Origin of the sequence: Exiguobacterium artemiae (assembly GCF_033342815.1) — a bacterium.
GTDB lineage: Bacteria > Bacillota > Bacilli > Exiguobacteriales > Exiguobacteriaceae > Exiguobacterium_A > Exiguobacterium_A artemiae_A.
Genome location: NZ_JAWPEN010000003.1, coordinates 1 through 57,671, shown reverse-complemented (window position 1 = coordinate 57,671; position 57,671 = coordinate 1). Strand labels below are relative to the sequence as shown.

The window sequence follows — 57,671 nt, the reverse complement described above, 5'->3', positions numbered from 1 at the left end:
CCGGGCGACACAAGCCGCTTACGATTTAGCAGAAACGAAACAATGTGAGTTACCGATCACGACAGCGCTCTATCATGTCTTATTCGACGGACATACTCCGGCAGAAGAAGTACAGAAATTGATGCGCCGTCCGCAGAAAAATGAGATTGAACATCTGTTTACGATGAAAGATTAACGGAGTGGGGTGGAAACCTTGAGTCCTGGATTACTAAAAATGTGGATTTCGTTCGCCGGGATTGGTCTGTTTGCGATCAGTGTCTTATTGGTCACAATCAGTCGGACGAAATTATCCGGTGCTTGGCAGTTCTTGATGTCGACCATTGCTTTTCTTTGTTTTATCGTGGCATCGATCATCATGGTCTTTATCGTCATGGCAGGTCCAAGTGCATGAAAAAACTTTTAATAGTCTTTATGTTGATTCCGGTCATGTTGTTATCCGGCTGTCTGTTTCCGGATAGTCAAAAACCGTCGAATCGGGTTCCGTATCCGGAACAAATTCGAACGGTTCAAAATGCAGTAGACGCGTATCAAAAAGATACTGGCGTTTTGCCGATCAAAACAAGAGAAGCGGATACACCATTAATGGAACGGTATCAAATCGAACTCGGACGTCTGATTCCACGCTATATGAGCGACCCTCCTCCGAACAGTTTTGAAGGGGGCGGGACCTTCATTTATTTACTCGTGGATGTCGAGAAAAAGCCGACGGTTAAATTGATGGACTTGCTTGTAGCAGAAGAACTTCAAAAGCTTCAAGTTCGCATTGATACGTACCGTAAGAAAAATGATAAGTATCCTTTTAAAGGTTCGATCGGGAAAAATCAGTTTACGCTTGATTATAAGAAGCTGTTTATCAAAGAGGAACCGAAAGTACCGAGTCCGTATTCGGATGAAAAACTGTCGATCTATGTAGACGGCCAGGGGCAGTTGTTTATCAACTATTTGCCTGAACTTAAAAAAGCGGTCGAAACAGCGAAGAAAAAGCCGAAAGTCGGCCAAGATATTCGGCATTTGCTCTACGATGAGCAACCATTTGTTCCTGCATACTCCCAAAGTTACACAATCAACAAAAAAGGCGAACCTGTGTTTTCTGAGAAATCGATCGAAGAATCAGAAAATTAATGGGGATTATGACGAAAATGTTGTAATATCAACGTTTATAAGGTATGATTAGCCTCGAAGAAGTGATTGGGAGGGGGTGAACGTAATGAACAAAACTGAACTCATTCAAGCAGTTGTCGAAAAATCAGGTCTGACTAAAAAAGACGTGACGAAAGTTGTCGAATCAACATTCGAATCGATCACTGAGACACTTCAGTCTGGAGAGAAAGTCCAATTGATTGGCTTTGGTAACTTCGAAGTCCGTGAACGCGCAGCTCGTAAAGGTCGCAACCCACGTACAAAAGAAGATATCGAAATCCCAGCAAGCAAAGTACCGGCTTTCAAACCAGGTAAAGCATTGAAAGATGCTGTTAAGTAATTCGGCTACATAGTCGTTCGAGGAATTCCTCGGACGGCTTTTTTTGTGGACATTGAGAGACGAGAAAACGAACTGATTATGGTATATTAAAAAAGAAGAAAATCCATCAACGAGATGGCACTGGAGATCGGGGGGTAAAAGCATGAATCATCAAGAGCTGCTCGTGGAAGAAATGATCACCGCACTCACTACAAAACAAACGACACAATTGGCTCGGCATGTGGATTTCCCTTCCATCAATCGTGAACAAATCAGTTGGTTGATCGATGTCGCCCAAAATGAAACGTTGGCTTGGCAATCACTTGTCAAAGGTGTGCATTATGCACAGGTGGCCTTACTGTTACATGAACGTGTCGGAGAAACCAAAAGAGGTTCAAAAGAACGACAACTGTTGGTTCTGGCGGGAGATTTATTTTCGAGCTACTTCTTTGAAGAATTGGCGTCGCTTCCCCAAACGGCACTCGTAACACTCGGGCGGACCGTTCAGCATGTGAACGAAGCGAAATGTGCCCTTCATGAGGAAAACTACGATTCAACCGAAGAGTATGTCTTATTATGGTTAAAGGCAGAATTCGGATTGGTTCAAGGACTAGCAGCGATTAGCGGAAGAGACTGGTTGACGGAGGACGGACAACGTTTGATTCGTCAACGGGCACAAAGCTTACAATCAAGTGCTCAACAACTGTTATTATCTCATCTGGAACAGATGGCAGTAGCGTAATATCTTCGAAAGGGTGAACTGCGTGCAGACACAAGAAAAAGAGAAAAAAGTATATGAAGTGTTTCAATCGATTTCAAGCAATTATGATCAAATGAACTCCATCATTAGCTTCCGCCTTCATAAATTGTGGAGAAAAGAAACGATGCGCCGGATGAACGTGTTTCCAGGTGCGAAGTGTCTCGACTTATGTTGCGGAACCGCTGATTGGACGATTCAGCTTGCGAAAGCAGCCGGTCCGACCGGTGTCATCAAAGGACTTGATTTTTCCGAGAACATGCTGAAAGTCGGTGTTGAAAAAGTTGAGGCGCTTGAGATGAAAAATGTCGAGTTGATTCACGGGAACGCGATGGAGCTTCCGTTTGGCGATCATTCGTTTGATTTCGTGACAATCGGATTTGGACTGCGGAATGTGCCGGATTATTTGCAGGTCATCAAAGAAATGCACCGGGTCCTAAAACCGGGCGGGACGGTCGTCTGCCTTGAGACAAGTCAACCGACGGCACCGCTGTTTAAGGAAGCCTACTCTCTGTATTTCGGAAAAATCATGCCGCAGGTCGGTCGTTTGTTTGCCAAATCCTACGATCAATACAACTGGTTGCAAGAGTCAACGGAAGTTTTCCTTGATCGTGTCGAACTGAAACAACTGTTTGAACAAGCCGGATTCATGCAAGTGGAAGTTAAAGCATTTGCAGGTGGGGCGGCTGCAATGCACCTCGGAAAGAAGTGGTGAGATGTCACTGCATTCTATTTATCGAGACGTAACCAAAGAAGTAAATTTAGTGGATCAATTTTTGATCCGTCATATCGCATCGAGCGATCCGACCATCGATGCTGCCGGACAACAATTGCTTCAAGCAGGCGGTAAACGCATTCGGCCGGCCTTTGTATTGCTCGCATCAAAGTTCGGTCAGGCCGACCGTGATGAGCTGGTCCGTGTTGCAGCCAGTCTTGAACTTGTCCATATGGCTTCACTTGTCCATGATGATGTGATCGATGACGCGGAACTGCGTCGCGGCAAACCAACCGTCATGCAACATTTTGATGAAGAAGTGGCTCTCTATTCCGGTAATTTTTTATTCGGTGAGGCGGTTAAGTTGATCGGAGAAGTCGGCAAGCCGGAACTGGTCCAGGTGATGGTCCATGCGATGCGTGAAATCTGTGAAGGTGAAATCGAGCAGATTTACGATCAGTACGACTGGGAACAGTCCATCAAACGCTATATTAAACGGATCGAACGGAAAACGGCTATCTTAATTGAAGCCAGTTGTCATCTCGGGGCGATCGTCTCGAACTGTTCACCGGAAGATACAAAGGCGTTACGACAATTTGGGCGTGACATTGGTCTAGCTTTCCAAATTGCAGATGATTTGCTTGATTTTACAGCGAAACGGACTGAACTTGGAAAACCTGTCGCAGAAGATTTACGCCATGGTCATAAAACATTGCCTGTATTTTATGCGTCAGAAGATCAAGACTTTTTCCGGGAGTTACAAAAGATCCGCTCAATGCCGAGTCATGAAGAGGTGGCTCCTTTACTGGACCGGTTGCAACGATCAGATGCTTTGGAACGAACGCAACAAACCGTCGATTTATACATTCGGCGGGCCATTCTTCGTTTGAGTCATCTTCCGAAATCATCAGCGAAACGGTCGCTGGAAGAAGTCGCCCGGTATGTCGGGAAACGTAAAGGTTGAAAAAATGTAAAAAATTTCTTGCCGCTTGTCCATTTACGCAGTAAACTTACTATGTAAGCGCTTTTTTATCTGTATTTCATAGGGGGAACTAGTAATGGAGCAAACGTTTTTAATGGTAAAACCGGATGGCGTTGAACGAGGTTTGATTGGGGAAATCATCGCTCGTATCGAACGTAAGGGATTCGTAATTCGTGAAATGAAAATGATGCAGGTGACTGAAGAATTAGCACAGGCTCATTACGCGGAACACGCAGAAAAACCATTTTTCGGAGAGTTGGTCACTTTCTTGACATCTGGTCCTGTCGTCGCACTTCGTGTTGAAGGCGAAGATGTAGTCACGGTCTCGCGGATGATGATTGGTAAAACGAAACCGACGGAAGCACTTCCGGGAACGATTCGGGGCGATTTTGCAAACACGATGAGCGAGAATGTCATTCACGGTTCAGACAGTGTTGAAAGTGCCGAGCGTGAACTCGGTCTTTGGTTTCAAGGACAACCGTTAAACGTTTGAGATCGGCAAGACGATTGAGCAACTGCTCAATCGTCTTTTTTTGTTTTTTGGAAAGGAAATGGCTTTATGCTAAGATAGAAAATAAGACAGGGAGTGCCTAAAAAGCAATCCCGCCAGAGAGAGGATTTGTGAGGTGGACTATGCAGGACTATGAGCTTTTCATCCAACGTTTCTTGAAAAAATCAGGAATTGATTTAGGACAATATAAAGAAGCCCAGATGAAGCGGCGATTAACAGCATTACGTGATAAAAAAGGATACAGTACATTTGCTTCTTATATGCAGGCGATGGAAAAAAGTTCGACTTTGTACGAAGAATTTTTGGATCGGATGACGATTAACGTCAGTGAGTTTTTCCGGAACCCGATTCGATGGCAACAACTGGAGCAAGATATCTTGCCGGTGTTGCAGGCCCGTGCCCACGGGCGGATCCGGACGTGGAGTGCCGCCTGTTCGACAGGTGAGGAGCCGTATTCGTTGGCGATGATCCTAAACGAAAAGCTCGATCCGGCACAATTTACGATTCAAGCAACGGATTTAGATGAGTTAGTCCTTGAGAAGGCGAAACAAGGCCGCTACGGGGTGTCCGCTTTAAATGAAGTGGAAGCAGGACGAAAAAAACGTTATTTCATCGAACAAGAACAACAGTTTGAAGTCGTTCCTGAAATCAGACGTCTCGTTCGGTTCAGTAAACATAATTTACTCGGTGACCGGTATGATACAGGATTTGATTTGATCATCTGTCGAAATGTCTTGATTTATTTTACAGAGGAAGCGAAGGCACATGTCTACCGGTCATTCGTCGAAGCTTTGAAACCGGGCGGCATTTTGTTTGTCGGCGGAACAGAACAGATTTTCCAACCGGAACGATTTGGCTTAAAGATGAAACAAAGCTTTTTTTATGAAAAAATTTAATGGATAAAAGGGGATGAGGCAACATGCGTTACATGACAGCAGGTGAATCACACGGTAAAGGATTATCGGTCATCATCGAAGGAATCCCTTCTGGTCTCATCATTGATTTTGATAAAGTGCAACATGAGATGACACGACGTCAAGGCGGTTACGGTCGTGGACGGAGAATGCAAATCGAACAGGATGCGGTAGATGTCCGCGGGGGGATCCGGCACGGCTATACGACGGGCGCACCGATCAGTCTGTTTATTGAGAATAAAGACCATACGCACTGGACGAAAGTCATGCAGGCCGAACCGTTGCAGGAGGAACTGGAACGTCCGCGGACGCTGACACGTCCACGCCCGGGTCATGCCGATCTGGTCGGCGGATTAAAATACGGACACCGGGATTTACGCGATGTCCTGGAACGTTCGTCCGCCCGGGAAACGGCAGCACGTGTCGCAGTCGGTGCCATTGCCAAACAACTGCTCGGTCAACTGGAAATCGATGTGTTTTCTCATGTCCGCTCCATCGGGGGCATCGATTCGGAGTTCGTCAACCCGATGGAGTACCGGGAAGTGATTGAGGCGTCACCTGTTCGCTGTGCCGACGAAGCGGCAGCAGAGCGGATGATGGCGGCGATTGACCAAGCTAAAAAAGACGGAGATACATTAGGCGGGGAAGTCGAAGTCGTCGTGACGGATATGATGCCGGGGATCGGCTCCTTTACACAAAATGAGACGAAACTCGACAGCCGGATCGCGCGGGCTGTGATCAGTGTCAATGCGATGAAAGCAGTCGGATTTGGCGACGGATTTGATTTGGCGCGCAGAAAAGGCAGCACCGTCCAGGATGAAATCCTGCACGACGAAACCGGATATTTCCGCAAAACGAATCATCTGGGCGGGATTGAAGGCGGAATGTCGACCGGAATGCCGATTCGGGTCCAAGTGGCGATGAAGCCGATTCCGACGTTATATCGTCCTCTCCAGTCCGTCGATATCGAAACAAAGGAGCCGTTTGTCGCTCAGGTCGAACGCAGTGATGCCTGTGCCGTTCCGGCGGCGGCAGTCGTACTGGAAGCCGTCGTAGCCGTCGAGATTGCGGCAGCTGTCCTTGAGATGTTCGGTACATCGACGCTTGACCGCCTGAAACAGGCTGTCACAGCTTACCGGGAGGAGGTGCGTCTCTTTTGACGCATCTGACCATCCGGGCGAGCCGTCCTTATTCCGTCTATGTCGAACCGGATGCCATCCGACAGATTCATGAAGTGAAACAAGCGCAGGAAGCGGATCGATTCTGGATCATTACGGATCAGACCGTGGCAGATCTGCATATGACATCAATCCGCCGTCAACTCGAGCACATTTTTCCGATGACGGCTCAGCATGTCAGTACCGTCGAGCCGGGGGAAGGCAGTAAATCCTTATCCGTCTATCAATGGTTGCTTGAAGAAGGAATTGAACAGGGCGCAACACGAAAGACGATGATTCTTGCTGTCGGGGGCGGTATGATTGGTGATTTAGCGGGATTCGTCGCTGCGACTTTTCTGCGTGGTATTCCCTTCATTCAAATCCCGACAACATTACTTGCACATGATTCGAGTGTCGGAGGAAAGGTTGGATTAAACTTACGTTTGGGTAAGAACTTAGTAGGTGCCTTTTATCAGCCGTCTGCCGTTTTATACGATCCGGCTTTTTTACAAACATTGTCCGACCGCGAATGGAGAAGCGGTTTTTTTGAATTACTGAAGCACGGATTATTGGCGCGTCCGCCGTTTGCGGAAGAGCTGTTCGGATTGGGGCTGGCAGACATCAAACAACTGCCGCTCGCCGACTGGATTTCAGCCGGCATTCAGGTGAAACAGCATATCGTAGAGCAGGATGAACGGGAAACCGGCATTCGTGCCTTTTTAAACTACGGGCATACCTTCGGCCATGCCGTCGAATATGCGAGTGAGGATCTGTCCCACGGAGAAGCGGTCGGGATCGGACTGGTTTTTGTATCGATCCTTGAAGGCAACGAACGTCAAGCCAAACAATTGGTCGAGCTGATTCACCGGCTCGGTGTCGTGTTACCGGAACGTCAACCGTTTGAAAGATACTTGGAATTGATGAAACGGGATAAAAAAAATGATGCATCGATTCGATTTGCAGTAAAAGGTCAAGATGGATTTGCCTTGGAAGCAATCGATCATGAACGTCTAAAGAACGCATATGATCAAACAGTGAGGTGTTTACAGTGGGCTTAAGAGGGACAGTACGCGTACCGGGCGATAAATCGATGACCCATCGCGCTTTTTTGATGGGTGGAATCGCAGAAGGGACGACAGTGATTTCAAATGCCTTGTTAGGGGCAGATTGTCTGGCATCACTTGCAGCAGTCGAGGCACTTGGGGCACAAATTCAGCAGACGGAACAAGACATCCGGATTACCGGTACGACTGCTCTAAAGGCAGCGACGATCGACTGCGGTAATTCAGGAACGACGATTCGTTTGCTGAGTGGTATTTTGGCGGGCGGTCAGGAAACGTACACCTTAACAGGAGACGCTTCATTACAACGACGGCCGATGGACCGGGTGACAGTGCCGCTTGCGACACTCGGAGCAGACATTGAGGGGACATACGCGCCGCTGACGATTCACGGTCAACCGCTTGTCGGGACGACCTACACGTTACCGGTTGCGAGCGCTCAAGTCAAAAGTGCGGTTTTACTAGCCGGATTGTTTGCGACCGGCGAGACGACGGTCGTCGAACCGATTCTGTCACGGGACCATACAGAACGGATGTTGCCGAAATTCGGAGCCGATCTTACCATTCAAGAACAGGAGCAGGGACGGCGAATTCGTCTACAAGGACCGGTCCGCCTGCAGGCCACGACGATCGATATTCCGGGTGATCCTTCTTCTGCCGCCTTTTGGTGGGCGGCGGCTGCCTTAGGAGCTGACAGTCGGATTACGACGGAACATGTCTTGATGAATCCAACCCGGACTGGATTTTTACAAGTGTTACGGCAGATGGGAGCCAGTGTCGAAATCACGAACCGCCGGGAGACGGCGGGAGAAGAAACGGCTGACGTGACGCTGATGACGACCTCTCTGCAGTCCGTGGCGATTGAAGGAGAACAAATTCCTTCGTTGATCGACGAAATTCCGTTGCTCGCCCTGCTTGCGACACAAGCCGAAGGACGGACCGTCATCCGGGATGCAGCGGAACTGCGTGTTAAGGAGACAGACCGGATCGAGACGGTCGTCTCGACGCTGCGAAAGATTGGTGCGCAGATTGAGGCGACGGAAGACGGCATGATTATTGACGGACCGACACCGCTTGTCGGAGCGACGGTCGACAGTGCTGGAGACCACCGTTTGGCGATGATGTTGACGATTGCTTCGACATTACAGCCGGAAATCGTGGTCCTCGGGAATGAAGTAGTTGAAGTCAGCTACCCGACGTTTTATGATGATTTAAAGACACTGCAACAAACGAATCGCTGAAAAGATCTCGAACAGTGAAATAGAGGAAAGTGAGGCGTTTGCCTTGAATGAACACGTATTAAAAGAAATAGTCGAGAGTCTCGAACACGGGCATACGTCTGAAGCGTTAGTCGCACTCGAACAACTCGAAAAAACAGGAACGGACGAAGATCGTCTGGCGGTGGCTGATTTGTACATCGAATTAGGATTATCCGACCGCGCCGTCGATCTGCTGGCTCCGTTGTACGTCGATTACTCAGGGAATGCCGGTGTGGCATTATTACTTGCCGAATGTTACATCGATCTCGACCGGGAAGAAGAGGCCATCACGGTCTTGGAACAGGTGGATGTGACGGATATCGAAAATGGTCCCCGGACGTTGGTGTTGCTCGCCGACTTGTATCAGTCTCAAGGGCTTGATGAAGTAGCATTGGCCAAGTTAAAAGAAGCCCGGGAATTAGCACCAAATGAACCGTTGCTTGCCTACGGACTGGCTGAACTGTATATGACACTCGGTGCATTTGATCAAGCAGTTCCTTTGTTTGCTGAAATTGCGGCTGATCCGGTTTTGCGGGAAGAATTGCCGCTTGATGCTCTCTATGCGGAAGCATTGGCCATGATCGGGGAGTTCGAAGAAGCGATTCCACTGTATGAACGTGCGGTAGCGGAACGGTCGGATCTGCATACATTGTTCGGACTCGCGATGACGGCGCACCGGGTCGGACAACACCAAAAAGCAGTCGAGACATTCCAACAACTGATTGCCCAGGATCCCGATTATACGTCGGCATATGTGCCGTACGCGGAAAGTCAGGCTGAACTCGGACTGACGAAAGAAGCGCTTAATGTCATCAAACAGGGGATCGAGCGCGACGATTACAATGATGAGTTGCGGACGATGGAAGCATTGTTCCTCTTGAAACTTGGAGACCGGGAAGGCAGTGTGAAAGCATTGCGTGAAGCTCTGGCCCTCAATCCGGAATCACTCGTCGCGGCCGAAAGACTGCTCGCACTGCTCGCGGAAGATGAAGATCACGATGCGACGCTTGAAACGATTTCCGCCATCGAAGAACATGTGACGGCACCGATTCTGACCTGGTACCGGGCACGCTCGTTATATGCATTAGAAGAGTATACGCAAGCGATGGAGAAATATGCGCAAGTAGAGGCTGCGTTTGCCGATGATGCGTTATTCTTAAAAGAGTATGGATATGCGCTTGTGGAAGAAGGACGCCGGGACGAAGGGTTGATCTTATTACGCCGGGCGGCTGCACTGACACCGGAAGATGCAGATTTAGTCGACTATGTCGAACGAATGGATGGATGACTTCACTGGAGAAGGGAGTAGGATTAAGATGACAGAGAGAAAGCAGCGTTTCTTGCGCCGCATCTTGACCTATTATACGTTGAAACGTCGGGAATCAAAGTGGATCATCGATTATTGGCTTCGAAACGATTCGAAGCTCGAACAGGTTCACTTTGTTCAAAATGCCATGTTTGCGCCAAAAGCAATGATCATTACGACATATGGATTTGATGCAGACCCGTTTCTCTTTAAAAAAGGAGAGGTCAAAACGACCGATCCGGAAAAAGCCTACCATGATATTCGATTGACGGATGAGCCGCTGTATATCGAGTTGAACTTTCAAGGGATGATGATGGATGACGAGTACCTCTCGCTGTTGGAGGAAAATCCGTTCCGACCGGAAGTAGCCGTTGAACCGAAACTGGCCGATGCTGCGATGAATTTCATTGCGGCGACGGTCAACCGTCAAGAAGAAGAACGTTTAGTCCGATTGATCGACGAGGCGCTTGACGCCCGGGATAAACATCGTTTCCAATCGCTTTCGGACGAATTGCGAATCATCCGCAGCCAACTCTGATTGAAAAATCGAGTCGTTTGCCTTCCTTCGACTGTACTGAAGGGAGGCTTTTTTTCGAAATCGAAACTAAGGGGAAAATATGAAGAAAAATTGTAGCTAATTTCATAAAACGTTCACATTAAAGAAGCAGTAACAAAAGCGGATATGATACATTAAATGTGACGAAATGTAAGTGAACAGGAAAGGGGGGAATGACTTGCGTTTCAAACCATCCGATGTTCAAAGGACGAGAAACGAACAAGCGTATATCGATACGTTGATTGTCCCATTGATTCCCGTCGGATTCGACGAAGCGATGCATGCTTTCTCGGAATGTGCAGATATGACGATGACCGTCGCGACGGAAGTCGAACGGCAATTGTCGGGACGGGCAATGCTTGTACCGCCGATGACGTATATCGGTGAACCGTCCATCGACCAGCTTACGAGTTGGGAACAGGCGGCATCTTCAGAACAGTTTCGATTTGTGACGTTCATTACTGCCGATTTACGGTGGAAAGAGACATCGGTCACGGACATTATTTATGTCCCACGTTTATCGCTTGAGACGATGAGCCGCGATCAACAAGGTCAGATGGTCGGGAATTTTGTCGGGCAAGTCTTAGAGCAGTTAGGAAACCGCTGGACCGCGCTATGAAGCGGTTGACGCAATGATTTTATTAAGATACTATTACCATGTGAGAAATTTGTGTGAAGTACCGTGGTCTTGGGGCACAGTGTACATCACGAGGGGGGATCGAGATGGCTCAAAACGGGTCTAACGTAACACGTCGTCAATTCTTGACGTATACATTGACTGGAGTCGGCGGCTTTATGGCGGCGACGATGGTCATGCCGATGGTCAACTTCGCAGTTGATCCAGTCCTGAAGAAATCAGGAGCAGGCGATAAAGTAAAAGTAATGAAGTTGTCGGACATCACGACAGAACCAAAACGGGTTGACTTCAAAAAACAAACACAGGATGCGTGGTATGAGTTTGAAGAAACGTTATCTGCGTGGGTGTTTAAAAATGATAAAGGCGAAGTGTTAGCTTTATCACCGATCTGTAAACACTTAGGATGCCAGGTCAGTTTTGGAGCGGATCCGACGCACCCAGAACAATTCTATTGCCCATGTCATTTCGGCCGGTATACGAAAGACGGCGTCAACGTACCAGGTACGCCTCCGACGAAACCGCTTGATGAATATGAAAAGCAAGAGAAAGATGGTTTCCTTTACCTAGGTAAACCAGTCGAAAGAGGTGCGTAAGCGATGATGCAAAAAATTTATGATTGGATTGATGAGCGCGTTGATATCACGCCGCTTTGGCGGGATATTGCCGATCATGAAGTTCCAGAACACGTTAACCCGGCCCATAACTTCTCAGCATTCGTTTATTGTTTTGGCGGGTTGACATTCTTTACGATTGTCATCCAGATTCTTTCAGGAATGTTCCTGACAATGTATTACGTACCAGACATCATCAATGCGCATGCGTCCGTGTACTATCTTCAAAATGAAGTAGCTCACGGTCAAATCGTCCGTGGTATGCACCACTGGGGCGCATCGGTCGTCATCGTAATGTTGTTCTTACATACATTACGTGTCTTCTTCACAGGTTCATACAAAAAACCACGTGAATTGAACTGGGTTGTCGGCGTACTGTTGTTCTTCGTTGTCTTAGCACTTGGTTTGACAGGATACCTGTTGCCATGGGATATGAAAGCATTGTTCGCGACAAAAGTTACGATTCAAATCGCGGAAAGTATTCCTGTCATCGGTGGTATTGCAAAAACACTCCTGGCGGGTGGAGAAATCGTCGGTGCAAGCACAATCGCTCGATTCTTTGCGATTCACGTCTTCTTCCTTCCTGCAGCATTGTTCGTCTTGCTCGGGGCCCACTTCATGATGATCCGGAAACAAGGGATCTCTGGACCACTTTAAACCGACACTTATTATTAGACAACTAAAAGGGGGAGAACACGATGCATCGTGGTAAAGGAATGAAATTCGTCACCGATTCACGGGTGTCGATCAACAACCGGATGCCGAACAAGTCAAAAGACTATTCGGAGTATCCAGGTCGGACGGAAGCGTTCTGGCCAAACTTCTTGCTTCGCGAATGGATGGTAGGAGCGGTCTTCTTGATCGGCTTCATGACCTTGACAATCGTTGAAGCAGCACCGCTTCAAAATATTGCTGACCCGACGAATACGTCGTACATTCCACTTCCGGACTGGTACTTCCTATTCCTCTATCAGCTCTTGAAATACCAATTCGCGGCTGGTCCGTACATTTTAATGGGAACGGTCATCCTGCCTGGTCTTGCGTTTACAGCATTGCTGGTAGCGCCATGGCTCGACCAAGGATTGGAACGCCGCCCGGCAAAACGTCCGATCGCCGTCAGCATGATGTTACTTGCAATCGTATCGATCGTCTTCTTGACATGGGAATCGGTTCAGACAACACACTGGGATACTATCCACAAACAAGGTGAGTTGACAATGAACGAAGGTCCAAAAATCGATACATCCGCAAAAGGATTCGAGATTTACTCGAACCAATCATGTGTCAACTGTCACGGTAAGAACCTCGAAGGCGGCGCAGCAGCTCCAGCCCTCGTTGGGACGAAAAAGACAGAAAAAGAAATTTATGATATCGCAGTCAAAGGTGTCGGTTCGATGCCTGCTGGACAGTTCAAAGGTTCAGATGCCGAACATAAAGAACTTGCTAAATTCATCGCTTCATACGGTGAAGGCGGAGAAAACAATAAATAAGACAACCGGCCGGGGGAATTTTCCTCCGGTTTTTGTCTATCATGAGGTGACAATACATGCCGTTCATTCATCTGTTAAAACATAAAGCTGTGCTTTGGCCACTCGCCTTGATTAATTTGGGTGGAACATTATACGGCTATTACTGGTATCAACCCCAACTGGCGCAGTCGAAGTGGTACTATTATCCGTTCATTCCGGACAGTCCGACGGCTTCGTTCTTTTTTACGATTATCGTCTTTTTATGGATTTTCAACCGCCGTTCCCGTTTATTTGAAGCCCTTGCCTTTGTGACGTTAATCAAATACGGGGTATGGGCGGTCGTCATGAATGCTTTGATGTTACGGGAACTCGGGACGGAGAATTCCTATTTGACAGCCATGGCGTTGATGCTGATGGTCTCGCATGGGGCGATGGCGTTTCAGGCATTGCTTTACGTGCCGGTCATGACGTTTCGGGTCAAAGAACTGGTCCTTGTCGCAATTTGGGTCGTCCATAACGATGTCGTCGATTATGTGCTCGGACAATGGCCCCGATATCCGGCACTCGCCGAACATATCCAGTGGATCGGGTACGGCTCGTTTTGGCTGACCGGATTATGTCTTTTGATGGGATATTGGTTTGTGGCACGCGATTCGATTGACAATAAGGTCGCTTGAACATAAAATAAGACTATAATCTTTTTTTATGAAAGGAAGCGACGACATGGCGAACTATTTGATTTATCTGGCCATCATCATCATCGTGCCGATTTGGGCGCAGATGCGTGTCAGAAAAACGTACAAGAAATATCAGGAAGTTCCGATTCACAGCGGCGTGACCGGAGCACAGGTCGCAGATTTCATCATGAAACAAAACGGAATCACGAATGTGCGTCTTGAACCAATCGGCGGAACGATGTCCGATCATTACGATCCAACGAATAAAGTCGTCCGTTTGTCGGAAGATGTTTACTACGGTTCGACTGTCTCAGCCGTCTCGATTGCTGCCCACGAAATCGGGCACGTCATTCAAGATGCAACCGACTACGGCATGATGCGGGTTCGTCACCGGATTGCGCCGGTGGCTTCGATCACATCCAACTTATCGTTCCCGTTGTTACTGATCGGTTTCCTCGCCGGAATGAGCGGACTTGCCATGCTTGGGGTCATTCTCATGCTCGGAGCCGTCATCTTCCAACTCGTCACGTTACCGGTCGAGTTTGATGCGTCGAACCGGGCGATGGCCCAGTTGACGGAACACGGGATCATCGATGCGGAAGAAGAGCGCGGCTCACGCCGTGTCTTGAATGCTGCAGCTTGGACATACGTTGCTGCGACACTCGTCGCGATTGCTGAATTCGTCCGTTTGGCTTTGATTGTCTTTGCACCGTCAAGTGATGACTAACTAATCGAATCGAAACAAAAAATGACGAGAAATCCGCAATGGATTTCTCGTCATTTTTATTGCCATTGATTACGTTTCTTTGATCGGAACCCGGTTTTCATCAAAGGTGAACCCTTCGCCCGTCACTTCATAGACATCGTGCAGGGTGATAAAAGCATGTTGATCGACTGATTTGACAAGTGTCTTCAATCGTGTGATTTCATTGCGGGCGACGACGACGTACAAGACTTCCAAGTCGCGTCCCGAGTAGCCGCCTTTGGCGATCAGACGGGTCGTCCCGCGGTTCATCGTCGCATGGATACCGTCTGCAATCTCCGTCCGTTGATCGCTGATGATCATCGCCGCTTTTCCGGCATAGGTGCCTTCCTGCATCCAGTCAATGACCCGTGCTCCGACGTAGACGGCAAGTAATGTATACATCGCCTGTTTATAGTCGAGATAGCTCAGTGAAGCGACGATGACAAAAAAGTCGAAGACCATAAACGTTCTGCCGATCGACCAGCCAAAATACCGTTTGGTCAAGCGGGCGATGATATCGACCCCGCCGGTCGTCCCGCCATTATTGAAAATGATACCGAGCCCGACACCGATGAAAACCCCGGCAAACAAGGCTGCGAGAACCATATCGTCTTTCAAGAAAATTTCAAGCGGAGAATATTTTGCAATCAATCCATACCAAATCGAGAAACTGAACGTTCCGATTAATGTATAGACGAACGTCGTCCGTCCGAGCAGTTTATAACTGACGAGAAATAACGGAATGTTGAGCAACAAGTTCGTAACGGACGGGGAAAAACCGAACAGTCCTTTCAAGATCAAAGTGATTCCGGTAAATCCTCCTTCTGCCAACTCGTTCTGCACGTTAAAATGATAAATACCAAAAGCGAAAATAAAGGATCCGATCAAAATCCAGATGATGTTTTGAATACGAATCGGAAACTGAAATGGGGGTGCCATCTGATTGCTCCTCTCTGACATGACTCTTTCTCTAGGGTAACGGCAGACGTCAAAAAAGACTAGCTTTTCTGACGAAAATCGTTCGAAAAGTGGCGGATGTAGTTTTTAGTCGGCAATTTGATTACAATGAGCAGGGACAAGACATTACTTACAGGACATTACTTAATGAGGAGAGAGTGACTAGATATGAAAAAAGCGATTGGGATTCTCTGTTATCCATCGGTCGGCGGCAGTGGTGTCGTGGCGACGGAACTCGGAATGAAGTTAGCGGACCGGGGGCATGATGTTCATTTCATCACCTCGAGCATTCCGTTCCGCTTGACGGAATATCGTCCGAACATTACCGTTCATTTGGTTGAGGTGAATCAATATTCGGTCTTTAAATATCCCCCGTATGACATTACCCTGGCGTCAAAAGTCGCGGAAGTGATCGATCTGTTTGATCTTGACATCATTCATGCGCATTACGCGGTCCCGCATGCGGTATGCGCGGAACTCGGGCGGAATATGGCGAAGAAAAAAGGGGTTGGTGTCGTGACGACCTTACACGGGACGGACATTACCGTCATCGGTCAGGACTTGGAGATGCAACCGGCCATCCGGTACGGAATCGAAAGTTCGGATGCCGTCACGGCGGTTTCGGAAAGCCTGGCCCTCGAAACGAACATAACATTAAATGGACAGTATGCGATTGAAGTCATCCCGAACTCGATTGACGAAAGTATGTATTATCCGATGCGGGATGAACGGTTGAAGCGGCATTACGGTATCGAGCCGGATGAGATTGTTGTCATTCATATTTCGAATTTCCGACCGGTTAAACGAATTGACGATACGATTGCCGCGTTTGCGATCGCTTCAAAAGACCGTGCGATGCGGTTATTGTTGGTCGGGGACGGTCCGGAAATGGGACAGACGAGACGCCGGGCGAAGGAACTGGGAATTTACGACAAAATCATTTTCGCCGGAAAACAGGAGCATGTCGCTCAGTTGCTGGCAATCAGCGATATTCATTTACTGTTGTCGGAAAAAGAAGCCTTCGGACTGGTTGTTCTTGAAGCGATGGCCGTCGGTGTCCCGAGCGTCGTCTCGAGTGCCGGAGGATTACCGGAAGTGATTCAAGACGGAAAAACAGGATTCATCGTTCCGACCTATGATGTCAAAACGGCAGCGGACCGGATCGGGAAGTTGGCGGATGACGCGGCTCTGCGGGAAGAATTGGCAGAGGAAGGAATCCGCGATACCCGGAGACGGTTTGATTCCAATCAGGTCGTCCGTGCTTATGAACTGTTATATGAACGGGTGTGTGCGCAATATGAAAACGCTTGAGTCTGCGAATCAGATCATCCAAACGATTGAAGCGGCAGGCGGCGAAGCCTATATCGTCGGGGGAGCGGTTCGGGATATGTTGCTTAAACGCGAACCCGGAGATTATGATCTGGCAACGTCGCTGCTTCCGGAAGCGGTCATGCACCTGTTTCCGGTCGTGATTCCGACCGGACTGGATCACGGAACCGTCACGGTTGTCCTTGATCATGTGCCGTTTGAAGTGACGACCTTTCGTTCGGAAAGTACGTACAGTGACCGGCGGCGTCCGGACGAAGTAACGCTTGGTGTCAGCCTGGAGGAAGATCTGACGCGCCGTGATTTCACCATCAATGCGATGGCGCTGAAGCCGAGCGGTCTCGTCGATCTGTTCGGCGGTCAAGCCGATCTGGCGACGAAAGTCGTCCGGACAGTCGGGCGGGCGGAAGACCGGTTTGATGAAGATGCCCTGCGGATGATCCGGGCGTTCCGTTTCATGAGTCAGTTGGAGTTTACACTCGATCCGGAGACAGAACGGGCCATCGAAAATAAAAAACAGCACCTTTCATCCGTTGCCGTTGAACGGATTGCCATTGAATTTGAAAAACTGCTGTTAGGTCCCGGACGCAAAGCTGCTTTAGCGGCGATGCGTCGGACGGGAATCGGACACTATATGCCGCATATGAACGATATGATACTGCATCAGTTAATGCTGTTACCGTTTAATGGGGTGTCGCCGGATGACGTATGGACGCTCGTTTTGGTGGCCGGACTCCGTCCCGAGTCTTTACGGGCATGGAAACGGTCTAAAAAACAAGAGGGACGGGCAAAGACGTTCGCTCCGCTCGTTTACGAACAGACGTTATCCGATTGGCAACGTTACCGGTTGTCGGATGAAGAATTGGACCATTTGAATCAGATGACGGGGTACCGTCACGAAGGCCGGGCGTCCTTGCCGATTCGGCGTTTGCAAGACTTGGCGGTCAACGGACGGGACATGATGGATCTTGGTTTACGAAAACATCAGATTAAAGAGGCACTCCATCATTTGGAGCAGCAAGTCGTGCATCGTCAGTTGGATAATGAACGCGAGATTCTGTTAAAGGAAGTGATGAATTGGAAAAATCAACACGGGACCGGATCCTCCACGCATTGATGCAGGCTGACTGGATATCCGGTCAAGAGTTGGCGGATCAATTGAATATTTCACGTACCGCCATTTGGAAACAAATCGCGGCTTTGAAAGAGGACGGCTATATCATCGAAGCCCATAAGAAAACCGGGTATCATTTGGCGGATCGGGGTGACCGGTTGACGCCGCTTGCGATTCAGCAGTATGTGCGAACGGACACTTTGGGACAACAGATCATTCATCTCGAACAGACGGAAACCACACAACGGATTGCGCATGAGCAGGCGCAACAAGCGGCAAGTGAAGGGACGTTAATTGTCTGTGACTTTCAAACCGACGGACGGGGACAACTTGGACGGACCTGGCACGAGACACGGAGTGCAGGTATTGCGATGAGTTTAATTTTGCGTCCCACAGCACCGCTTCACCAGGCCGGGCAATTGACCTTACTTGCCGGAATCGCTTTAGCCGAGACATTACGGACACTGGACGTCCCGGCGACGATTAAATGGCCAAACGATGTATTGATTGCCGGAAGAAAAGTGGCCGGAATCCTGACGGAAATGCAGACGGAAGCCGATCGCATCAATTCCGTCATCATCGGAATCGGTATCAATGTCCACCACACACAATTTCCGGAACTCTTATCGGACCGGGCGACCTCAATACATTTAGCAACAGGAAAGTCAATCGCCCGCGCTGAAATCGTCGGGTTGTTTTTAAACACGTTTGAACCGATGTACAAGAAATGGTTGACGGAAGGATTCGCATCGTTTGTCCCGGCATGGGAGAAATATGCCGATCGGTTAAACGATTTAGTGACATTGCGGACCCGGCAAGAGACCGTGACCGGAATCTTACGCGGAATTCAGGCGGACGGTACCTTACAAATTGAAACAGAGACGGGTCTGAAAGCATTTCATTCCGCCGAACTGGTTTACTGGACGGAGATATAAGCTCGGACGTTTGCAGTCTGCTTTTTGAATCATGTATAATAAGTGCGAGGATGATAGCCACTTGGAGTCATACCGGTTAGAGGCTTATATTCATATTGTTTATTTGACTGCCTTGATCCTACTCGGACAGGGACAGAAGGATGATTTTGCACTTATTCATGCCTTCTTTCCTATGCTATTTTTTAGGAAGGAAGGCATTTCCTTTTGTCCTCTCTAAACTACGAAGGAGAGAACACACATGCATACGATGACACCTTTACTAAAAAAACAACAGGCGGGCGAAAAACTCGTCATGCTGACAGCGTACGATTATCCGTCCGCAAAATTAGCGGAAGCCGGACACGTTGATTTGCTGCTGGTCGGGGATTCGCTCGGGAATGTCATTCTCGGATATGATTCGACGATTGCCGTGACAGTAGACGATATGGTCCATCACGCAAAAGCTGTCCGTCGCGGAGCACCGGCAACTTTTATGGTCGTTGACATGCCGTTTGCCAGCTATCACGGTTCGTTTGACCGGACGCTTGAGGCAGCAGCCCGTATCTTCCAGGAAAGCGGAGCAGACGCTTTAAAACTCGAAGGGGCCGGAGACATCCTGGCAACGATTCGTCGTCTGACGGAGGCCGGCATGCCTTGTGTTGCCCACTTGGGGCTGACACCACAATCTGTCGGAGTGCTCGAAGGCTTTAAAGTTCAAGGGAAATCGCTTGCAGCAGCGGAACAGTTGATTGCCGACAGTTTGGCCGCAGAACAAGCGGGAGCGAAGATGCTTGTCCTTGAATGTGTACCGCATCCGCTGGCGAAACGTGTTCAGGAACTCTTAACGATTCCGGTAATCGGAATTGGGGCAGGTGCCGACGTTGCCGGACAAGTACTGGTCTACCATGATATCTTGACGTACGGTGTCGGACGGTTACCAAAATTCGTCAAAGCATATGCCGACTGGAACACATCCGGTACGGAAGCGATTGCCCGTTACGTCGAAGACGTTAAAAACGGGACGTTTCCTGAACTCGCCCATTCGTTCATGATGGATGAAGAACTGATCGGCGCGTTATATGGAGGATCTAAAGAATGAAAATCATGCAGAGTGTGGCACAATTGCGGGAAGCATTGGCAGGACAGACATCGGTCGGATTCGTTCCGACGATGGGCTTCCTGCATGAAGGGCATGCTTCCTTACTTGAACAGGCACGGCAGGAGAATGACATTGTCGTATTAAGTATCTTTGTCAATCCGACACAATTTGGTCCAAACGAAGATTTAGACCGTTATCCGCGGGATGAACAGCGTGATCAGAAATTGGCCCAAGCGGCCGGCGTCGATTATCTCTTTTATCCGACGAACGACGTCATGTATCCGCTTGATATGGCGCGGGTGACGGTTCGTTCGGGTGATGACGTCTTGTGTGGCGCGTCGCGACCGGGACATTTTGACGGGGTCTTGACGGTCGTCAGTAAATTGTTTAATATTGTCCAACCGACGCGTGCCTATTTCGGATTAAAGGATGCACAACAACTGGCATTAATTGAAGGGTACGTCGCCGATTATTTCGTTCCGGTCGACATCAAACGATGTCCGATCATTCGTGAAGCGGATGGACTGGCGAAATCGTCGCGAAACGTCTATCTGTCGGAAACGGAACGGAAGCAGGCACCGGGTATCCAGCAGGCTCTCCAACAAGCCAAACAAGCGCTCGATGCCGGAACGCCGCTCGAAACGGTTCTGGAGCAAACACGGGCGTCGCTTCACTTTGAAGGTACGACGATCGATTATGTCGAAGCTGTCGCCTATCCGGCACTCGGTCCGGTCGATGCGACTACGGAAACGATTTTACTTGCGGTTGCCGTTCAATTTGAATCGGCCCGATTGATTGATAACTTACTATATACGAGAGGAGCATGATCATGTTACGTACATTCATGCATGCAAAATTACACAAAGCCCGTGTCACGGAAGCGAATCTGCATTACGTCGGTTCGATTACGATCGACGAAGATTTACTGGACGCTGTCGGGATTCTTGAAAACGAGAAGGTGCAAGTGACGAACAATCAAAACGGGGCTCGGATTGAGACATACGCCATTAAGGGAGCCCGTGGTTCTGGTGTCATTTGTCTGAACGGAGCAGCTGCCCGTCATTTCCAAATCGGGGATGAAGTCATCATCATGGCTTATGCGCAATTGACGAACGAAGAAATTGCGACACATGTTCCGAAAGTCGCAGTTCTTGATCAAGAGAATTCGATCAAGCAGATGTTATCACAGGAAATCGCACATACGATCTTATGATTTTGAGGGACCCGAGATACATTCGGGTCTCTTTTTTGTTAAGATGGAACTTGAGATGCCATATACTTAAGATATGGATGGTTAAAGGTGGAGATGAGTCGTGGAAAAGAAGTTTGTTGTAGTGGATTTAGAGACGACCGGACATTCGATTAAATCCGGCGATGAGATGATTGAAATCGGAGTGGCAGTAATTGAAGACGGTCAGATTACAGATCGTCTGTCGGCATTTGTCCGTCCACAAAAACCGATTCCGCCGTTTATTTCTCAATTGACCGGCATTACGGATGAGGATGTGGCAGAGGCGGAATCATTCGCGACCATTGCACCGCGCGTGCTTCAATTACTCGATGGTGGTGTGTTCGTCGCACATAATGTGCAGTTTGATCTGACCTTTTTGAACGAAGCCTTGGAAGAAGAAGGCTATTTGCCATACACCGGTCCTGTCATCGATACAGTCGAGTTAGCGAGAATCTTGCTGCCGACTGCTGAAAGTCATTCGTTGTCGCATTTGACGGAAGCGTTACAACTGACGCACCACGAAGCGCACCGTGCCGGGAGCGATGCAGAAGCGACGGCGGAACTGTTGCTTCATTTACTTACCCGTCTACAGGATTTACCGCTCGATACGTTACGCCACTTACGTCGTTTGGCCGGAAAGCTGTTTAGTGCGATTGAACAGGAGATTGATCAGGCGATTCAAACGGTTGGACTCGAGCCGGATGACCGGTTTGATTCTTTTCGTAAGCTGGCCTTAAAGAAGCGAACCGAACCGGAAGAATGGGACACACGGACTGAGTTGGAACCATTCAGTCCGTTCGTAGACCGATTGAACGAAACCGTGTTTCCGCAACTGTTCCCCGGGTACGAACCGCGTATGGGACAGCTGGAAATGATGCGTCATGTTTATCAGTCGCTTGACCAGGAAACACCGCTACTTGTCGAGGCGGGGACGGGAACCGGGAAATCCCTCGGCTATCTTGTACCGGCGGCGCATTATGCGATTGAACATGAGACCCCGATTATCGTCAGTACCCACACGATTCAATTACAGGAACAGTTATTTGCCCGGGATTTGCCGCTTTTACGCCAACTGTTTGAAGCACCGGTCGACATTACCTTATTAAAAGGGCGCAGTAATTACATGGACTTACGCAAGTTTGAGTTTTTCCTCAGCGAAACGGAAGAACCGTATAATTTTACGTTGGCGAAAGCCATCCTGTTAGTCTGGTTGACACAGACGGAAACAGGCGACCTGGAGGAAGTCAGTTTACCCGGAGGGGCAGCGCAAGGGAATATCGCCATTAAACAGCTGATCCAGTCGGACAGTCAGTCGCAGCTCGGACGATTTGATCCCTGGTACAGCCGGGACTTTTTCCATCATGCCGTCCGGCGGGCGAAACAGGCGACGATTATCGTCACGAATCATGCCTTGTTGTTCAGTGATATTCAATATGAAGCCGGTGTCCTACCAAAGGGATGTCCGTTGATTTTGGATGAGGCCCACCAAATCGAAGAAGTGGCCAGTCATCATTTCGGTCTGGTTTTTGACGGTCATTCCTTTGACCGGATATTCAGACAGCTTGGATTCTCTTCCGATAAAAAACTGTTGACGCGGCTGATCAGTCTATCGGATCAATACGACTTGACGGAACTGGTCGAAGCGCACAGTGAAACGATCGACGAGACATTGACAAAATTACTCGAAGAAGCCGACGGACTGTTGACGATCATTCAAGCATACGGTTTGGAACTGGCTTCCCGCAAAGAGCGCCGTGAAGGACGGGTCACGGTCCGTTTCAAGCGACTCGATCACTCGATGCGTGCCGTACAGGAAAGTGCCAAACGGGTCGAACTTGTCTTAAGACGGTTGCGGCAAGCGATCCGGGCGATTCACAAACTGTTCCACGATCAACGGGAGCATATGAGTTACCGCGAACGCTCGGTCGTAGCAGATTTGAAAGCTGTCATCGGTCAGCTGGAAGAAGTCGAGCAAGCGATTTTTGAGACGATGCTCGCCCCGCATGATGAGACCGTCTCCTGGATTGAAACAACGGCAAAAAATCGGAAGCTGACGCGGATTTATACGCAACCGATTGATATTTCAGATCGTCTGCACCGGGAAGTTTTTTCGAAACGGACCTGTATCTTAACGTCCGCGACTTTGACGGTATCAAACAAATTCCAGTTCATCGAACAGCGGCTCGGGCTGTCGGAGCTCGAGACACGGCGGTTCATCGTCCCGTCGCCGTTCGGATACGCCGAAAAAGTCCGGCTGATGATTCCGACGGACTTACCGTTATTACAAGATGTACCGCAAGCGACGTATTCTGAAGTCATTGCGGATGCCATCATCCGGATTGCCGAAGTGACGGAAGGCCGGATGTTGGTGTTATTCACATCAAATGAGATGTTACGTCAAACGCATGATGCAACAAAAATGGCATTGCCGGAACGGTTTACGTTACTTTCCCAAGGCATCACCCAAGGATCACGGCAGCGTCTAATGAAACAATTTAAACAACTGGATGCCTGTATCCTGTTCGGTACAGCGAGCTTTTGGGAAGGGGTCGATGTTCCGGGTGACGACCTGAGTTGTCTCGTCATCGTGCGACTGCCGTTTGCACCACCCGATCAACCGATTGTGCAGGCGCGTTCAGAACAAATTGAACAACAAGGAAAATCATCTTTCTTCGAATACAGTTTGCCGCAAGCCATCATTCGCTTCAAACAGGGATTCGGCCGCTTGATCCGGACGACGAATGACCGTGGTGTCGTCTTCGTCTTTGACCGGCGTATCGAGACGACCCGTTACGGAAAACGATTTGTCACAAGTCTGCCTGACGTGCCGCTTTTGGCCAAACCGCTCGACGAATTAACGGCCGAGTTGGAATTGTTCTTAAATGAGACGGATTGAGTCTGTTAAAATAAGCATTATCGCATTATAATAGATGTAGAAAAATGAGGGAGGATATAAGATGGATTCGAAAATCGAGACGCTAGCAACCGTCAAGGTCAACCGCCATGACGATACGTACAAGATTGTAGACTTATTGAATCGCACGCTGAAAACAGAAGATTTGATGTTTGGTCTGGCACTGGACGAAAAAGACAAGGAGCAGATGGTCTTTACCATCTACCGCACATGAAGTGGAAGATCGTCATCGGTCTGATCGGCTTCATCCTTCTGATTACGCTGATTGGGACGGGCGTGTATCAATTCACCGTCGCTGAAGCGAAAGAACGTGAACAAACCGTCGCCATTCAAGCGGAAGCACGCTTGAAAAAAGAATTGGCGCCGAAACAGATTCAATTTGAACATGTATTTAACGGAAAAACCCAGTATAGTGTCTTTACGATTGAACAAGATGGTCAAGCGTTACGGGCATTCGTTCCGAAGACAGGAAAAATCGAGACGAGACGTGTCAAAGATGGAATGAAGATTGCCGATGTCATTCGACAAGCGGGCAATCCGGAAAACATCGTTTCAGCGAAATACGGTTTTGAAAACCGGGCGCTGATTGAAATTGTCACCAAAACGGCGACCGGCTACGACTATTCGTACTATACCTATCAAGAGGGATCCTTCATCAAACGATTACGGATCAATTAAAAAGGAGTGGACAGGATGTTATCGAAACGGGTACAACAACTGACACCGTCAACGACACTGGCGATTACTGCAAAAGCGAAAGCATTGCGTGAAGAAGGACAAGACATCATCGGACTCGGTGCAGGCGAACCGGACTTCAACACTCCAGAATTTATCATTCAAGCGGCTTTCGCGGCTGCGGAAGCGGGCGATACGAAATATACGCCGTCCGGCGGAACGGTTGCCTTGAAAGATGCGATCATTGAAAAAACACGCCGTGATTTATGGGTATCCTATGACCGTTCGGAAGTCATGGTCGCGTCAGGCGCGAAACATGCCTTGTCGACGTTGTTCCAGGCGATTTTAGATCCGGGCGACGAAGTCATCGTCCCGGCCCCTTACTGGGTCAGCTATCCGGAACAGATCAAACTGAGTGACGGCGTTCCGGTCATTCTTGAGACGACGGAAGCATCGCGCTTCAAAGTGACGCGTGATCTGCTCGAACAGCACATCACACCGAAGACAAAAGCCCTTGTCTTAAACTCTCCTTCGAATCCAACAGGGATGGTCTATACGAAGGAAGAGCTTGAGATGGTGGCAGAAGTGGCGATTGCTCATAATCTGTTGGTCATCAGCGATGAAATTTATGAAAAACTGTTATACAACGGCGTGACGCACTTATCGATTGCAACGTTACCGGATATGCGTGAGCGGACAGTCATCATTAACGGCGTTTCGAAATCGCACGCGATGACGGGCTGGCGGATTGGGTATGCCATCGGACCGAAAGACATCATCAGCGCGATGACAAATCTCGCCAGTCATTCGACGTCGAATCCGACATCGATCGCCCAAGCAGCATCTGTCGCTGCCTATGCGGAAGGGGATGCACCGGTTGAGGCAATGCGTGTCGTGTTTGAAGAACGGTTGGAACAGATTTATGACCGCTTGATTCAAATTCCGGGTTTGACCTGCCTGAAGCCGGAAGGTGCCTTTTACCTGTTCCCGCACGCCTTACAGGCAGCAAAAATGTGCGGATTCTCAAATGTCGATGACTGGTGTACGGCTGTGTTATCCGAGGCGAAAGTCGCCTTGATTCCGGGCTCAGGCTTCGGAGCACCAGAATATGTCCGGTTATCATATGCGACAGACCCGAAACGGGTACTCGAGGCATTAGACCGGATCGAAGGATTTATCACGGCGCATACTGCCGTTTAATAGAGAGAGGATGTTGACTTTTGAAAGCAATGATTCGGGATGTAGAAAAACACGTAGGTGAGGAAATCACGATCGGTTGTTGGCTCGCGAACAAACGATCAAGCGGGAAAATCGCGTTTCTTCAGTTACGGGATGGTTCAGGATTCATGCAAGGTGTCGTTGTTAAAGAAACAGTCGGTGAAGAACTGTTTAAGACGGCTAAAGGATTGACGCAGGAAACATCAATGTGGGTAACAGGTACAATCAAATCGGACGGCGGACGGACAGCTATCGGGCACGAAATGGAAATCACAGCGATTGAAGTGATTCATGAAGCAGTCGATTATCCGATTACACCAAAAGCTCACGGAACGGACTTCCTCATGGATAACCGTCACCTCTGGTTACGGTCAAAACGTCAGCACGCCGTCATGGTCGTTCGGAACGAATTGATTCGGGCGACATATGAATTCTTTAACCAGGAAGGATTCATCAAAGTCGATCCGCCGATTTTGACAGGAAGTGCACCGGAAGGAACAACGGAATTGTTCCATACGAAATATTTTGATGAAGATGCGTACTTGTCGCAATCAGGACAACTGTACATGGAAGCAGCCGCAATGGCACTCGGAAAAGTCTTTTCGTTTGGTCCGACTTTCCGGGCGGAAAAATCGAAAACACGCCGTCACTTGATCGAGTTTTGGATGATGGAGCCGGAGATGGCGTTTTACGATCATGACATGAACCTCGAAGTCCAGGAAAACTATGTATCGCATCTTGTTCAGTCGGCATTGAAAAACTGCCGTCCGGAGCTCGAATTGCTTGAGCGCGACCTGACCGTTCTTGAAAACATCCAAGCGCCGTTCCCGCGTGTCAAGTATACGGAAGCGATTGATATGTTGAAAGAACAAGGATTTGACGACATCGAGTTCGGAGATGATTTCGGAGCACCACACGAAACGGCAATTGCCAATACGTTTGCCCGTCCTGTTTTCATCACACACTGGCCAAAAGCCATCAAACCGTTCTACATGAAGGAAGATCCGGAAAACCCGGGCTTCGTGTTATGTGATGATTTGATTGCGCCGGAAGGCTACGGTGAAATCGTCGGTGGTTCACAACGGGAAGAAGACTTCGAGAAGTTACTTGCCGGCATGAAAGAACATGATTTGGATGAAACCGGTGCTTATAAATGGTACTTGGAAACACGTAAATATGGATCAGTGCCACACAGTGGTTTCGGACTCGGACTCGAGCGGACAGTTGCCTGGATTACAGGAGTTGAACACGTCCGGGAGACGATTCCATTCCCACGTCTGCTGAACCGATTGTATCCGTAATAGTGATCGAAATCGACCCATCCCTCGGACGGGTCGATTTCTTGCTTACTTTAAAGAATCGAGGAAGTATCATGGATCATAATTTAATTCAGCTTTTTGAGGAAGGAACGGTTGTCCTCCCTAAGCGATTGTTCACAGAAGCGAAACGCCTTGGTATCAGTTTCGTCGAGTTTACGCTGATCGGACAATTGTTTGCCTGCCGTGCCGAAGGGATGGAGATGCCGTCACCAGAGGAACTCAGCAACCGGCTTGGACTCTCGGAGACGGAAACGATCGAGACGACACTCGGATTGCTTCAAAAAGGATTACTCGCGATGGAGAACGTCGCCGGCTCGGAACGCTATTCGCTGGTGCCGCTCTATGAAAAATTGATGGCACCACCGGAACAGGAAGCACCGAATTTTGATACGATCAATCCATCGGTCTTCCAACATTTTGAGCGTGAGCTTGGTATGATGTCACCATTCCAAATGGAACAGATCATTCAGTGGTTGACGATTGAAAACATTGCAGAAGAGCTTGTCTTGGCCGCATTACGGGAAGCCGTTTATCATAACGTCCGGAAAATGACCTACATCAATCAGATTCTGCGGACATGGGAACGGGAAGGAATCAAGACGCTTGAAGATTTGGCAACGAGAGGGAGCTGACACATGTTACGAAAAGCAGATATTGAACGGATTGAATCCACCCTGGAGGAGATGTTTCCAGAAGCGTTTTGCGAACTGATTCATCAAAATCCGTTTGAACTGGTCGTTGCCGTGGCTCTCAGTGCGCAAGCGACCGATGTCCTGGTCAACAAGGTGACGCCGGGTCTGTTTGCCGCTTATCCGACGCCAGACCGCTTGGCGGCAGCGCCGGTGGAAGAGATTGAAGAAAAGATTAAGCGGCTTGGTTTGTATCGCAATAAAGCCAAAAACATCAAAGCGTTAGCGGAGCAATTGCTCGTTCTTCATGGTGGGGAAGTCCCGACCGATCGGGCGGGACTCGAAGCGTTACCGGGTGTCGGCCGGAAAACGGCGAACGTCGTGTTGTCCGTTGCCTTTGATGTGCCGGCCTTTGCGGTCGATACACATGTCGAACGGGTCTCGAAACGTCTTGGGATTTGCCGTTGGAAAGACAACGTCACGCAAGTTGAACAAACCTTAATGAAACGGTTTAAGCGGGAACGGTGGTCGAAGCTGCACCATCAGTTCATCTTTTTCGGACGGTATCACTGTAAGGCACAACGACCGAACTGTCTCGAGTGTCCATTGCTCGATATGTGCCGTGAAGGGAAAAAGCGGACGAAAGGCTTACTGCCGCCTCTTGAGGAAAAATGAAAAAACAGCGTCCTGCCATTTTCGGCAGGACGCTGTTTTGTTGTATCATCCGTTCCACGGTGTATCGGACCACTCGCGGCGTTTTTTTGTAATCGGAACCTTCTTGAAACCCCAGTTTCGGAAATCTTGGTCCGGACTGTCACGGCGGATATAAATCTTATTTTTGATGGCTTTGAAAATTCGGTTTTCGTCCCCATAATGGACAAACCGCGGTTTTACCTCAATCACGCCGCGGCGGACGCGGGAGAGAGGGAGACAGACAAGATCAGCAATCTCAAGACCGGATTGGTAGAGGTCGCTATCTTTTTCAGCAAAAATAAATCCTTTGATTTTTTGACGGCTTTTCTCCACGTCTAGATGAACGGTACCGGAGTTGAAAATATCAAAAAATGCTTTTTGAATCAATAGGTTCTGATAATCGTCCCGGCTTTCGAGTACAACACGGGCGCTTGTCGCTTCCGTCTCCTCGAGAAACGCGTAAAACGATTTCATCAAATGGGCAAATGCAACGACGTATGGATCTTTTGGTGTCGAATAAAATTCCTGCAATTTTTGTTTATCGACTTCGACACTGACAATCGTACAGTCGATGTCGACCAAGAAGTCCGGCAAGGCGACCCAAAAATGACGTAACATATCAATCGTAATTCCGTCTTCTTTCCCATACGGATGTTCCGCCTTTAAGATTTCTTTCAGGTGCAACGGAATATGCGGATCTTCAAAAACAGACGATTTGAATTCCATCAATCGCTTGCGTAATGGACTCGGTTCGCCGGTTTCGTCAGAATCAATAGCGTATTTATACTCCATCAAGACCCCGGTCAGATTAAACTGGGTATTTCCTTTTGGCGTGCCCGTCTCATCGACGAACATGACATATTTTTTAGCTGTTGGATTTGTAGCCCTAGGAAATCCTTTGACATCAACGTTTTTCACGTTTCTTGGTTCTCTTTTATTCAAGCGAATCTCCTCCAATTGCACACATATTGCACACTTTTATTAAACAAAGTACATTTATTACCTCTTTATGTAACTTTACACTGACACGGCTATATAAATCCACGGTTATTACATAACTTGTATACCTGAATCTTTCCAGAACGACTCTTGATGATTGGGTGTTCAGGTAATCAATGTGGCCGGTAGTAGGGTTCGTTATTTTATATTCGTCATGGAGCCTGTCCTTCCTGCATGACGAACGACGATTCTTGCTGATTTCAATCGGCAGATTTCATACGAGATGATGATTCTACAGGATAGACGATGGAAAAGAGAAAATTTATGGAGATTTATCGTACAAAAAAAGCCGTCATTTAGACGGCCCGGGTGTTACCATTCGAATCCTTCATCACTGTAAGATCCGTTGGAATTGAAGAAACGTTCTTCTGTTTTGCCGTTTACGGTATTCGTATAAATGACATAGACATCGAGATGATCGAATGTGTCCGCCATTTTTTTAGCCGCTTTACGTGCGTCGGCCTCATTCGTAAACGATTCCGTCTTACTTGCTTGACGATGAGTTTCTACTCCATTGTCTTCATAACCTTCTACTGACCAGACTTTTTTTGATGACATAAACAACATCCTTTCATAGCAAAGGGCATAGGTAACGCTTTGCTGTTTTTCATTATGCTTTGTTTGATTGAAATTCGTCAAATTATCATCCTGATAGTTCAAGATCCTATCAAAACATAGAATTATAAAACGTTCGAAATTTTCTATCTGAAAACAGACGTCCTCAGACTCATTGCATCAGTTGATCGATATAACGGACAGACTTGATCGTTTCATTAAAGCGTTTTAAACTGGTTTTTGGCTGGAACGCTTGGACGGACAGTTGCTTCAGCTGATCGACGGCACTCTCGACCATTGCCGGACGTAAATAGGGGCTATTTTGTGCGTTCTGTTGCCAGTCGGCAATTAAAATGTCGGCTTTTGCGACGAAGGGTACAACCTCTGCTTGAAAGTCATATTCCTGCCCATTTCGGCCAGCCTGATAAATACGTTCTATCTCTTGAAGTAACGGTTCTATTGTCATTTGTTTTTAACTACTCCTCTCGGCCGATACGATACAATCACATATCATGGTACAATAAACGCGTTAGGAGGGGAATCCTTTTGAATTACCCGAATGGTAAGAAATTTCAGAAGCCTGCTGAGCCGCATGGTCTGGCGATTCAGAAAGCCCGCACGACAGGTTCGACCTTTTCGAACCGCGGGATGAAGCTTGAAAAATTGATTAATGAAAGTAATATGTTTTATCTGACCCATAATCGGGCAATCATTCACAAGAAACCGACTCCTCTTCAAATCGTTCAAGTCGATTATCCGAAACGGTCCGCTGCGGTCGTCAAGGAAGCCTACTTCAAACAACCGTCAACGACCGATTACAATGGAGTATACCGTGGAAAATACATTGATTTCGAAGCGAAGGAAACCAACCATAAAACGTCGTTCCCGCTGAAAAACTTTCATCTCCACCAAATCGAACATATGCGCCAATGCATTGCACATGGAGGAATTTGTTTTGTCATCATTCGATTCAGTATGTATAATGTGCAATATGTGTTGTCTGCCGAGCATCTGTTCCCCTGGTGGGAGCAACTGGAAACGGGCAGAAAATCGATTCCGCTAGATGAAATCGAACGGCACGGAAAAAAACTCGAGACAGGTGCGTTTCCTGCGATTGATTATTTACCGGCAGTGGACGAGTTATATTTCACTTGAGAAACTTTACAGATTGAAGGAGAAGGATAGCGTATGGAAAGAAGTCGTGTCGCACGTCGTGAAGAAACCAAGACGTCAGCCAAGCAAACGAATCGGACAAAGCGTCCGAAAAAGAAAAAATCAGGCGGGACCGGTGGTAAAGGTCCGCTTTGGAAAAAACTCCTATTAATCGCGACAGGATTATTTATCCTGATGATGATAGCAGGGGGCGGATTTGCGGCTTATGCCGTCGCTACTGCACCGGAGCTTGATGAGTCGAAGTTACGGGATGCCCTGCCGCTAAAAATTTACGCGAGCAACAAAGAAGAAATTAAAAAGGGCGGAACGAGCCGGGAATATGTCTCGATCAAAGAAGTACCGGATGTCGTTAAAGATGCATTCATTTCGATTGAAGACCGGCGTTTCTACCAGCATAACGGAATCGATTTCCGACGGTTAGGCGGCGCCATCATTGCCAATATCACCGATGGTTTCGGTTCTGAAGGAGCTTCAACAATTACGCAACAGGTCATCAAACAATCGTTTTTAAGCTCAGATAAGACCATTACCCGGAAAGTTCAGGAACAATGGTTGGCAATTCGCCTGGAGCGGGACTACACGAAAGAACAGATTCTTGAGATGTATTTGAATAAAAACTATTACGGTCAAGAATCGTACGGAATTCAGACAGCATCGAAAGCCTACTTCAACAAGACGGTCGATAAGCTGAACTATGCCGAAGCAGCGATGCTTGCAGGACTTCCGCAACGTCCGTCCGCATACGATCCGATTCAAGGGGACCCGAAGTTAACGAAATGGCGTCAGACGCAAGTCTTGAACGCGATGTTAACGACCGGCGTCATCACAGAAAAGCAACGTGATAAAGCGGTCGATCAACCGATCTCGAAATTGATCAATCCGGCGCCGAAATCGAAAGACGACGCGGCTTACGACAGTGTCATCTTCGATATGGTGTCGCAGGAGTTAGAAGATGTCTTTGGCCTAGAAGGTAAGGATATCTACGGTCAAGGATTGAAAGTGTACACATCAATCGATAAGCCGATGCACGATTATATGAACGAGGCAATCAAAAAAGACCAAGTCGTCCAGTTACCGGATTACGCGGAAGCAGCAGCGACAGCGGTCAATACACAAACAGGTGAGATTTTGGGAATCGTCGACGGGAAAAAGCCAGGTACAGGGACTGCGCGACGTAACTTTGCTAAAGAACCGCATCAACCCGGTTCATCGGCAAAACCATTTTTCGCATACGGACCAGCCATTGAAAATGAGAAATGGTCGACAGCTAAAACGCTGACGGATCAGGAAACAGAAGTAAACGGCAAAAAGATCGGTAACTATTATGACGGATACCGGGGAACCAATACGATTCGCTACTGGCTGAAGATTTCTGCCAATACGCCCGCCATCCAGACGTTCCAACAAATCGGCGGCGATACCGTCGAAAGCTTTGCGGCTAAGTCCGGATTGGGCTTAGAAAAAGACGAATCGATTTCACCGGCGTATGCGATTGGCGGGATGAAACACGGATTCAATACGACGCAAATGGCTTCTGCCTATGCGACGCTTGGTAATGGCGGAGACTACATCAAACCGCACATCATCAAAACGATTGAATACAGTGACGGCTCAAAAATCAAATCACCGGTCAAACCGAAAAAAGCCATGGAGGATTATACGGCTTACATGTTAACCGACATGCTGCGTGATGTTCTAAAACCAGGCGGAACGTTCCCGAGTGCTGCGCTTGCTTTTGACGCAGCGGGTAAAACCGGAACAACCAATGCTTATAAAGATGTCTGGTTTGCCGGTTACACATCAGATGTCTCGATCAGTGTCTGGACCGGAACAACGAAGTCGGGCAACAACAACGGTGCCGGCTTAAGCGGACCGACCAACAGTACGATGGCACAAAACATCTGGAAAGATTTTGTCACGAAAACACGTGACCGGACACCTGCTCCGTTCGAACAACCGAGTTCTGTCCTCAGTATCGGTGAGGAACTGTACGTTAAAGGGACAAAAGAGCCGGTTGTCGAAAAAAAGGCAGTACCAGCTCCGACTGGCTTACAAGCATCCTACAATGAAGACTCGGAGTCTGGTGAACTGACATGGAGTTACAATGATTCGGCACTTCGGACGAACGGCTATGACAGTGTATCGTTCGAAGTATCGATGACCGATCCTGACGGAAAACAATCGGTACTCGGCACCAGCTCAACAAACCGGATCGGGATCAATCGACTTGATCCGGGACGGACGACATTTACAGTCGTCGCGAAAGCATCCGGAGAAAAATCCGGTCCTGTTTCAACGACCGTAACTGTTGCAGACGTCGAAGCGGATCAACCGGCGACGGATGAACCGACAACAGACGAACCAGCGACGGACGAACCAGCGACGGATGAACCGACGACGGATGAACCGACGACGGACGAACCAGCGACGGACGAGCCGGCAACGGATGAACCGGCAACGGACGAGCCGACGACGGACGAACCAACGACGGACGAACCGACGACGGACGAACCAACGACGGATGAACCGACAACGGACGAGCCGACGACGGATGAACCAACGACAGATGAACCGGCTGCAAGTGACGGAGCATCTACTCAGTCAAACCGGGGGAATTCGTCGAACGGCAATCAAGGCCGAGGACAAGATAATGCGCCTGCCGATCAACAGTCCGAATCGGAAACACAGCAATAAATGGGTCAATGGATCAGGAGAAGAAGATAAGACCGGAGAAACGGGTGTGTTTCTTCGGTCTTGCTTCTCTTTTTTTGTATAATGGAGGTCAGGAAGGAAGTGGGGCAATGGAATCAAGACAATCACTTGTCACCTATTTAGAAGAACTAAAAGCCGATCGTTCGTTTATGGAACGTGTCACATATATGAAAACAATGGAAGCGACCGCCGGACGGTATGCTCCGTTTCCAAAAGAAATGCCGGAACGGTTGCGACAAGCGCTGGAAAACAGAGGCATTACGTCGTTGTACCGCCACCAGGAGTTAGCATTTCGGACCGTCCAAAGCGGTGCTTCGACGGTGATTGTAACACCGACTGCGTCAGGGAAAACCTATTGTTTTAACTTACCGATTTTATCGCATCTTTTGGCGAATCCGAATGCAAGGGCCCTGTATCTGTATCCGACGAAAGCGTTGGCCCAGGATCAAAACAGTGAATTGTTGGAACTGATTGATGAAATGGAAGCACCCATCCGTTGTTTTACCTATGACGGAGATACATCACCGACGATTCGGACAAAGGTTCGAAAAGCCGGAAACATCGTGATTACGAATCCGGATATGTTGCATTCCGGCATTCTGCCGCATCACACGAAATGGATTGAACTGTTTGAAAATCTGTCGCATATCGTCATTGACGAACTGCACACGTATCGTGGCGTATTTGGAAGCCATGTCGCCAATGTCATCCGGCGGTTACGGCGGATTTGTCGGTATTACGGTAGTGACCCGATTTTCATCATGACAAGTGCGACGATTGCCAATCCGCAAGAACTGGCGGAACGGTTGACAGAGAAAAAAGTCCAATTGATTGATGACAACGGGGCTCCGACCGGTCGAAAACATTTCATCGTCTATCAACCGCCGATTGTCAATGCCCAACTCGGCATTCGCCGTTCGGCAACTCTTGAGACAAAACAATTGGCGTCGCGATTCATTAAAAAGAAGTTCCAGACGATTGTCTTTGCTAGGTCACGTGTCCGGGTCGAAGTATTACTAACGTATCTTCGTAGTCTCATCCGATTTGAATTAGGTCCGAAGTCGATCGAGGGCTACCGGGGCGGCTATCTGCCGAGTGAACGGCGTGATATTGAAAGACGATTGCGTAAAGGGGAAATTACGGGAATTGTTTCGACCAATGCGCTCGAGCTCGGAGTGGATATCGGGCAACTGCAGGTTTGTATTATGAACGGATACCCGGGAACGATTGCTTCGCTGTGGCAACAAGCAGGCCGGGCCGGACGTCGTCAGGATGATGCGCTCATCATTTTGGTTGCGTCGTCCGGTATGCTCGATCAGTATGTCGCGGAACGTCCGGAATTGTTTCTAAATCAGTCACCGGAAGCCGCGCGACTCGATCCGGATAATCTCATCATTGCAGTCGATCATATTAAATGTGCGGCATTCGAACTGCCGTTTCGTCAGGGGGAGTCATTCGGAACACTGGAGACGGAGGACATTCTCGAGTATCTCGTCGAAGAACGTGTCTTACATCAACGTGGGGAACGGTATTACTGGATGAATGATGCGTTTCCGGCTCACGGTATTTCCTTGCGCTCGAGTGATCAGGAAAATGTCATCATCGTCGACCAAACCGAGGTTCCGAATCGGGTCATCGGCGAAATGGATACGTTCAGTGCGATGACGCTGTTACACGACGAAGCGATCTATTTACATGGGGCTGACCAATACCAAGTCGAAGTACTGGATTTCGAAGAGAAAAAAGCATTCGTGCGTGCAGTCGACGTCGATTACTATACGGATGCTAATTTTTCGGTCGAACTGTCTGTTCTCGATGAGGATGACAGCTATACGAATGGAGACTTCAGTGTCGCCCGAGGGGATGTCAGTGTCCGCGGGATGGCGACGATGTTCAAGAAAATCAAGTTCGGAACACATGAAAATATCGGATCGGGTCCGATTCATCTTCCGGAACGGGAAATTCATACGACAGGCGTCTGGTTTTCTTTACCGGAAGAAGCGTCCTCAAGCACGGAACTGGAGCAAGTCATCGAAGGCGTGGCAAACAGTCTGCGCCGGGTCGCACCGTTGTATTTGATGTGTGATGCAAGCGATGTCTTCGTCGTACCTCAAGTCAAAGCGACGCACACGCAAAAACCGACAATCTACCTGTATGACCGTTATCCGGGAGGGGTCGGACTTGCCGAATCCATCTACAAACAACGCGGCATCATGCTCCGGGCCGCACGGGACTCGATTGAGACCTGCCCTTGCCAGGATGGTTGCCCGGCTTGTATCGGAATGATCGGCTTGGCCGATGAAAAAGAGCGGACGGTCAGAATGCTAGCTGAAATGGAGAAGGAACTATCATGAAAAATAAGTTGAGACGGATGTTGAAGACGACAGAGAATGAGCCGACAGCAAGCCCGTCAACCAATGAGGCGCAAAAGACAACAGCGGAACAAACCGCCTGGCTGGACCGAGGAGCAGACATTCTTACGTTTGAAGACGAATGGATTGTCCGGTTGGATCACCGGTATGCTCTTGAGGAAAAACACGGACACCGGTCATATGCGGAAGTATTTGAATCGTTGCAGTTGCCGCATCCGCCGCTTGCGCTTGACGTCCCGCTCAATCAAGTCATCTTTTTTGATACCGAGACGACCGGCTTAAAAGGAACGGGAACAACGATTTTTTTACTGGGATTCGCCCGTTTTGAAAAAGGTCAGCTGTTGATGCGGCAGTATTTCTTACCACACCCGCATTATGAAGCAGCACTTTATCACCATTTCCTGCATGATATCGGGGAAGATGTCCGTTTTATCACGTATAACGGAAAAAGTTTTGATTGGCCGCAGATTAAGACCCGGCACGTCTTCGTCCGGGAACGTGTTCCCCGTTTGCCGAAAGTCGGCCACCTGGATTTACTGCATGTCTGCCGGCGGATGTTCAAGGGATTATACGATTCATTCCGTTTGACGGCGATGGAAGAACGGATTGGATTTGAACGTACCGATGATTTGCCCGGATTTCTTGCGCCGATGCATTATTTTCAATATGTCGAACATCAGAATCCGGCAATCATGGAAGGGGTGCTTGAACACCATCTGCATGACTGTCTGACTTTGGTGAGTTTGTATGACGAATGCAACCGGCTCGTGACCCATCGTCAGGAAGCACCGTCACGTGTACGTGAGAACATCGGCATCTGGTTAGCCGATTTAGGTATTCATGAACAATCAGCGGAGCATTTCGGACAGGCGGCCGAATTGACGGCCGAAGGTTGGTTGCGTCAAGGGCGGTTGTATAAAAAACTGCAGCAACACGAAAAAGCCAATACTTGTTTTGAAAAAAGTAACACTTATGAAGGATTTATCGAACTGGCAAAATGGGCCGAGCACATTGCCAAACAACCATCCGTTGCTTATGATTATACTGAACGAGCAAAACATTTATTAGAAAATCGACAGTTGTTAGCTTCGCGGCGAGAACGATTATTTGCCGAGCTAAATCATCGGAGCTTACGCCTGCAAAGGAAGTGTTGCGAATGAACGTCGTCGCAGTAACCGGATATAAACCGACAGAACTCGGGATCTTTGATCAAAAACACCCGGGAATCAACATCCTGAAATCCGCCTACCGGGAACGGATGATCCGCCTGATTGAAGACATGGGGACAACCTGGTTCATCACCAGCGCTGCACCGGGATGTGAACTTTGGGCGTGTGAAGTCGTTTTGGAACTTAAACACGACTATCCGGAAATCCGCTTAGGTATCCTGCTTCCTTTTCTGGAACAAGAGTCAAAATGGAAAGAGCCGGTTCAAGCCCAGTATCTGGCCGTCCTGAATCAAGCGGACTTCGTGGATGCCATCAGTCAAAAACCGTATGAAAGTCCATCCCAGTTCCGAAATAAAACGGAGTTCATGATTCAAAAAAGTCAAGGATTGTTATCCGTTTATGATGAAGAGCACGGCGGATCTGCCAAGTATTTAGTGGAACGTGCTAAACTAGAGATGGAACGTTCGGATTATCAATTGTTTCTGATTACGCAAGATGATTTAGCGATGATGGAGCAAGAGCAGAACTACAATGAACAGTGGGAGTGAAGCATATGTATAAGCCGTTATTGACAGCAGATGATATTTACAAAAAAGAGTTCAAAACCGGATTACGCGGATATGTGATTGAAGACGTCGATGGTTATCTCGATCAAGTCATCAAGGATTATGAAGGATTCGAACGGGAAATTGAGCGGTTGACACGAGAATTGGCAGAAGCGAAATCTTCATCATCTTCCATTGGTTTCAAACGGGATGAGCGGCGAGTGGAACCGGAAGTGACAGCGCCACCTTCGAATTCGTCTAATTACGATATGTTGCGTCGGATTTCTAATCTTGAAAAAGCGGTTTTCGGACGTCCTCATCAAGAAGATTAATCTTGTCTTACTTAAAGAACACGTCACGACGTAATAAAACACGGAATCTCCGGACGGAGATTCCGTGTTTTTGTGTTACGTCCGATGCAAAATCACTTCGGCTTCAGGCAACTCTTCTTTTAAGACATACAGCGCCACCCGATCGTCTAAATCTTTACTGAAGCGACGGAATAGAAATGAGGTTTTGACGCCTCGTTCCATCCGGACATGAAGTCCTGCTTGTTCGAGCCGATCGTGATCGCGTGCCAACCGTTCTCCTTTTTCACCAAACTCCTCGCCGAGCAAGACCCAACGTAAGGATTCTTTTGTACGGCGTGTCACGATGAAGAGGAAGCATAAAACAAGTACAACAATCAATAGAATTCGAATCGTGTTAAAGTCCATATAAAAACCTCACCTCATCTTTATCATACGTCCTTAACGGGCATAAAGTAAACGTTCAAGATAACGTGAGAAGGATTGAATCTTTAAGCCTTGCTGGCGGTAAGCAATGTATCCGTCCGGCCGAATCAAATACAGACCGGCCTGTTTAATCCCGAACTTTCGGGCCAGTTCGCCGCCCTGATCGACGACGCCGTCATCTTTTAGTTCCTGGTGAATCGAAACGGTTTCAAACAAATCTGGATACGAATAGGCGAGTTCCTTAAACGGCAACAGTGTCTGTTCACCGGCTTCACGCGGCAGGAACAGCAGGAGCAGGAAATTACGGTCTGCCCGTCGCAACAACAATTCATTTTTTTTCGTCCGCGGATTGACAACTTCACTGTACGGCATCGGTTCTCCCGGACGCGGCGTCAAAAGCGGGAAACTGCCTTGTGTGACAAACAACCGCGACGATTGATAATTACTGTTGAGTTGTGCGATCCGGTTCGTGACATAGTGATGTAACGGTGTAATTTTTAAACTGTTCCGAATGACTTTTTCCTGAAGCGGCAATAAGAAGGGAACATTAATCTGTAACAGCTCAGTCGCGAGGTTCGTAGAACGTAAAATGCCGCGCGCGGCTTCGCGTCGCTCGACGCTGTACGAATCAAGTAACGGGAAACTGGCTTTGAACCGGTGAACGCACCACAGTTTCCAGGCTAAATTCATCGCATCGGCAATGCCGGTGTTCATCCCTTGTCCGCCGACCGGTGAATTGATATGCGCGGCGTCACCAATCAAATAAATCCGGTGGTGTCCAAACTTCTCGATGATTCGATTATGAACGCGGAACATGGAATACCAATGGACTTTCTTTAAAGTGAACGGCACCTTCGCCCGATTTTTTAAGAAGTCTTCGATGGCGGAATGGTCGGTCGGAACGGCACCATTCGTTAAATTACCGGTAATCCGGAAAAGATTCGACTGAAGTGGGAAGGATTCGATGACACCGTGATCAGAGAAGAAAATATGCACTTCTTCCGACGACAACGGCCAATCGACTTCAATGTCGGCCAGTGCCCAGGATTCTTTAAAAGATTTTCCGCTGAACGGGAGCCCGAGTTCACGCCGGACAAAGCTGTTGGCCCCATCTGCCCCGATAATGAAGGAAGCATCGACCGTTTCCGTGACATCATGTTTTCGAATCGTTGCGGTGACGAATGTCGGAAATTGTGCGAAGCCGGTCAACTCGGTTTCCCGTTCGACCGTATGACCGTCTTCTTTTAAACGTATCTCAAGAATTCGCTCTGTTTCACTTTGCGGCAACAAGGTGACGAAAGGAAACGGTGTATTTAAATCCGTAAAGTCAAGTTTTGCCTGCCAGGCACCATTGACATATAAGTTACCTTGATTGATTTTAATGGCGTTCTCCATTAAGGCATCGGCTACACCAAGACGTGCGAACAACTCGAGTGACCGTGCCTGAATACCGATCGCTTTTGAAACGACAGATGGACCGCTTGCGCGTTCAATGATTCGAAACGTCAGTCCGTAACGCGATAAGGCAAGCGCTAATGTCAAGCCGGTCGGTCCGGCACCAATAATCAATACATCTATTTTTTTATTCACGGATAGCCCCCCTTATTTTACTTCTTAGCCGAAACTCGCTACCATTAAACTATTGACTGGACGGCAAACCGTCTGAAAGGATGAGAGCAGTGAACGAGCAATTATTTACGACAGAACGTCTGATGAGCAACTTCAGAGAATACATGCAGCAAAATGAAGCGTACATGACAAAAATCCAAGCATTAAATGCCTATTACAAGGTCGTCGCCGGATCGATTCTAGCGGATCGTATCGCCAAAAATGCCGATTTGATCGTTCGGATGCGTCATCTCGAAGAAGCGTATCAGAAAGTGGCGCAGGAAACACGATGAAAGAAATTCGATTACATGATGTCAAACGCGTGTTTGCGTCTTCTACGGAACAGCTTCCTAAAAACGCCGCTGCCGTATTAGTCCCACTGGTAGAGCGGGACGGGGAAGTGCATCTCTTATTTCAAGTGCGGGCGAAGACGCTGCGTTCGCAACCGGGAGAAATTGCGTTTCCGGGCGGCCGGATTGATCCCGGGGAACAGCCGAGGGCAGCAGCGGTTCGGGAAACAATGGAAGAATTGAACATTCGTGAAACTGAAATCGAAATCATCGGAACATTGGAACCGCTCGTCACACCCAATCGTTCCATCATCTATCCGTATCTCGGTATCCTGACAGCGGAGGATATTCAGCCGTCGCCGATGGAAGTCGACCATATTTTTTACGTGGCGCTCGCTGATTTACTTGCAGCGGAACCGATTCAAGGCGAGATGGAATGGCGGATCCGTCCCGGTAAAACTGTTCCGACGGATCGTCTGGCGAACCGGGATGCGTATGTCGACCGGACATATAAGACAGTTGAACATTTTTACGAACATGAAGAGTATTTGATCTGGGGACTGACTGCAAAGATTTTACGTCAGATGTTACGTACCTTAACGCAATACTAGCTTTTTCACGGGTTCTTTTATATGATTAGGAATATCTGAACGTGTCAGGAGATGAAGAAGATGGAAGAAGAAGAGTTATTTGATTATATCGTCGGTGATATGGTAAAAACAAAACAAGGTTGGGTGGCGGAAGTCACGGCTGTATTAACAAATACGGTAGTAGGCGATCTCTCGCATACAAAAAACTTCGAATCTCTTGGGTTTGAATTTGAGAAACAAGTTTTAATCAAGTCAGAGATTGAATTATTAGAGCGCAAAACAAAATAAACAGTAAACCGGACAGAATCTTCTGCCGGTTTTTTTGTGTCTTCTAATCGTCTAAAGCAGGTTTCAGAACGGTTAAATCAGGGAAATTTTACAAAGATAATAAAGAACAGACTTGACTACATTAAGGTGCTGGAGGGATCGTACGTGATTGAATTTAAAGCAGTCGGAAAAACATATCCAGATGGAACGAAAGCGGTCCGAGATTTAAACTTTACAGTCAATCAGGGGGAAATCTTTTGTCTGATCGGTCCGTCCGGTTGTGGGAAAACGACGACGATGAAAATGGTCAATCGATTGATTGATCATACGGAAGGGCAAATTTGGATCAACGGTCAACCGATCATGTCAATCAATGAACACGAGTTGCGTCGTCAAATTGGTTATGTCCTTCAGCAAATCGCCTTATTTCCGCATATGACGATTGAAGAAAACGTAAGTGTCGTTCCGCATTTATTGAAGTGGGACAAAAAGAAGGTCGAAGAACGTGTTCATAACCTCTTCCAGTTAACCGGATTAAATGAGAATTTAAGAAAAAAATATCCGGGGGAACTTTCGGGCGGCCAGCAACAGCGGGTCGGTGTCATGCGGGCTTTGGCGGCAGAACAAGACGTCATCTTAATGGATGAACCCTTCTCAGCCCTTGATCCGATTTCAAGAGACCAATTACAAAACGATTTGTTGCGCTTAAACGCAGAACTCGGAAAAACCATTTTATTCGTAACGCATGACATGAATGAAGCATTAAAGCTCGGCAGCCGGATCTGTTTAATGAATGACGGCGAGATTGTTCTGATTGGGACAAAAGAAGAGATTTTGGCCAGCAAAGATGAATTCGTTCAAGAATTCATGGGTCAAGTCAGGGGGACTGTCCAATGACGGGATTGTTTGAGACGTACCAAGACCGAAAGACGGAATTGTTGCAGGCGTTGATTGAACATATTCAACTGTCTGTTTTATCACTTGTGATTGCCTGTGTGATTGCCATTCCTCTCGGTATCTATCTGTCGCGCCACAAAAAGTTCAGTGAATGGTCGATCGGTGTCACTTCAGTCATCCAAACGATTCCTTCATTGGCGCTGCTCGGTCTGATGATTCCGCTCGTTGGTATCGGAACGGTCCCGTCCGTCATTGCTCTCGTTTTATATGCCCTTCTTCCAATCGTCCGAAATACGTATACGGGCTTGGCGGAAGTGGACCCTTCACTGAAGGAAGCAGCCCGTGCTTGCGGGATGACACCGATGCAGAGTCTGATGAAAGTTGAGCTTCCGCTTGCCTTGCCGGTCATGATGGCCGGGATTCGGACGGCGATGGTTCTGATTATCGGGACGGCTACAATTGCCGCCTTGATCGGAGCCGGCGGACTCGGTTCGATTATCCTGCTCGGGATTGACCGCAATGACAATTATTTATTGTTACTTGGTGCGATTCCTGCGGCCTTGCTCGCTCTTTTGTTTGACGGATTGTTAAGACAAACGGAAGTCGCGACTAAAAAACGTCAAACCGGTCGACTTGTTGTCGCCCTAGCTTTGATTGCGGCATTAATCATTACACCGTTCGCCCTTGGCCGGACGGAACAACCGGATCTGGTCGTTGCCGGTAAATTAGGGGTCGAACCGGAAATTCTGATGAACATGTACAAACTGGTCATTGAAGACCAGACGGATTTAAACGTTCAAGTCAAACCGAACTTCGGGAAGACGACATTTGTCTATAAAGCCTTACAGTCCGGTGATATTGATTTATATCCGGAATTCACGGGCACAGTGCTTGCCAGCCTGATTAACGAAAAGCCGGTCTCGAACGATAAACAAGCCGTCTTTGAGCAGGCACGCGATGGTCTTACTAAACAAAAACTGGCACTGTTGCCTCCGATGAACTATAACAACACCTATGCTGTCGCCGTTCCGAAAAAGGTGGCGGACCAATATAAGTTAAAGACGATTTCCGATTTACAGCAAGTGGCGGATCAATTAAAAGCCGGATTTACATTAGAGTTTAAAGATCGCCAAGACGGCTATAAAGGCATTCAGGAAAAATACGGTGTCAATTTCAAAGAAGTGGTGACGATGGAACCGAAACTGCGTTATAAAGCCGTCCAGTCGGGTGATATTCAAGTCATCGATGCGTATTCGACCGATCCGGAAATCGCCAAATACAACATGGTCGTGTTAGAAGACGATCAGCAACTCTTCCCGCCTTATGAGGGGGCTCCTCTTCTTCGACAAGAGACGTTAGACGAATATCCGGAAGTCGAACAGGCATTAAAACAGTTGGATGGAAAAATTTCCGACAGCGAGATGTCAAAAATGAATGAAGCGGTCGCTTATGGCGGGAAAACAGCCAATCAAGTCGCGCGCGACTATTTACAGAAAGAAGGAATTCTGAAATGAGATTGCTATTGATCAGTAATCCGACGGCCGGGTCCAACCGCGCCGGACTTTTACAGGATGTCATCGATCCGTTGGCAGCCATGTTTGATGAAATCGTCATTCGGCAAACTGCCAAAGCCCTTGATGCCTTACATTTTGCAGAGGAAGCGGACGGTTTTGATGCCCTCGTCGTCATCGGCGGGGATGGGACTGTTTTTGAAGTCATTAATGGAATCGCGAAACTTGAGACCCGTCCGGTTCTCGGTATCATCCCTGGCGGTACGTGTAACGATTTTGCCCGGACGCTCGGATTACCGATGGTGCCACGGTTAGCTGCTGAGATGATTGCGACACAGCAAATCGTCGAAGTCGATCTCGGACAGGTCAATGATACGTACTTCTTGAACTTCCTTGGTTTAGGTCTGATTGCGGAAGCTTCCATCGGAATTGATACAGAAGAAAAAGCCCGCCTCGGTAAGATGGGATATTATCTCTCAACGATTCGGTCCAGTATGGAAGCAGAACCGTTTTCTTATGAACTCGAGTTAGTGGAAGGTCAAAAAATGACGGGAGAAGCCGTTCTGATTTTAGCCGCGAACGGGGAATCACTAGGAGGCATCGGAACCAATCTGTCAGAAGGCGCTTATAACGATGGAAAGCTTGATCTTGTCATCGTCGATGAAGTGAACTTGACGACGATCCGTGATGTCATCTTACAAAAAATAGGTCTGGCGACAGAACCTTCGTTTACACATATTTTGACAAGCGGCTTCACGTTAAAAACCGACTCTCCGAAAGTCATTGATACGGACGGAGAAAAAGCGATGCATTCGCCGATCGAAGTCAAAGTATTACCTGAGTTTTTGAAGATGTACAGTGGCCGGATCGATGCATTAACATGAAACGATGTATGAATTAAAGAGCTTTCGGATCGAAGTCCCTCCTGCGGACTTCGATTTTTTTTATGATAAAAACAGCATTGATTCAATGCGAATATGCGGTTATGCTTTGACGCTTTAAAGAAAATGTTTGATAAAGGATGACTTCCTGGATGAATTTTTGTACAATGGAAAAGTATTTTTGAAAAGGAGGGTGAGCACATGAAAGGAAATGCATGGGCTTCGAAGATTGGATTTATTTTGGCAGCAGCTGGATCAGCGATCGGGCTGGGCGCAATTTGGAAGTTCCCATACACGACGGGAACAAACGGGGGTGGGGCATTTTTATTATTATTTTTGGCCTTTACGCTTTTGCTCGGATTACCGGTATTAATTGCCGAATTCTTAATCGGGCGGACGAGTGGTAAAACCGCCTTACGAGCTTTTTCAGAGCTTGGTCATAAAAAATATACGTTTATTGGATGGCTCGGTGTCATCGCGTGTTTTCTGTTGCTCTCATTCTACAGTGTCATCGGTGGCTGGGTTCTGATCTACATCGTGTTAGGATTTTCCGGAAATTTAACATCAATGAGTGGCTCGGACTTGGGTGAATTATTTGCGACGGTGTCCGGTTCGCCCGGTTATGCCATTACAGGACAGTTAATTTTTCTAATCATTACGTGTGTGATTGTCTTACGCGGAGTACAGGCCGGCATTGAAAAAATGAGTAAAATCATGATGCCGTTACTTTTTCTCTGTTTCATCGTGCTTGTCGTTCGTTCGTTGACGCTCGAAGGAGCAGGAGCAGGAGTCCGCTTCTTCATCGAACCTGACTTCTCGGCCCTGAACCGGACATCGGTCCTTAGTGCGTTAGGGCAAGCGTTCTTTTCTTTATCGTTAGGCGTATCAGCGATGCTGACTTATGCTTCATACATGAAGGAACGGGGACAAATCAATCGTTCCGCAATCTGGATCGTATCGTTGAATGTAGTCGTCTCCTTGCTTGCAGGATTCGCCATTTTCCCGGCTGTTTTCGCATCCGGTCTCGATCCGGCAGAAGGACCTTCGCTATTGTTCATCGTCTTGCCGACGGTGTTTAGTCAAATCCAATTCGGCTCGTTGTTTTTGGTCCTGTTTTTCCTCTTGTTCGCATTCGCATCGATCACTTCTTCCATTGCGATGCTTGAAGTGGTGGTGTCCGCTATTACGGACCGGAAAGAAACCGCGACGTTCCGGGATAAAAAACGAAATACGATCATTGCCACGATATTAATCGGGGTAATCGGTATTCCATCGGCTCTTTCATTTGGTATGGCATCTGACATTACATGGATGGATAAAACAGTTTTTGATTGGATGGACTTTACCGTTTCCAATATCCTGATGCCGATTGGGGCCTTGTTGATTTCATTTTTTGCCGGATTTAAATTGGACCGTGCTCTAGTCGAACAAGAACTTGTCACAAGTCCGATGATGAAACGGATCCTTCCGTTCTGGCGTTTCAGTATTTGTTATTTAAGTCCACTCGCCATTCTAATTATCTTGATTTGGCCGCTGTTTGGTTCTTAAGAAAAAATAGTGACAAGCCCAGTAAAAAGTCCGTCTGCAATGTTTTGCAGACGGACTTTTTTTGTTACCGGTAAGATGCCGGAAATCAAACTTGAGACGGATGTCAAGCTCTATAGATTATGGTGAAATAAGAAATAGAGAGGACTAACATTTCTCTAAAACGGGAAACTTTTTGTTATATGATCCGTAATGGTAAGATATAAGTAACAAATAATTAAAAGGCAGACAGTAAAGACAGAATAGAAGAAACAATCAAAAGGGGTGGTGATGAGATGAAGTCTTCTACATGGTGGATCTTTGGTTCCATCGGTCTGATGTTCTTATTTCTTCAAGTGGCGGATGCCTTGAATTTTTCCGGCATTTTCATTGCACTGGGTCTCTGGTTCATTTGGAGCGGTTATCGTGCGAAACCGGGAAAACGGTATCGGACTGAACGGAAATCAACGGAATTAAAACGGAAAAATGTTAAAAAGAAACTGTTGCTTGATGATGAAGATGAGTTTGTTGGAAGTGTCATCTTAAAACCGGAACAAGCAACGCGAAGGTTTGATGAAACGGATGATTTAGAGCTTCAGGTCTTGCAGCGGACCGTCGAAGAAGGGTTTGTCAAACTTCAATCTTTCGATAAAATCATTCCGACGATCCGGGATAGTGAAGTCCGCTCCGAAATGCGGATCGTTTCCCGGGAAGCCCATGTCCTGTTTGAAGAATTGTTCACGGCGCCGCGTGAAGTCAAAAAAGTCCGTGATTTCTTTACATTTTACCTGGATTCGCTGCTCTCGATTTCAGAAAAGTTTGCGGATCTCGAACGGCGAGGGGCGCAAGTTCAACTCGATACACGGGAACAGTTACAATCCAATCTGAAACTGATCGCTGAAAAGCTAAAACAGCAGCAATCGTTGTTGTTAGAAGGTGATACAGTAGACTTAGAACGTGAATTGTTAACGATTGAAAAGGTTTTGGCACAAGAGTCAGAACAACGAAAACAGGAGGAGAGTTATAAACATGACCCATTCTGATAACAACAGTTGGCAACAATGGCCGGAAGAAGAATCAACGACACAACCGACAATTTCGGATCCGTCCGTTGACTTGAACCTTGCGGAAGCGACATCCCGTCCGACTGCACCGGTCCGGCCGGTCGAAGACATGATCCCGAGTGACGTTCCGGCAGAACAACGCCAAAAAATTGAACGGTTGCTCCAAGTCATCGATTTAAACAAATCAGATGCCGTCATGCAGTACGGGGCACCGGTTCAACGTGAATTGTCACAGTTTTCAGATCAAGTGTTGAGTGAAGTGAAAATGAAAGACGGCGGCGATGCCGGCAAACTTTTGTCGGATTTAATGCAACGGGTCCGTCAGATGGATCCGGATACATTACAGGAAAAGAAAAGTTTCTGGTCCAATGTGCCAGTCATCGGCCGGGCGAAGAAAAAAGCAGAGACATACTTTTTACAGTATGAAAAAATGAGTGCTTACCTGGAAGAAGTCGTTCATAATTTGGATCGTTCAAAATTCGGTTTGATGAAGGATATTACGCTGCTTGATCAGATGTATCAAAAAAATAAACGCTACTTCGAAGAACTGAACCTCTACATCGCTGCAGGGGAAACAAAGATTGCACATGTCAGAGAACATGAAATCGAACCGTTACGTATGGAAGTCGAACGGTCACAGGATCAGACGCGGATACAGGAACTCAATGACATGATTCAGCTTGCTGATCGATTTGAAAAGAAAATCCATGACTTAAAACTGTCACGGACAATCAGTTTACAAATGGCTCCACAAATTCGTGTCATTCAACAAAACAATCAGATCTTAGCGGAGAAGATTGAATCAGCGGTCGTCAATACGATCCCGCTTTGGAAAAACCAAGTTGTTCTCTCGCTCAGTCTGTCGCGGCAAAAAACAGCCCTGCAGATGCAAAAAGATGTCACGAATACGACGAATCAATTGTTGGAACAAAATTCACGACTGCTCAAAGATTCATCGATCGAGATTGCTGAAGAAAATGAAAAAGGAATCGTGTCTGTTGAGTCCTTGAAAGTGGCGCATCAAAACCTGATTGAAACGTTGGATGAAACGCTTCGCATTCAACAGGACGGAAAACAAAAACGTCGTGATGCGGAACACGAGCTTGAACGAATGGAAAATGAGTTGAAGCAAAAAGTTATGGAAGTGGCTTCAAAGAATCGCGAATTACCAAACCGCCCTTACTAAGGAACACATTTATGTGTTCCTTAGTGGTTTTTTAAAATAGTTATTCAGGGGGAGAACGTTATGATGAAAAAACAACATCAATGGGATACGACCTGGCTTTTGTTTGCACGGATGATGGCGGATCGTCATTCAAAGTGTGCGTCAAAGTCCGTTGCCTGTGTCATCGTCAAAGATGAGAAACCGATATCAATCGGAATCAATGGAACACCGAGTCAGCACGTGAATTGTAATGAAATCTATCTCAAGCAGGACAACATTCTGTATAAAGCCGAAGCTGAAGGACAACAGCAAAAGGTCGATACCTTGTCAATCGTACATAACGGTCAAGTATTTTACCGCTGTGACAACCAAGAAGAACACCACGAATGGTCAAAGATGAACGAGATTCATGCTGAAATCAATGCCCTCGGAAAACTTGCGGCCGACTCGACGAGCGCCCGCCATGCGACAGCCTATGTGACACACAGTCCCTGTCATGCCTGCAGCTTAGCTTTGATCGCCTCGAAGATCGATCGTGTCGTCTATTCAACAGGCTACGAATACGGGGATGGTTTGACACTGATGCGTCAAAGCGGGATCGAAGTTCTTCATCGCCCGTTAACAGAAGAATATTTTCTTGAAAGAATTTTCGATAAAGACTTGTAAACGCTTCCATTGCATTGTATTATGAAATTAAGCATTGCCATGGTAATTATTCACTCTTCCATTCGGGATAACTTCAGACGAAGTTATCCCACTTTTTTTTGAAAAATAAATTGACATATTTCCAATATTCTGCAATGATGTATATAGAATATGACGAAGCGGAATGCCGCATTTTCATTAGAAATGTCCATCAAGGAGCTGGAATGCCAGGTCGTTGAAAAAAAGTCCTGACTCATTTGAGTCAGGACTTTTTGTATGCTTAATGCAGGATGGCCCAAGAAGTTTGAAGGCGCTCGGCTCGAACGCGTGCCTTTTTCGCCGTCGCGCCGGCTAACACGGTCATCAAACGTTGGCAGAGAATGTCGGGTTGTGTTTGATGAAGAAACAGTTGCTGGATGAACCGTGAGAAAACGACATCGTTCGTTGCGAGTTGACGTTTTAATGTCTCATGGGACATCCGATCGATTTCTGCCGTATCAAAGCCGGCACCCGGATTAAATGACGAGACAATCAACAGCTTAACAGGGGCTGCTTCAAGTGATAAACCAAGTGCCTCCACTTGTCGGCATGCTAAGACCATTTCTTGATCAATGAGTTGATGTAATAAACAAGGATCCTTCAGAACAAGCGGATCATAAACCGAAACGGCTTGACGAAGCTGTTCACGAGTGACAGTAGTTTGTTCCGGCTCCAGTTCTGAAGCTTGAACGGTGTCATAACAAGTCGATAATGAAAAAATCATCCGGTAATCCTCCTTATCATGGATAATTTGTCTTCACTTGTCATTTTAAATCATAAATGAAGCGCTTACAATGAATGTTTTAACATATGCAGGAATCAGGAAGATTTGTTATCATGAGAGGCAGAGTAAATGAGAGGAGTGTTGACGATGATTCGATTATTTAAAGCGATTCCCGAGCTTGAATTGCCGGTTTACAGCGGAGAAGACTATCCGGTTGACGGAACTGATACGACGACCGGCTTTCTGATCTCGAACCATGTTCCTGGAGAACAGGTGGAAGAAACCTTGCTTGTCGCATCAGCTGAAATTAAAACAAGTCAGACAGGTCGTGAATGGCTACAGTTCACCTTCAACTCTCCAAGTGGTTCCTGCAAAGGGAAACAATGGTTGAACCAGGGAACAGCCGAAGAGGCGATGCGTCCGTATCTTGAAACCGGAATCGTTCATGTCTCGGCCAAGGTAGATGAATATCCCGTTGATTCCGGAAACAAATCTTTAACGGTCCAGCGGGTGAAAGCCGTGCACGATCAATCGGGCACCGCCTATTTACCGCAAATGCCAGCAGGTGAATCCGCACAAGACTACCGTAATCAATTGATCGGACTGATTGAAAAAATGGAGGCACCGCTCCGGCAAGTGGCACATCGGGTGGTATCCGCCTATTGGGACGATTTTTCGACCCGTCCGGCAGCCTTATATCATCATCATGCCTATATCGGTGGATTGTTAAAGCATACAGCGTGTATGATGACGATCGGTTTTGGTATCTGTCAATCAGAACGGCCTGATTTGACGCTGTTACAATGTATTCAGGAAGCCGAGGCGGATCACAAAAATGATTTATTCCAAGCAGGTGAACGGGACATGCGCCAATTTGCCTGGGACGACAGCTTTGATGCTTTGTATCAGTCGGCCCGTTCGATCGCCCTGTTGAGCGAACGACCGCACCAGGATGAGTTACTGTTGGGTATTTTGTTGCACGATATCGGAAAAATCTTTGAATATACCCATCTTGGGGCAAGCGGGGACCGTTTTTCCCGTCTGGTCCAAACGGAACCGGCCAGTGAAAAATTATCCGGGATCGCTCTAGATCCGAACGGTGTGTTGGTCGGTCATATGCCGTACGGATGTTTTGTTCTGGAGCAAGCATTACAAACAGAAGCTGTCCGGCTTCCGGTTGATCAGTATCACCGGTTGATGCATATGATTTTATCCCATCATGGTAAAAAAGAGTGGGGCTCAAGCGTCACCCCGCAGACAACGGACGCTTGGTATTTGCACGCCATCGATTTACTCGATGCGCGAAAAGAAAAATGGCGCCAGTCGCAGTTAACATAAGGAGTGAACCTATGTCTGAACGTATTCAAACGACCCTCGTCACCGGTTTTTTAGGCGCAGGGAAAACCACATTATTAAACCGGATTGTTTCGAATCCGATTGAAAAAGTAGCATTACTCGTCAACGAAGTCGGTGCGGTCAATATCGATGAAGCCTTGATCGAGCGAAGTGACGAAGAAGTCATCGAACTGACGAACGGTTGCATTTGCTGCTCCATTCGCGGGGACTTACGGGAGGCGTTACTTCGGATTGCGAAAAAAAGACGGCATGGTGAAATGATTTTTGATCGTTTGATTGTGGAAACGACAGGGATTGCCGATCCGGGTCCGATTTTACAGACGTTTTATTTTGAACCGGCGGTCGAACAGCAGTATCAAATATCAAGTGTCATTACGGTCGTCGATGCTTATCAACTGGAACGGCAGTTAACATTTGAAGAAAACGTCCGCCAAATCGGGTTTGCCGATACTTTGTTGCTGAACAAAACGGATTTAATTTCGGTGAATGATGTGACGGTTGCCCTCAAACGTTTATCCGAACTGAATCCAACGGCATTAATTTTGCCGACGGTCGAGTCTGACACGCCGATCGAACAGTTATTTGAAACATTCCATTTTCCGAAACAGGAAGAAGAGCGGTTGGCCCAACAAACGGACGGTTTGCAGAAGGCGGCTGATTCCTTTACCGCGTTAACGATTACAGAACCAGTCCCGTTGCATCGGCAACGTTTCGGTGCTGTCCTGCGAGAAATTCTTGAGGCGTATGCGGAAGATTTATACCGGTATAAAGGTATTCTTCATTTTTCGGATACGGATCGAAAAACCATTTTACAAGGAACGGGCATGATTTACGGAACGGCAACACGCGGTGAATTTGAAGGACCTAAACAAACAACGCTGGTCTTCATCGGAAAAAATCTGGATGAACAAGCGATTCGAAAAGGTGTAAAGGTGGCGAGAGAACATGGTTGAGTTGTATTTTGACGGAGCGGTCCGTCCCTCGAATGATGATGCGGCAGTCGGTATTTTCTGCAAAAATTCAGAAGGTCAGGTCATTGAACGGACGTTTCGGATTACGGCTGAAAATAATCACGAAGCTGAATTTCAGGCATTTTTAAAAGCGGTGGAATTAGCGGAAGAATTAGTCACACAGGGAGAAAGTGTGTTTTCCTTCCGGACGGATTCGGAAGCTGTTTCGTTGGCAGTCGAACGCGAATTTGCCAAAAATAAGCGGATTCAGATTTATTTTGATCCGGCATTCGAGCGGTTTTCCCGTTTACCGCTGGCGTTCGTCAAGTGGATTCCACGATCGGAAAATAAAGCCGATCGTGTGGCAAAAGATGCTTTAAATGAATATTAATCAAAAAACTGACCGGATCTGTGAGATCCGGTCAGTTTTTTTATGGAGACGTCTCATCGACCGAATCTTCCAGTCGTTCGACTAAGATTTGATCAATCCGCCGACCATCCAAGTCAACGACCTCAAAACGATAACCGTCGCTCGTTACGTGACTTCCGCGGACCGGAAACTCGCCGAGTAGATATAAGACGAGTCCGGCGACGGTATGATAACTATTTTTTGCTTCGCCCGGTAACTCTGTTTTAATATCGAGCACCCGTTTTAAATCATCGATATGCAGTAAGCCGTCTGCTAAATAAGACCCATCCGCCCGTTGGACAAGTTCCGGTTCCTCTTCGACCGTCGAGATTTCACCGACAAATGCTTCCAAGATATCAAATAATGTAATCATTCCCAAGAAACCGCCGTACTCATCGAGCACAAAGGCAATGGAAACCGTTTCCTTGCGCATCCGTTCGAGCAGGACAGTCGCCTGCAACTGTTTCGGGACAATGAGCGGGGTGTGAATCATGGACTCGATGACAGCAATCGGTTGCTCGGCAGCGAGAATTTCCTTGGCATCGATGTATCCGACGAAGTGATCCAAATCACCGTGACCGACAGGAAGATTCCGGTGCTTTGCGCTTCGTAAATCAGCCAAAATCTCGTCGGGTGAATCCGTCAAATCAATCCATTCCGTCACCGTACGTGGTTCCATCAATTCATATGCCAACTGATCGTGAAACGCGAATACACGCGAGACTTGTTCTGCTTCAGACGTTGCGAACGTCCCTTCTTTTGTTCCGCGAATCAACAACTGTTTGACTTCATCTTCCGTCTCGTCTTCCGTTTGAAGCCGGTCGAGTCCGATCATCCGGAAAATGATACTTGTTGACTTACTCAAGATGAAGATGAACGGCTTTAAGATATTGGAAAATACCCGCATCGGTTGTGCCAAAATCATCGTGACACGCTCCGGACTGACGAGGGCAATTCGTTTTGGGACCAACTCACCGACGACAAGCGATAAATAAGTGATGATCGTGACGACGATGATATAGCCGATCGTGCTGGCGTAAGGTGCCAGCCACTCAAAACCGGCGAGCCAGTCAATTAACGGAGCGGATAAAGCAGCACCGCCAAAGGCTCCGTTGATGATGCCGATCAAGGTAATACCGACTTGAACGGTCGACAGCAAATCCGTCGGACGTTCCAAAAAGTCGAGGGCGATTTGAGCGGATTTTTTTCCATTGTCCGCATATTGTTGCAACTTGGATTTTTTGGAGGACAGTAGAGCCAGTTCCGTCATCGCAAAGACCCCATTCGCCAAAATTAAAAGTAAAACAATTGTTAAGTTGATCAACCACATCAAGCATTCACTCCTTTTCGATAACAAACTATTCCCCAAACCGGCCTCTATCATTCCCATTCGTGACGGTTTCCGTTAAACTATTAATGTATCAGCAGATAAAGGGGGAAATGATTATGGAATACCGTTTAGAACACGACACGATGGGGGAAATTCGTGTCCCGGAAGCACAGGAATGGGGAGCACAAACACAACGTAGTTTGGAAAACTTTAAGATTGGCACGGAAAAGATGCCGATCGAAATCATTCGGGCATTCGCCGTTCTGAAAAAGGGCGCAGCATTAGCCAATCGTGATCTAGGGGTCTTGGATCAAGAGAAAGCAGAAGTGATTGCGGAAGTCTGTGACGAAATCATCGCCGGACAGTTCGACGCAGAATTTCCACTGGTCGTTTGGCAGACGGGTTCCGGTACACAGTCGAACATGAACGTCAACGAAGTGGTTGCCCGGGTCGCAACACGGAAACTTGCCGAGCGGGGAAGTGACAAGGTCATCCATCCGAATGATGATGTCAACAAATCACAAAGTTCAAACGATACATATCCGACGGCGATGCATATTGCAGCGAAGACGATTGTCATCGATCAACTGTTGCCGGCAATCGATGCGATCCACGCAACGCTTGACGAGAAAGCCAAAGCCTTCTCAGACATCGTCAAAATCGGTCGGACCCATTTACAGGACGCAACACCGATTACACTGGGTCAGGAAATCAGCGGCTGGGTCCGTATGTTACAGCTTTCGAAAAAAATGATTGAATTGACATTAGAACCGTTGACGGAACTGGCAATCGGCGGAACGGCTGTCGGTACAGGCATCAATGCCCACCCGGAATTCGGGGACCGGGCAGCTGAAAAAATGAGTGAAGAAACCGGGAAATCGTTTGTCAGCGCAGAAAATAAATTCCATGCCCTGACGAGCCATGATCAACTCGTCTTTTCCCATGGAGCCATCAAAGCACTTGCGATGGATGCGATGAAAATCGCCAACGACGTCCGCTGGCTCGCATCCGGTCCGCGTGCCGGAATCGGTGAGATTACGATTCCGGAAAATGAACCGGGAAGCTCCATCATGCCCGGAAAAGTTAATCCGACTCAAAGCGAGGCGTTGACGATGGTCGCTGCCCAAGTCCTTGGAAATGATGCGACAATCGGATTTGCTGCAAGTCAAGGGAACTTTGAACTGAATGTCTTTAAACCGGTGATCATGTATAACTACATCCAGTCGGTTCGGTTGTTGACGGATGCCCTTCAGTCATTTAACGATCACTGTGCCATCGGAATCGAGCCGGAACGGACTGTCATCGCCGAGAACGTTGAACGTTCATTGATGCTTGTCACGGCACTCAATCCGCACATCGGGTATGAAAATGCAGCTCGGATTGCTAAAGCTGCGCACAAAGAGGGTACAACTTTAAAAGAGGCGGCACTTGCCACCGGTTTATTGACAGAAGAACAATACGATCAATGGATTGTTCCGGCGGACATGGTCCATCCGAACTTAAAAGCATAATCGAAAACGAGGGCCTTCCCTCGTTTTCTTTTCAGTCGAACGGATGAATTCGGCTGTATAGAAAGAGAGGGAATACTTGTGGAAACAACCAAACAACAGATTGAAAAACAAATCGATCAGACGATTCTGATGGTCGAACGTTTACTCCGGATGGATACGGTACCGAAATCGGAGTTGCTTGTTTTCGCACAATGGCTGAACCGTTTCAGCGAATATGACCAAGCAAATTTCTTTGAGCGGCAGACAGCAGGCTGGGGAAGTGAATTGAACGGGGCAGCGGAAGAAGTCACGCATGAACAAATCGTGAAGCTGCTCGCACCGGTCATCGATCATTTGTCAGAACGGGGACGGAAGAAAGTCGTGCGCAAGGAAATGATTCTTTCGGTCACGAAACGATTTTTGGATAACATTCAATGGAAAAAAGCACTGGAGCACGAACGTTACATGACACGTTTTTTCGGTTCAATCGAAGATACACTGGAAGTCGGATACGATTTGCATGTCGATGCGATGCTGATTGATTACGAAATCATTCGGATGACAGAAGATACATTGCTGAAGAAGCTGATTAAAAAATTGGAAACCGCGTTCATTCCGCTCATTTTGATTGGTCCGAATGACCCGACTGTCCGTCAGATGTGTTATGCACTTGGAGCAGATGATTACTGGGATGAGACGGTAGGGATCGACGAACGTAAGATTCGGCTTCAGCGGTTGCTGCGGAAATTACGTGCCGTGTCTTCATCGATGTTAGTGGATGAGTTAACGGGTGCCTTCAACCGGAAATATCTTCAAAATGCTTACCGGAGACGGACATCGCGGTTGGAACGTGATCATCAGCTGTTTGCTCTGGCCATTTTCGATTTGGACTACTTCAAACGAATCAATGATTTGCATGGACATCCAACAGGGGATCTTGTGTTGACGGAACTGGCAGCGTTGACGAAACAAGCTCTCCGACAAGACGACGAATTGATCCGCTTCGGGGGCGAAGAATTTATGGTGCTGTTTAGTGCAGACAATTCGAAACATGCGGCAGAGATGATGGAAAGGGTTCGGGCACGAATTGAACGTCATACCTTTCCGAACGGGTTGAAAGTAACGGTTTCAATCGGATTAACGATCATTGATGATGCGCTGATGGATTTAGAAGAGATGACGTCTGAGGCAGACGAAGCCCTCTATCAAGCCAAGCGAAATGGACGGAACCAGGTCATCCTGTACGCGATGGCAACTGCCAAGGAGAAGCTAGAGGTCGTCATTAAGGTCGAAAAGACGTTACTGCCATCTCTTTCACGGATTGAGCTACCGTTTCATCCGAAATATGATTTTAATCTCGTAGCTGACGATCAAAAAACAACCGGAGCGATTCAGCTTTACGTGATGCCGCTCGAACGACTGGCAACGTCAGATTTTAAGCTGGTTAAGCAGTGGAAGCAGGCACGGGAGGCCCTCATTGACGTGATTGCGATTGCCGATGAAGAAAATCAACTGCTGGGACAGGCGCTGGAACGCGGCGTTACGGATTATTGTTTATCTCCGCTCGATCCACATCAGTTGGAAGAGCAGATTCGCCAATGGGTGATTCGCCTGCCTTAAAAAAGATTGAATTAAAAAAGCATCCTGATAGACTGACCTAGCGATATGAGACACATATAAAACACCTTGATTAGGCTGCCAGTACACCATATTTTATCGGTGTCAGGTAGCCTAATTTTTCTTGGATTCGTTCTTCGTTATAGTAAT

At 47.7% G+C, this 57,671-nt stretch carries 63 protein-coding genes (1 of these 63 running past the window's edge); 54 read left to right on the top strand and 9 right to left on the bottom strand.

From position 1 onward, the window contains the following. The 20 genes from R7V76_RS04560 to R7V76_RS04465 form a co-directional block, all read left to right on the top strand. Positions 1–175, top strand: partial view of an NAD(P)H-dependent glycerol-3-phosphate dehydrogenase gene (locus R7V76_RS04560; protein ID WP_318091438.1) — the final stretch only. The gene continues 851 nt to the left of window position 1, outside the view; 175 of the gene's 1,026 nt are visible here — the last part of the coding sequence; its start codon lies beyond the left edge, outside the window; the stop codon is at positions 173–175. A 39-nt stretch (positions 176–214) separates the two neighbouring features. After that, positions 215–391, top strand: a complete 177-nt coding sequence (locus R7V76_RS04555; RefSeq protein ID WP_012370673.1) for a DUF2768 domain-containing protein — start codon at positions 215–217, stop codon at positions 389–391. Continuing rightward, positions 388–1,122: a hypothetical protein gene (locus R7V76_RS04550; protein ID WP_012370672.1), complete on the top strand. Its 735-nt coding sequence runs from the start codon at positions 388–390 to the stop codon at positions 1,120–1,122. The genes R7V76_RS04555 and R7V76_RS04550 overlap by 4 nt, the downstream gene beginning before the upstream one ends. 85 nt (positions 1,123–1,207) lie before the next feature. Next, a complete protein-coding gene (locus R7V76_RS04545) occupies positions 1,208–1,480 on the top strand; it encodes an HU family DNA-binding protein (protein WP_012370671.1) in 273 nt (90 codons plus the stop codon). Between the two features lie 142 nt (positions 1,481–1,622). After that, entirely contained in the window at positions 1,623–2,201 is a 579-nt protein-coding gene (locus tag R7V76_RS04540) for a heptaprenyl diphosphate synthase component 1 (protein WP_012370670.1), read from the top strand. 22 nt (positions 2,202–2,223) lie between these two features. Then, the gene (locus R7V76_RS04535; protein ID WP_012370669.1) at positions 2,224–2,931 is read left to right on the top strand and encodes a demethylmenaquinone methyltransferase; all 708 of its coding nucleotides are present in this window, start codon (positions 2,224–2,226) and stop codon (positions 2,929–2,931) included. 49 nt (positions 2,932–2,980) lie between these two features. Beyond that, the gene (locus R7V76_RS04530; RefSeq protein WP_318091437.1) at positions 2,981–3,895 is read left to right on the top strand and encodes a polyprenyl synthetase family protein; all 915 of its coding nucleotides are present in this window, start codon (positions 2,981–2,983) and stop codon (positions 3,893–3,895) included. Positions 3,896–3,989: 94 nt separating this feature from the next. After that, positions 3,990–4,406, top strand: a complete 417-nt coding sequence (ndk, locus tag R7V76_RS04525; RefSeq protein WP_012370667.1) for a nucleoside-diphosphate kinase — start codon at positions 3,990–3,992, stop codon at positions 4,404–4,406. A 140-nt stretch (positions 4,407–4,546) separates the two neighbouring features. Further along, complete coding sequence (locus R7V76_RS04520; RefSeq protein ID WP_318091436.1) at positions 4,547–5,320, top strand: CheR family methyltransferase; 774 nt, start codon at positions 4,547–4,549, stop codon at positions 5,318–5,320. 23 nt (positions 5,321–5,343) lie between these two features. Further along, positions 5,344–6,498 (top strand): chorismate synthase, encoded by a 1,155-nt coding sequence (aroC, locus tag R7V76_RS04515; RefSeq protein ID WP_318091435.1) that lies wholly within the window; start codon positions 5,344–5,346, stop codon positions 6,496–6,498. Continuing rightward, positions 6,495–7,553 (top strand): 3-dehydroquinate synthase, encoded by a 1,059-nt coding sequence (gene aroB, locus R7V76_RS04510; protein ID WP_318091434.1) that lies wholly within the window; start codon positions 6,495–6,497, stop codon positions 7,551–7,553. The genes aroC and aroB overlap by 4 nt, the downstream gene beginning before the upstream one ends. Continuing rightward, on the top strand, positions 7,544–8,797 hold the full coding sequence (gene aroA, locus R7V76_RS04505) for a 3-phosphoshikimate 1-carboxyvinyltransferase (RefSeq protein ID WP_318091433.1): 1,254 nt from the start codon (positions 7,544–7,546) through the stop codon (positions 8,795–8,797). The genes aroB and aroA overlap by 10 nt, the downstream gene beginning before the upstream one ends. A 43-nt stretch (positions 8,798–8,840) precedes the next feature. Further along, positions 8,841–10,103, top strand: coding sequence for a tetratricopeptide repeat protein (locus tag R7V76_RS04500; RefSeq protein WP_012370662.1), 1,263 nt, complete (start codon positions 8,841–8,843; stop codon positions 10,101–10,103). Between the two features lie 28 nt (positions 10,104–10,131). Further along, the gene (locus R7V76_RS04495; protein WP_012370661.1) at positions 10,132–10,659 is read left to right on the top strand and encodes a ReoY family proteolytic degradation factor; all 528 of its coding nucleotides are present in this window, start codon (positions 10,132–10,134) and stop codon (positions 10,657–10,659) included. Between the two features lie 196 nt (positions 10,660–10,855). Continuing rightward, positions 10,856–11,296 carry a DUF2487 family protein gene (locus R7V76_RS04490; RefSeq protein ID WP_114595567.1) on the top strand — a complete coding sequence of 147 codons (441 nt, stop codon included), beginning with the start codon at positions 10,856–10,858 and terminating at the stop codon, positions 11,294–11,296. Between the two features lie 104 nt (positions 11,297–11,400). Then, positions 11,401–11,907: a ubiquinol-cytochrome c reductase iron-sulfur subunit gene (locus R7V76_RS04485; protein ID WP_026828085.1), complete on the top strand. Its 507-nt coding sequence runs from the start codon at positions 11,401–11,403 to the stop codon at positions 11,905–11,907. Between the two features lie 3 nt (positions 11,908–11,910). Further along, positions 11,911–12,582 (top strand): menaquinol-cytochrome c reductase cytochrome b subunit, encoded by a 672-nt coding sequence (gene qcrB / locus R7V76_RS04480; protein ID WP_012370658.1) that lies wholly within the window; start codon positions 11,911–11,913, stop codon positions 12,580–12,582. Between the two features lie 41 nt (positions 12,583–12,623). Next, positions 12,624–13,415, top strand: coding sequence for a menaquinol-cytochrome c reductase cytochrome b/c subunit (locus R7V76_RS04475; RefSeq protein WP_214848919.1), 792 nt, complete (start codon positions 12,624–12,626; stop codon positions 13,413–13,415). Positions 13,416–13,471: 56 nt separating this feature from the next. After that, positions 13,472–14,071: a DUF1405 domain-containing protein gene (locus R7V76_RS04470; protein WP_318091432.1), complete on the top strand. Its 600-nt coding sequence runs from the start codon at positions 13,472–13,474 to the stop codon at positions 14,069–14,071. Positions 14,072–14,117: 46 nt separating this feature from the next. Continuing rightward, on the top strand, positions 14,118–14,798 hold the full coding sequence (locus R7V76_RS04465; protein WP_012370655.1) for a zinc metallopeptidase: 681 nt from the start codon (positions 14,118–14,120) through the stop codon (positions 14,796–14,798). A 69-nt stretch (positions 14,799–14,867) separates the two neighbouring features. Here the strand turns inward: R7V76_RS04465 and R7V76_RS04460 are convergent, their stop codons facing one another. Next, entirely contained in the window at positions 14,868–15,755 is an 888-nt protein-coding gene (locus R7V76_RS04460; RefSeq protein WP_290828686.1) for a YitT family protein, read from the bottom strand. Positions 15,756–15,941: 186 nt separating this feature from the next. Here R7V76_RS04460 and bshA point away from each other — a divergent pair, with 186 nt between their 5' ends. The 13 genes from bshA (at position 15,942) to nth (ending at position 28,887) form a co-directional block, all read left to right on the top strand. Then, the gene (gene bshA, locus R7V76_RS04455) at positions 15,942–17,084 is read left to right on the top strand and encodes an N-acetyl-alpha-D-glucosaminyl L-malate synthase BshA (protein ID WP_012370653.1); all 1,143 of its coding nucleotides are present in this window, start codon (positions 15,942–15,944) and stop codon (positions 17,082–17,084) included. After that, positions 17,071–18,216 carry a CCA tRNA nucleotidyltransferase gene (locus R7V76_RS04450; protein ID WP_318091431.1) on the top strand — a complete coding sequence of 382 codons (1,146 nt, stop codon included), beginning with the start codon at positions 17,071–17,073 and terminating at the stop codon, positions 18,214–18,216. Before bshA ends, R7V76_RS04450 begins: the two co-directional genes overlap by 14 nt. Continuing rightward, positions 18,177–19,148: a biotin--[acetyl-CoA-carboxylase] ligase gene (locus R7V76_RS04445; protein ID WP_318091430.1), complete on the top strand. Its 972-nt coding sequence runs from the start codon at positions 18,177–18,179 to the stop codon at positions 19,146–19,148. The genes R7V76_RS04450 and R7V76_RS04445 overlap by 40 nt, the downstream gene beginning before the upstream one ends. Before the next feature lie 238 nt (positions 19,149–19,386). Continuing rightward, positions 19,387–20,226: a 3-methyl-2-oxobutanoate hydroxymethyltransferase gene (gene panB, locus R7V76_RS04440; RefSeq protein ID WP_290828680.1), complete on the top strand. Its 840-nt coding sequence runs from the start codon at positions 19,387–19,389 to the stop codon at positions 20,224–20,226. Beyond that, entirely contained in the window at positions 20,223–21,053 is an 831-nt protein-coding gene (gene panC / locus R7V76_RS04435) for a pantoate--beta-alanine ligase (RefSeq protein ID WP_318091429.1), read from the top strand. The genes panB and panC overlap by 4 nt, the downstream gene beginning before the upstream one ends. A gap of 2 nt (positions 21,054–21,055) precedes the next feature. Beyond that, a complete protein-coding gene (gene panD / locus R7V76_RS04430) occupies positions 21,056–21,439 on the top strand; it encodes an aspartate 1-decarboxylase (RefSeq protein ID WP_012370648.1) in 384 nt (127 codons plus the stop codon). 100 nt (positions 21,440–21,539) lie between these two features. Continuing rightward, positions 21,540–24,353: an ATP-dependent DNA helicase DinG gene (dinG, locus tag R7V76_RS04425; protein WP_318091428.1), complete on the top strand. Its 2,814-nt coding sequence runs from the start codon at positions 21,540–21,542 to the stop codon at positions 24,351–24,353. 61 nt (positions 24,354–24,414) lie between these two features. After that, positions 24,415–24,585, top strand: a complete 171-nt coding sequence (locus R7V76_RS04420; RefSeq protein WP_012370646.1) for a YpmA family protein — start codon at positions 24,415–24,417, stop codon at positions 24,583–24,585. Next, positions 24,582–25,049 carry a hypothetical protein gene (locus tag R7V76_RS04415; protein WP_318091427.1) on the top strand — a complete coding sequence of 156 codons (468 nt, stop codon included), beginning with the start codon at positions 24,582–24,584 and terminating at the stop codon, positions 25,047–25,049. Before R7V76_RS04420 ends, R7V76_RS04415 begins: the two co-directional genes overlap by 4 nt. 15 nt (positions 25,050–25,064) lie before the next feature. Further along, positions 25,065–26,246, top strand: coding sequence for a pyridoxal phosphate-dependent aminotransferase (locus R7V76_RS04410; protein ID WP_012370644.1), 1,182 nt, complete (start codon positions 25,065–25,067; stop codon positions 26,244–26,246). Between the two features lie 29 nt (positions 26,247–26,275). After that, the gene (asnS, locus tag R7V76_RS04405) at positions 26,276–27,565 is read left to right on the top strand and encodes an asparagine--tRNA ligase (RefSeq protein WP_214849403.1); all 1,290 of its coding nucleotides are present in this window, start codon (positions 26,276–26,278) and stop codon (positions 27,563–27,565) included. Between the two features lie 71 nt (positions 27,566–27,636). Beyond that, entirely contained in the window at positions 27,637–28,215 is a 579-nt protein-coding gene (locus R7V76_RS04400) for a DnaD domain-containing protein (RefSeq protein ID WP_026828099.1), read from the top strand. 3 nt (positions 28,216–28,218) lie between these two features. Then, a complete protein-coding gene (nth, locus tag R7V76_RS04395; protein WP_318091426.1) occupies positions 28,219–28,887 on the top strand; it encodes an endonuclease III in 669 nt (222 codons plus the stop codon). 45 nt (positions 28,888–28,932) lie between these two features. Here the strand turns inward: nth and R7V76_RS04390 are convergent, their stop codons facing one another. From R7V76_RS04390 to R7V76_RS04380, 3 genes are all read right to left on the bottom strand, one after another. Next, positions 28,933–29,823: a DUF3800 domain-containing protein gene (locus tag R7V76_RS04390; protein WP_290828667.1), complete on the bottom strand. Its 891-nt coding sequence runs from the start codon at positions 29,821–29,823 to the stop codon at positions 28,933–28,935. Positions 29,824–30,216: 393 nt separating this feature from the next. Beyond that, positions 30,217–30,462, bottom strand: coding sequence for a hypothetical protein (locus tag R7V76_RS04385; RefSeq protein WP_214764401.1), 246 nt, complete (start codon positions 30,460–30,462; stop codon positions 30,217–30,219). A gap of 169 nt (positions 30,463–30,631) precedes the next feature. Then, on the bottom strand, positions 30,632–30,925 hold the full coding sequence (locus R7V76_RS04380; RefSeq protein ID WP_214764403.1) for a DUF1798 family protein: 294 nt from the start codon (positions 30,923–30,925) through the stop codon (positions 30,632–30,634). Between the two features lie 74 nt (positions 30,926–30,999). Here R7V76_RS04380 and recU point away from each other — a divergent pair, with 74 nt between their 5' ends. The 6 genes from recU (at position 31,000) to gpsB (ending at position 38,762) form a co-directional block, all read left to right on the top strand. Continuing rightward, on the top strand, positions 31,000–31,614 hold the full coding sequence (recU, locus tag R7V76_RS04375) for a Holliday junction resolvase RecU (RefSeq protein WP_041261972.1): 615 nt from the start codon (positions 31,000–31,002) through the stop codon (positions 31,612–31,614). Between the two features lie 33 nt (positions 31,615–31,647). Next, entirely contained in the window at positions 31,648–34,326 is a 2,679-nt protein-coding gene (locus tag R7V76_RS04370; protein WP_318091425.1) for a transglycosylase domain-containing protein, read from the top strand. A gap of 107 nt (positions 34,327–34,433) precedes the next feature. Then, positions 34,434–36,698 (top strand): DEAD/DEAH box helicase, encoded by a 2,265-nt coding sequence (locus tag R7V76_RS04365; protein WP_318091424.1) that lies wholly within the window; start codon positions 34,434–34,436, stop codon positions 36,696–36,698. Continuing rightward, positions 36,695–37,876, top strand: coding sequence for a ribonuclease H-like domain-containing protein (locus tag R7V76_RS04360; protein ID WP_318091423.1), 1,182 nt, complete (start codon positions 36,695–36,697; stop codon positions 37,874–37,876). The genes R7V76_RS04365 and R7V76_RS04360 overlap by 4 nt, the downstream gene beginning before the upstream one ends. After that, positions 37,873–38,433, top strand: coding sequence for a DUF1273 domain-containing protein (locus tag R7V76_RS04355; RefSeq protein ID WP_318091422.1), 561 nt, complete (start codon positions 37,873–37,875; stop codon positions 38,431–38,433). The genes R7V76_RS04360 and R7V76_RS04355 overlap by 4 nt, the downstream gene beginning before the upstream one ends. Positions 38,434–38,438: 5 nt before the next feature. Beyond that, on the top strand, positions 38,439–38,762 hold the full coding sequence (gpsB, locus tag R7V76_RS04350; RefSeq protein ID WP_318091421.1) for a cell division regulator GpsB: 324 nt from the start codon (positions 38,439–38,441) through the stop codon (positions 38,760–38,762). A gap of 75 nt (positions 38,763–38,837) precedes the next feature. Here the strand turns inward: gpsB and R7V76_RS04345 are convergent, their stop codons facing one another. Both R7V76_RS04345 and R7V76_RS04340 read right to left on the bottom strand, forming a co-directional pair. After that, positions 38,838–39,146, bottom strand: a complete 309-nt coding sequence (locus tag R7V76_RS04345) for a hypothetical protein (protein ID WP_012370631.1) — start codon at positions 39,144–39,146, stop codon at positions 38,838–38,840. A gap of 33 nt (positions 39,147–39,179) precedes the next feature. Continuing rightward, on the bottom strand, positions 39,180–40,754 hold the full coding sequence (locus R7V76_RS04340) for an FAD-dependent monooxygenase (protein WP_318091420.1): 1,575 nt from the start codon (positions 40,752–40,754) through the stop codon (positions 39,180–39,182). Between the two features lie 89 nt (positions 40,755–40,843). Between R7V76_RS04340 and yvfG the strand changes: the two genes are divergently transcribed. From yvfG to R7V76_RS04290, 10 genes are all read left to right on the top strand, one after another. Beyond that, on the top strand, positions 40,844–41,065 hold the full coding sequence (gene yvfG / locus R7V76_RS04335) for a protein YvfG (RefSeq protein ID WP_012370629.1): 222 nt from the start codon (positions 40,844–40,846) through the stop codon (positions 41,063–41,065). After that, the gene (locus tag R7V76_RS04330) at positions 41,062–41,673 is read left to right on the top strand and encodes an NUDIX hydrolase (RefSeq protein WP_318091419.1); all 612 of its coding nucleotides are present in this window, start codon (positions 41,062–41,064) and stop codon (positions 41,671–41,673) included. The genes yvfG and R7V76_RS04330 overlap by 4 nt, the downstream gene beginning before the upstream one ends. A 60-nt stretch (positions 41,674–41,733) precedes the next feature. Beyond that, entirely contained in the window at positions 41,734–41,940 is a 207-nt protein-coding gene (locus R7V76_RS04325) for a hypothetical protein (protein WP_318091418.1), read from the top strand. A 144-nt stretch (positions 41,941–42,084) separates the two neighbouring features. Beyond that, positions 42,085–42,816: an ABC transporter ATP-binding protein gene (locus R7V76_RS04320; RefSeq protein ID WP_290828650.1), complete on the top strand. Its 732-nt coding sequence runs from the start codon at positions 42,085–42,087 to the stop codon at positions 42,814–42,816. Beyond that, complete coding sequence (locus tag R7V76_RS04315; protein ID WP_318091417.1) at positions 42,813–44,330, top strand: ABC transporter permease/substrate-binding protein; 1,518 nt, start codon at positions 42,813–42,815, stop codon at positions 44,328–44,330. Before R7V76_RS04320 ends, R7V76_RS04315 begins: the two co-directional genes overlap by 4 nt. Continuing rightward, positions 44,327–45,211 (top strand): diacylglycerol/lipid kinase family protein, encoded by an 885-nt coding sequence (locus tag R7V76_RS04310; RefSeq protein ID WP_290828646.1) that lies wholly within the window; start codon positions 44,327–44,329, stop codon positions 45,209–45,211. Before R7V76_RS04315 ends, R7V76_RS04310 begins: the two co-directional genes overlap by 4 nt. Before the next feature lie 198 nt (positions 45,212–45,409). Then, a complete protein-coding gene (locus tag R7V76_RS04305; RefSeq protein ID WP_318091416.1) occupies positions 45,410–46,756 on the top strand; it encodes a sodium-dependent transporter in 1,347 nt (448 codons plus the stop codon). A 272-nt stretch (positions 46,757–47,028) separates the two neighbouring features. Then, positions 47,029–47,775, top strand: coding sequence for a 5-bromo-4-chloroindolyl phosphate hydrolysis family protein (locus R7V76_RS04300; protein ID WP_318091415.1), 747 nt, complete (start codon positions 47,029–47,031; stop codon positions 47,773–47,775). Continuing rightward, the gene (locus tag R7V76_RS04295) at positions 47,762–48,982 is read left to right on the top strand and encodes a toxic anion resistance protein (protein ID WP_318091414.1); all 1,221 of its coding nucleotides are present in this window, start codon (positions 47,762–47,764) and stop codon (positions 48,980–48,982) included. Before R7V76_RS04300 ends, R7V76_RS04295 begins: the two co-directional genes overlap by 14 nt. A 63-nt stretch (positions 48,983–49,045) precedes the next feature. Beyond that, positions 49,046–49,627, top strand: coding sequence for a deoxycytidylate deaminase (locus R7V76_RS04290; protein WP_440137042.1), 582 nt, complete (start codon positions 49,046–49,048; stop codon positions 49,625–49,627). A gap of 259 nt (positions 49,628–49,886) precedes the next feature. Here R7V76_RS04290 and R7V76_RS04285 read toward each other — a convergent pair whose 3' ends face one another. Beyond that, positions 49,887–50,369 carry a hypothetical protein gene (locus R7V76_RS04285; protein ID WP_290828636.1) on the bottom strand — a complete coding sequence of 161 codons (483 nt, stop codon included), beginning with the start codon at positions 50,367–50,369 and terminating at the stop codon, positions 49,887–49,889. A gap of 147 nt (positions 50,370–50,516) precedes the next feature. On the opposite strand from R7V76_RS04285, the gene R7V76_RS04280 reads away from it, so the two are divergent. The 3 genes from R7V76_RS04280 to R7V76_RS04270 are packed head-to-tail and all read left to right on the top strand — an operon-like array spanning position 50,517 to position 53,066. Continuing rightward, positions 50,517–51,707, top strand: coding sequence for an HD domain-containing protein (locus R7V76_RS04280; protein ID WP_318091412.1), 1,191 nt, complete (start codon positions 50,517–50,519; stop codon positions 51,705–51,707). A gap of 11 nt (positions 51,708–51,718) precedes the next feature. Then, positions 51,719–52,678 carry a CobW family GTP-binding protein gene (locus tag R7V76_RS04275; RefSeq protein ID WP_318091411.1) on the top strand — a complete coding sequence of 320 codons (960 nt, stop codon included), beginning with the start codon at positions 51,719–51,721 and terminating at the stop codon, positions 52,676–52,678. Beyond that, positions 52,671–53,066, top strand: a complete 396-nt coding sequence (locus R7V76_RS04270; RefSeq protein WP_318091410.1) for a ribonuclease HI family protein — start codon at positions 52,671–52,673, stop codon at positions 53,064–53,066. The genes R7V76_RS04275 and R7V76_RS04270 overlap by 8 nt, the downstream gene beginning before the upstream one ends. Positions 53,067–53,106: 40 nt before the next feature. Here the strand turns inward: R7V76_RS04270 and R7V76_RS04265 are convergent, their stop codons facing one another. After that, positions 53,107–54,414 carry a hemolysin family protein gene (locus R7V76_RS04265; RefSeq protein ID WP_318091409.1) on the bottom strand — a complete coding sequence of 436 codons (1,308 nt, stop codon included), beginning with the start codon at positions 54,412–54,414 and terminating at the stop codon, positions 53,107–53,109. Between the two features lie 116 nt (positions 54,415–54,530). On the opposite strand from R7V76_RS04265, the gene fumC reads away from it, so the two are divergent. Continuing rightward, positions 54,531–55,925 (top strand): class II fumarate hydratase, encoded by a 1,395-nt coding sequence (gene fumC / locus R7V76_RS04260; protein ID WP_290828626.1) that lies wholly within the window; start codon positions 54,531–54,533, stop codon positions 55,923–55,925. 78 nt (positions 55,926–56,003) lie between these two features. Continuing rightward, a complete protein-coding gene (locus R7V76_RS04255; protein ID WP_318091408.1) occupies positions 56,004–57,524 on the top strand; it encodes a GGDEF domain-containing protein in 1,521 nt (506 codons plus the stop codon). 70 nt (positions 57,525–57,594) lie between these two features. Here R7V76_RS04255 and R7V76_RS16655 read toward each other — a convergent pair. Then, positions 57,595–57,671, bottom strand: a 77-nt coding sequence (locus R7V76_RS16655; protein WP_369076249.1) for an IS3 family transposase, incomplete at its 5' end; no start/stop codon positions are given.

What these genes read in the sequence shown, in the direction of transcription:
- R7V76_RS04465 (WP_012370655.1), top strand. Translation starts at nt 14,118, where the DNA reads ATGGCGAACTATTTGATTTATCTGGCCATCATCATCATCGTGCCGATT.
- qcrB (WP_012370658.1), top strand. Translation starts at nt 11,911, where the DNA reads ATGATGCAAAAAATTTATGATTGGATTGATGAGCGCGTTGATATCACG.
- R7V76_RS04360 (WP_318091423.1), top strand. Translation starts at nt 36,695, where the DNA reads ATGAAAAATAAGTTGAGACGGATGTTGAAGACGACAGAGAATGAGCCG.
- panD (WP_012370648.1), top strand. Translation starts at nt 21,056, where the DNA reads ATGTTACGTACATTCATGCATGCAAAATTACACAAAGCCCGTGTCACG.
- R7V76_RS04370 (WP_318091425.1), top strand. Translation starts at nt 31,648, where the DNA reads ATGGAAAGAAGTCGTGTCGCACGTCGTGAAGAAACCAAGACGTCAGCC.
- R7V76_RS04270 (WP_318091410.1), top strand. Translation starts at nt 52,671, where the DNA reads ATGGTTGAGTTGTATTTTGACGGAGCGGTCCGTCCCTCGAATGATGAT.
- R7V76_RS04470 (WP_318091432.1), top strand. Translation starts at nt 13,472, where the DNA reads ATGCCGTTCATTCATCTGTTAAAACATAAAGCTGTGCTTTGGCCACTC.
- ndk (WP_012370667.1), top strand. Translation starts at nt 3,990, where the DNA reads ATGGAGCAAACGTTTTTAATGGTAAAACCGGATGGCGTTGAACGAGGT.
- R7V76_RS04415 (WP_318091427.1), top strand. Translation starts at nt 24,582, where the DNA reads ATGAAGTGGAAGATCGTCATCGGTCTGATCGGCTTCATCCTTCTGATT.
- asnS (WP_214849403.1), top strand. Translation starts at nt 26,276, where the DNA reads ATGATTCGGGATGTAGAAAAACACGTAGGTGAGGAAATCACGATCGGT.
- R7V76_RS04275 (WP_318091411.1), top strand. Translation starts at nt 51,719, where the DNA reads ATGTCTGAACGTATTCAAACGACCCTCGTCACCGGTTTTTTAGGCGCA.
- R7V76_RS04550 (WP_012370672.1), top strand. Translation starts at nt 388, where the DNA reads ATGAAAAAACTTTTAATAGTCTTTATGTTGATTCCGGTCATGTTGTTA.
- R7V76_RS04345 (WP_012370631.1), bottom strand. Translation starts at nt 39,146, where the DNA reads ATGGACTTTAACACGATTCGAATTCTATTGATTGTTGTACTTGTTTTA.
- aroC (WP_318091435.1), top strand. Translation starts at nt 5,344, where the DNA reads ATGCGTTACATGACAGCAGGTGAATCACACGGTAAAGGATTATCGGTC.
- R7V76_RS04300 (WP_318091415.1), top strand. Translation starts at nt 47,029, where the DNA reads ATGAAGTCTTCTACATGGTGGATCTTTGGTTCCATCGGTCTGATGTTC.
- R7V76_RS04400 (WP_026828099.1), top strand. Translation starts at nt 27,637, where the DNA reads ATGGATCATAATTTAATTCAGCTTTTTGAGGAAGGAACGGTTGTCCTC.
- R7V76_RS04475 (WP_214848919.1), top strand. Translation starts at nt 12,624, where the DNA reads ATGCATCGTGGTAAAGGAATGAAATTCGTCACCGATTCACGGGTGTCG.
- R7V76_RS04325 (WP_318091418.1), top strand. Translation starts at nt 41,734, where the DNA reads ATGGAAGAAGAAGAGTTATTTGATTATATCGTCGGTGATATGGTAAAA.
- R7V76_RS04365 (WP_318091424.1), top strand. Translation starts at nt 34,434, where the DNA reads ATGGAATCAAGACAATCACTTGTCACCTATTTAGAAGAACTAAAAGCC.
- R7V76_RS04355 (WP_318091422.1), top strand. Translation starts at nt 37,873, where the DNA reads ATGAACGTCGTCGCAGTAACCGGATATAAACCGACAGAACTCGGGATC.
- R7V76_RS04295 (WP_318091414.1), top strand. Translation starts at nt 47,762, where the DNA reads ATGACCCATTCTGATAACAACAGTTGGCAACAATGGCCGGAAGAAGAA.
- R7V76_RS04380 (WP_214764403.1), bottom strand. Translation starts at nt 30,925, where the DNA reads ATGACAATAGAACCGTTACTTCAAGAGATAGAACGTATTTATCAGGCT.
- R7V76_RS04315 (WP_318091417.1), top strand. Translation starts at nt 42,813, where the DNA reads ATGACGGGATTGTTTGAGACGTACCAAGACCGAAAGACGGAATTGTTG.
- R7V76_RS04290 (WP_440137042.1), top strand. Translation starts at nt 49,046, where the DNA reads ATGAAAAAACAACATCAATGGGATACGACCTGGCTTTTGTTTGCACGG.
- R7V76_RS04265 (WP_318091409.1), bottom strand. Translation starts at nt 54,414, where the DNA reads ATGTGGTTGATCAACTTAACAATTGTTTTACTTTTAATTTTGGCGAAT.
- R7V76_RS04540 (WP_012370670.1), top strand. Translation starts at nt 1,623, where the DNA reads ATGAATCATCAAGAGCTGCTCGTGGAAGAAATGATCACCGCACTCACT.
- R7V76_RS04285 (WP_290828636.1), bottom strand. Translation starts at nt 50,369, where the DNA reads ATGATTTTTTCATTATCGACTTGTTATGACACCGTTCAAGCTTCAGAA.
- R7V76_RS04385 (WP_214764401.1), bottom strand. Translation starts at nt 30,462, where the DNA reads ATGTCATCAAAAAAAGTCTGGTCAGTAGAAGGTTATGAAGACAATGGA.
- bshA (WP_012370653.1), top strand. Translation starts at nt 15,942, where the DNA reads ATGAAAAAAGCGATTGGGATTCTCTGTTATCCATCGGTCGGCGGCAGT.
- R7V76_RS04450 (WP_318091431.1), top strand. Translation starts at nt 17,071, where the DNA reads ATGAAAACGCTTGAGTCTGCGAATCAGATCATCCAAACGATTGAAGCG.
- panC (WP_318091429.1), top strand. Translation starts at nt 20,223, where the DNA reads ATGAAAATCATGCAGAGTGTGGCACAATTGCGGGAAGCATTGGCAGGA.
- R7V76_RS04310 (WP_290828646.1), top strand. Translation starts at nt 44,327, where the DNA reads ATGAGATTGCTATTGATCAGTAATCCGACGGCCGGGTCCAACCGCGCC.
- R7V76_RS04420 (WP_012370646.1), top strand. Translation starts at nt 24,415, where the DNA reads ATGGATTCGAAAATCGAGACGCTAGCAACCGTCAAGGTCAACCGCCAT.
- R7V76_RS04330 (WP_318091419.1), top strand. Translation starts at nt 41,062, where the DNA reads ATGAAAGAAATTCGATTACATGATGTCAAACGCGTGTTTGCGTCTTCT.
- gpsB (WP_318091421.1), top strand. Translation starts at nt 38,439, where the DNA reads ATGTATAAGCCGTTATTGACAGCAGATGATATTTACAAAAAAGAGTTC.
- R7V76_RS04545 (WP_012370671.1), top strand. Translation starts at nt 1,208, where the DNA reads ATGAACAAAACTGAACTCATTCAAGCAGTTGTCGAAAAATCAGGTCTG.
- fumC (WP_290828626.1), top strand. Translation starts at nt 54,531, where the DNA reads ATGGAATACCGTTTAGAACACGACACGATGGGGGAAATTCGTGTCCCG.
- R7V76_RS04280 (WP_318091412.1), top strand. Translation starts at nt 50,517, where the DNA reads ATGATTCGATTATTTAAAGCGATTCCCGAGCTTGAATTGCCGGTTTAC.
- R7V76_RS04460 (WP_290828686.1), bottom strand. Translation starts at nt 15,755, where the DNA reads ATGGCACCCCCATTTCAGTTTCCGATTCGTATTCAAAACATCATCTGG.
- R7V76_RS04305 (WP_318091416.1), top strand. Translation starts at nt 45,410, where the DNA reads ATGAAAGGAAATGCATGGGCTTCGAAGATTGGATTTATTTTGGCAGCA.
- panB (WP_290828680.1), top strand. Translation starts at nt 19,387, where the DNA reads ATGCATACGATGACACCTTTACTAAAAAAACAACAGGCGGGCGAAAAA.
- R7V76_RS04485 (WP_026828085.1), top strand. Translation starts at nt 11,401, where the DNA reads ATGGCTCAAAACGGGTCTAACGTAACACGTCGTCAATTCTTGACGTAT.
- R7V76_RS04555 (WP_012370673.1), top strand. Translation starts at nt 215, where the DNA reads ATGTGGATTTCGTTCGCCGGGATTGGTCTGTTTGCGATCAGTGTCTTA.
- R7V76_RS04495 (WP_012370661.1), top strand. Translation starts at nt 10,132, where the DNA reads ATGACAGAGAGAAAGCAGCGTTTCTTGCGCCGCATCTTGACCTATTAT.
- R7V76_RS04520 (WP_318091436.1), top strand. Translation starts at nt 4,547, where the DNA reads ATGCAGGACTATGAGCTTTTCATCCAACGTTTCTTGAAAAAATCAGGA.
- R7V76_RS04410 (WP_012370644.1), top strand. Translation starts at nt 25,065, where the DNA reads ATGTTATCGAAACGGGTACAACAACTGACACCGTCAACGACACTGGCG.
- nth (WP_318091426.1), top strand. Translation starts at nt 28,219, where the DNA reads ATGTTACGAAAAGCAGATATTGAACGGATTGAATCCACCCTGGAGGAG.